Raw genomic sequence first — 56123 nt, 5'->3', positions numbered from 1 at the left:
AGCGCTTCCTTGCAGCCCAGGGCCGCGCCCTGGCGGGCGATCTCCAGCACCTCGTCCGGGCTCAGGTACGGCGACTCGACGCGACCCGGCGTGGTGGCGAAGGTGCAGTAGTGGCACCGGTCGCGGCACAGCCGGGTGAGCGGGATGAAGACCTTCTTGGAGTAGGTGACGATCCCGCTGCGACCGGCGTCCTCGAGACCCTGGTCGCGGACCCGGCCGGCGGTCGCCATCAGCTTGTCCAGCGCCTCGCCGGAGGCCGTCAGCAGCACCTCCACCTCGGCCTGGTCCAGGGTCTTGCCGTCGTCCGCGCGCTTGAGCGCTCGCCGCATCGCGGTGCTGAGAGTCGAGGTCACGGGATCCGAGCCTAAGCGCTTCGACAGCCCGGATCTCGCGATTCCCGGGGGCAAAAACAATCAGTACGTCTGTCTTGATAGTTTGCTGTTTGTGCAGGTCAGCGGCGTTGTGACGGGGAGTGAGGGCGGCCGCGATCGCCGGGCGCCGAGCCGGAGCGACGGGCGTCGGGTGCGGGGTGCGTTGCGACGGGACGAGCTGCTGCGAGCGACCCTCGTGGTGGTCGAGCGGGCCGGCGTCGCCGGCGTGAGTCATCGGGCGGTTGCTGCCGAGGCCGGCGTTTCGGTCGCCTCGACGACGTACCACTTCGCGTCGCTCGACGACCTGTTGGTCGCGGCGTTGACCGGCGCCGCCGAGGACCTCACCGCCGAGCTGCACGAACGGGTGACCGAGCTCGGCGCCCGGCCCGCCGACGAACTGGCCCGGCTGGTCGAGCACCTGCTGGTGTACCGCCGCGGACGCACGCTGGCGGCGTACGAGCTGTACCTGCTCGCCGCCCGACGGCCGGAGCTGCGAGAGGCGGCCGGCGCATGGCTGCAGCCGCTGACCGAGATCGCCCGGACGTTCACCACCAACCCCCAGAAGGCGAGCCTGCTGGTCGCCGCCCTCGACGGACTGCTGCTGCAGTCGCTCGTCCGGGCGAGGCCGTTCGCGCAGGCTGATGTGGCTGCCCTGTTGGTGTACCTGAGGTAGCGCAGGCGTTACCCCGGATCGGGCTCGAGGGCCCGGGTCAGGCGGCCGCCGTCGCGGTTGGCTGGAGGCATGCTGAGGATGTCGCTGGGGGCGTTGCGGGATCGGTGGCACCTGTTCGCGGGTGCGGTGGTGGCGGTCGCGTTCGGGGTCGGGCTGATCCAGTCCGCCCTGCAGGTGATGGCCGCGACGGACGCGCCGGCCCTGCCGCCGGGGCTCTCGGGGCTCGAGCGGTCGAAGATCCGCGACGGGTACGCCGGAGCCGCCACGCTGCTGGGGATGTCGGTGATGCTGGCCGTCTTCCTGACCGTCTTCGTCGTGAGTACGACGTTCGGGTTCGCGGTGGTGCAGCGGCGGCGGGAGCTCGGGCTGTTGCGGCTGGTGGGGGCTCAGCGGAGCAGCTTGCGGGTGATGTTGTTGCTTGAGGCAACCGTGTTGGGTCTGGTGGGCACAGTGCTGGGCGTGCCGCTCGGGCTGCTCGGGGCGTGGGCGCAGTCGACGTTGCTGATCGAGCTGGGCATGCTGCCGTCGTGGTTCGAGGCGCCGTGGATCTGGGGTCCGATGTGGGTCGCCGCCTTCGTCGGCGTGGGGACAGCGGTGGTCGGCGCGTTCGCGGCGGCGTGGCGGGCATCGCGGGTCAGTGCGCTGGAGGCGATCGGGGACCTGCCGCGGACGATGCCGGCGATGACCGGGTGGCGGTGGTTCTGGGGACTGTCGTCGGCCGCGTTCACGGTGGTGATGGTGATCGCCGCGCAGGCCTCGCGGGACTTCGTGGCCGGGTTGCTGATCGCGCTGGTGGTGATGATCAGCGGGTCGGTCGCGCTGAGCCAGCTGAGCCCGGTCGTCGTACCGGTCGCCGGTCGGCTGCCGGCGCTGGTGCTGCGGGGGTCCGTGGTCACCGATCTCGCGAAGGCCGGCGTCCTGCACGCCGTACGGCGAAGTGCCGCGACCGCGGCGCCGCTGATCGTGCTGGTCGGGCTGCTGGCCGGGCTGTGGGGAGTGTTCGGGTCGCTGGCCAAGGCGGTGGGGGAGGAGCAGCGGCAGCTGATCTCGGCGGATCTGGTGGTCGAGGGGTCGGTCGAGCCGGGTGAGGGGATCGCGGCGGTGTCGGAGCAGACGACCGTGCCGGTGACGATCGTCGGAAAGAAGAAGCGGACGAGGTACTCGGAGGCGATCGGGATCGATCCGGTCGGGTACCAGCGCACACATGAGCTGCGGCCCCGGAAGGGATCGCTGGACAAGTTGTCGGGAGCAACGATCGCGATCGGGCCGGGGATGGCGGTCGAGGGGTACAGGCTCGGGGAGACGCTGACGGCGACGATCGGCGGCAAACGCCACCAGCTGAAGGTGGTCGCGATCATGCCGGAGACGCTGGACGTGACGGAGAACTTCTTCGTGCCGAAGGCGTTGACCGACGGAATGGACGGAACGACGGAGACGCTCGTCACGTTGGAGCCGGGCGCCGACGCGAAGGCGTTCGGGGGCGAGGTGCGGACGGTGAAGGAGTGGGCCGAGGACAACGCGGCCGTCGAGCAGCGGGACGACACCGGGATCTTCGTGGTGCTGATGGGACTGGCAGGGGTCTACGCGGCCGTGGCCGTGGTCAACGCCGTGGTGATGGCGGCGGCCGAACGGCGGCGCGAGTTCGCACTGGCGCGGATGGCCGGGCTGACGCGCCGGCAGGTGGTCGGGATCGCGACGGTCGAGTCGCTGACGGTGGTCGTGGTCGGCGTCCTGCTGGGCAGTGTCGTCGCGGGCGCCGCGATGGCGGGGATCGCCGCCGGGACCGCGCAGATGTTCGGCGTCGTGGTGGTCGCCGTACCGTGGCGGCTGCTCGGGATCATCCTGGCCGGTTCGCTCGCCGTCGTCGGCGGTACGGCGGCGATCACCGCCTGGACCACGACCAGGTTCAGTCCGGTCGTGGTCCTCGGCGGTCGCGAGTGACGCTCAGGCGTCGGCGACGGTGATTGCTTCGGCCTCGGGCCGGGAGTGCGCCGACGGGATGCGCAGGTGGGCGAGCGGCTTCCAGCCGGTGGCCAGGGCGCCGACGGCGAGCATCACGGCGAAAGCGCCGACGTAGAACGGAAGCTGGACGTTGACTTCCTCGCCGAGCTTGCCGGCCAGCCAGGGCGCGACCGCGCCGCCGGAGAAGCGGACGAAGCTGTACGCCGCCGACGCCGTACCGCGCTCCACCGGAGCCGCGCCCATCACCGCCTCGGTGATCAGTGTGTTGTTCACGCCGAGGAACAGGCCGGCCACGATCACCCCGGCGGCCAGTACGTGCGGGTGGTGGGCGTAGGCGCCCATCACGGCCAGGTCGGCGGCGAACAGCAGCAGCGAAGCCATCACCACGGGCAGCGTGCCGAAGTGGCGCTGCAGCCAGGGCGCCGCGAAGACCGAGGTGACCGCCAGCCCGATGCCCCAGCCGAAGAAGATCAGGCCGATCTGCCGGGCCGACATCGCCAGCGGGAACGGGGTGAACGCCAGCAGGGTGAAGAAGCCGAAGTTGTAGAGCAGCGCGGTCACCGCGACGGTGGCCAGCGACCGGTGCCGCAACGCCTTCAGCGGTTCGAGGATCGACGTCCGGCGCGGAGCCGGCGGTGAGGCGGGCAGCAGGAACGCGGTCGCGGCGAGCGCGATCGTCATCAGCACGGCGACGCCGAAGAACGGCCCGCGCCAGGAGATCGTGCCGAGCTCACCGCCGACCAGCGGGCCGGCCGCGATGCCGACGCCGAGCGCCGCCTCGTACAGGATGATCGCCTCGGCGACCGAGCCGGCCGCGGAGTTCACGATGGTGGCCAGAGCCGTCGCGATGAACAACGCGTTGCCCAGGCCCCAACCGGCCCGGAAGGCGACGATGGCGCCGATCGAGTTGGACAGGCCGGCCAGCGCGCTGAACACCACGATGATCGCGAGACCGATCAGCAGAGTGCGCTTCGCGCCGATCCGGCTGGAGACCGCGCCGGTGATCAGCATCGCGACGCCGATCACGGCCATGTAGCTGGTGAACAGCAGCGACACCTGCGACGGGCTGGCGTGCAGCTGCTCGGCGATCGGCTTGAGGATCGGGTCGACCAGGCCGATGCCCATGAACGCGATCACGCAGGCGAAGGCGACGGCCCAGACGGACTTGGGTTGCTTGAGGAAGGAGCTGCTGGTGCTGCTCACCGGGGGTGTTCCTCCAATGGTTCGAGGGTGAGGATCTTCTGCAGGACGGTGACCGCGGCCTCCAGAGTGGTGAGGTCTTCGGCCGGGAGCTGAACCAGCCGGTGGGCGACGGCCGTACCGGCTTCGCGGCGGGCGCGGTCGAGCTCGGCCAGCCCGGCGTCGGTGAGGCTGATCAGGCTGGCCCGGGAGTCGGCCGGGTCGGGCTCACGCCGGACCCACCCGCTCTCCTCCTGGCGCTGCACCAGCGTCGACATCGTCGGCTGCGAGCAGCGGTCGGCCTTGGCGAGCTCGCTGATCCGGGTCGGCCCGAGCTCGTCGAGCCGGCCGAGCAGGCGCATCGCCGCGTGCGGCAGCGCGCTCACGTCCCGGCTGGCCAGACGGGTCAACCGGGCCGACGCCACCACCAGGTCGACGCCGAGCTTGGAGAGGTCGGATGCGATCACCTCTTCATATTACATAGGAATACTATGCATCTCCAGTGTAAGATTTGTGAGACGCTGGGCCTTACGAACTCGAAGACGTGAGGTGTTCTCGGTGGGCAATCTCGAAGGAAAAGTAGTTCTGATCACCGGTGCGGGCGGCGGGATCGGGTCGGCGACCGCCCGGACGATGGCCGCGCAGGGCGGGCACGTCCTGATCCACGACCTCGTCGAGCCCGCGCTGGCCGCACTGACCGAGGAACTCGGCGAGAGCGCCACCCCGCTGGTCGCCGACCTGACCGACCTCGCCGCGGCCGAGCAGCTCTGGAACGACGCCTGGGCGGTCAAGGGCCGGATCGACGTCCTGGTCAACAACGCCGGCGCCTACCCGCCCGCTCCGCTGGACGCCTCGCTCGACGAGTGGCTGAAGGTCTGGGACTTCTCGCTGGACCTGCACCTCAAGGCGCCGGCGGTGCTGTGCCGTCAGGCGGTCACGGCGTACTCGGCGCAGGACGACGGCGGGATCATCGTCAACCTCGCCTCCCGGGCCGCGTTCCGCGGTGAGGACCCGGAGTACTGGCACTACGCGGCGGCCAAGGCCGGCGTGGTCGCGATGACGCGGACGATCGCCCGTCAGTACGGCCGCAACGGCGTGACCGCGTTCGCGCTCGCGCCGGGCTACGTCGACACCGAGCTCAACGCGCAGTTCCGCGACACCGTCGGCGTGGAGGTCGCCGCCGAGCAGACCGGACTCGGTGAGGTCGCGCAGCCGCAGGACGTCGCGAACATCATCGCGTTCCTGGCCAGCGGCCTGGCCAAGCACGCGACCGGTACGACGATCGACGTGAACGGAGCCTCCTATGTCCGTTGACGTCGGCGCGGCCCGGATGAGCGCCGACCTGTACGTCGGCGGCGCCTGGATCGAAGGCGGGGCCGGGCGGCTGGACAACGTTGACCCAGGCAACGGTCGGACCGTCGGCGCCGTGTCGCTGGCCACGGCCGCGCAGGTCGACGACGCGATCACGGCCGCCGTCGACGCGTTCCCCGCGTGGTCGGCTCTGTCGGGGACGGCACGCGGCGACATCCTCCGCCGGGCGGCCGCACTGCTCGTGGACCGCACCGAGGAGGCGGTGGCGACGATCCTGCTGGAGACCGGCAAGACCGAGGCCGACGCCCGTGGCGAGATCGGTCGCGCCGCGGAAACCCTGCGCTGGAACGGCGAACAGGCCGGTCGCGTTCAGGCCACCGCGTTCCCGGGCGTCGTGGCCGGCTCTCGCCGGACGTCGGTGCCGACGCCGCTCGGCGCGGTCGCGGTGATCACGGCCTGGAACTTCCCGGCGGTGCTCGCGACCCGGAAGCTCGGCGCCGCGCTCGCGGCCGGCTGCGCCGTGGTCTTCAAGGCCTCCGAGTTCGCGCCGGCCACCGCGCGGCTCGTCGTCGAGCTGCTGGCCGAGGCGGGCCTCCCGGCCGGCGTGGTGAACCTCGTCTTCGGCGATCCGCAGGCGGTGTCGGCCCAGCTCACCTCCTCGCAACGGATCAAGGCGTTGTCGTTCACCGGTTCCACCGCCGTCGGGAAGGCCCTGGCCGCGCAGGCGGCCCCGAATCTCATTCGCACGGTTCTGGAGCTGGGCGGCCATGCGCCGGTCCTGGTCATGGACGACGCGGACGTCGACCACGTGATCGCGACGACCGCGGGCGCCAAGTTCGGGTCGGCCGGGCAGTCGTGCGTGGCGCCGTCCCGGTACTTCGTCCACGAGTCCCGGTACCAGGAGTTCGTCGACAAGCTGACGGCCAAGGCGTCGTCGTACGTGCTCGGGCACGGCACCGAGGACGGCGTGACTCTCGGCGCGGTCGCCCATCAGGGGCGCGTGGACGCGCTGGTCCGCCTCGCCCAGGACGCGACCGAGCACGGTGGCACCGTCACCACCGGCGGCCACCAAGTGCGGAGGGACGGGTTCTACTTCGCGCCGACCGTCGTCGCCGGACTCCCGCTCGACGCCGACGCCGCGATCCTGTCCGAGGAACCGTTCGGCCCGATCGCGACCGTGTCGGCGTTCAGCACGCTGGACGAGGCGATCGACGCGGCCAACGCGGCGCCGTTCGCGTTCGCGGCGTACCTGTTCACCGACCGGCTGAGCGTCCGCGACCACGTCGTACGACGGCTGAACGCCTCGAACCTCGGCATCAACCAGCTTGCGCCGTCGCTGCCGGACGTACCACTCGGCGGACTCGGCAACTCCGGGTACGGCTACGAGGGCGGGATCGAAGGCATCCTCGCGTTCACGCAGTTGCGGCTCGTCTCCGAAACGCCCGGACCCCTAGGGTTGGCCGGATGACCGCGGACAACAACTCGTCGCTCGCCCGGATCCGGGAGGTCGCGGCGACGGCACGAGCGCCGTACGAGCTGGATGCCGTCGACCTGGCCCTGCTGAAGATCCTGGTCGCGGACTGCCGCACCTCGCAGCGGCAGATCGCCACGCAGCTCGGGGTGTCGGCGCCGACGGTCGGCGAGCGGATGGCGCGGCTGGAGCGCAACGGCGTCATCACCGGCTTCAGCGCGCAGGTCGACTGGGCGGCCGTCGGCTACGGGCAGGTTGTGTTCCTGTCCATCGAGGCCGCGCCAGGGTACGACGTCGCGACGATCATGTCCGGGCTCTGGGAACTGGCCGAGGTCGAGGACGTCACCCTTGTCACCGGCGACCTCGACCTGCTGATCCGGATGCGGGTCCGCGACTACGGCGAGCTGCGGACGATCCTGATGGAACAGATTTGGCGGATCCCCGGCATCCAGCGCACCGAGACCCTGCTGTCGGTCGCCGAGATGCCGGCGAAGAACTTCGGCGCCGGCTTGCTCGGCAAGGTCGAGCAAGCCGACTGACGCCGGCGGTCAGGGCTTCTTGGCGACGCCGACCCAGAGGCTGCAGCTGACCTCGGTGAACACGTTGCGCTCGGCGAGCTGCTCGGTCTCCGCGTCCGGGTGCCAGCGGAACGGCACCTCGATCCCGGGCTCGACCAGCTCGAGGCCGGCGAAGAAGCCCTCGATCTCGGCCTTGCTGCGGACCTGCGCGTCGCCGCCGTCGGCCTTGTAGACCTGGATCGCCTGCTCCCACATGGCCGGCGCGAAGTCCGGCGTGCAGTGCGAGAAGATCAGGTACGAGCCCGAGGCCAGCGGCTCGAGCAGCTGCTGGACGAGTTCGTACGGCTTCAGCTCGTCGGGCAGGTAGTGGAAGACGCCGACCAGGCTCAGCGCGACCGGCTTGCTCAGGTCGAGCACGGTGCGGACCTCGTCGGAGTCGAGGATCGCCTGCGGGTCGGTCACGTCGGCCTCGAGGTACGCCGTCTCGCCCCGCTCGGAGCTGACCAGCAGCGCGCGCGAGTGCGACAGCACGATCGGGTCGTTGTCGGCGTAGACGACGCGGGCCTCGGGCACGATCGCCTGCACGACCTCGTGCAGGTTCGGGCTGGTCGGGATGCCGGTGCCGATGTCGAGGAACTGGGTGATGCCGCGTTCGGCGACGTACTTGGCGGCGCGGTGCATCCACATCCGGTTCGACTGCGCGGCGGTCCGGAAGCCCGGGAAGGCCTCGAGCAGGTGGTCGCCGGCCGCCCGGTCGATCGCGAAGTTCGACTTGCCGCCGAGGAAGTAGTCGTAGACGCGGGCACTGTGCGGCACGCTCAGGTCGATCCGGTCGGCGTTCGCGGTCTCGTCGGCTTGGTCGGTCATCACAACTCCTCGGCGCTGTCCCGTGACGTAGGTCGCATCGTAGCGAACGCGCAGCAGTCCGTGACGGGGGCTCCGGTGTGGCTTCGCGGCGCCCGTTCTACGGCGTCAGGTAGCGGCCGGTCACGCTGGCCGGGATCGACGGCAGCAGCTGCGGGCTGGTCGCGGCGACGATGCGGCCGCCGTGCTCGCCCCCGCCCGGACCGAGGTCGATCACGTGGTCGGCGTTCGCGATCATGTCGAGGTCGTGCTCGATCACGATCACCGTCGCGCCCGCGGTGATCAGGCGGTCGAGCACCGTCAGCAGGACGCGAATGTCGGCGGGGTGCAGCCCGACGCTCGGCTCGTCGAAGACGAACAGCGTGCCCTGCTGGGGCTTCTCCAGGTCGGCGACGAGCTTCAGACGCTGCGCCTCGCCGCCGGACAGGGCGGGGGTCGCCTCGCCGAGCATGAGGTAGCCGAGGCCGACCTCGTCGAGCGTGCGGAGGCGGGCCTGCAGCTTCCGGAGCTTCGGGAAGTGCTGCCGCGCCTCGGTGACGGTCAGCGCCAGCGTCGCGGCGATCGTCAGGCCGTCGAGGGTCACGGCGTCCGCGGCCGGGCTGTAGCGGGTGCCGCCGCACAGCGGGCAAGGGATCTCGACGTCCGGCAGGAACTGCACGTCGAGCGAGATCTGCCCGGTGCCCTCGCACTGCGGACACCGCAGGCTGCCGGTGTTGTACGAGAAGTCGGCCGCGGTCAGCTCGGGTGCTTCCCGGGCGAACGCGCGGCGCAACTCGTCCAGGATGCCGCTGTACGTCGCGACCGTGGATCGCACGTTCCGCCCGATCGGCGTCGCGTCGACGACGGCCACGCGCTGCACGCCCTCGGACTCCAGCGCGTGGACGTGTTCGGGCAGCGGGCGTTCGTCGTACCGGGCGGTCAGTGCGGCGGCGAGGCTGTCCAGGACGAGCGTGGTCTTGCCGGAACCGCTGACGCCGGTCACCGCGGTCAGCCGCCGGAGCGGGAAGTCGGCCTCCAGGGGCTGCAGGGTGAAGCGCGGGCCGGTCGCGAGGTGGATACGGCCGTGCTGGAAGACCTCGTCGCCGGACAGGCGCGGCCGGACGACGGAGGGCTCGCGACCGCTCAGGAAGCCGCCGATCAAGGACTCCGGCAACGCCTCGAGCTCCGCAATCTTGCCTGTGGCAACTACCTGGCCGCCCTGGGCGCCGGCCCCGGGACCGATCTCGATCAGCCAGTCGGCGTGCCGCAGGACGCGGACGTCGTGGTCGACCAGGACCACCGAGTTCCCGGTCTCGATCAGTCGGCGGGCGACCTGCATCAGGGCGTCGATGTTGCTCGGGTGCAAGCCGATCGAGGGCTCGTCGAGCACGTACAGCAGTCCGGTCGCGCTGCTGCGCAGAGTCCGGCTGAGCTGGACGCGCTGCAGCTCACCGGTGGACAGCGTCCGGGAGGCGCGACCGAGTGAGAGGTATCCGAGTCCGAGACCGAGCAGGTGATCGGCGTTGGCGGTGAACGCTTCGAGGATCTGCTCGGCCATCCGCCGCAGCTCGGCCGGGAGCGACGGCGGCACGGCGCGCAGGAAGTCGGAGGTCCGGTCGAGAGGCCACGTCGACAGGACGTTCAGCGTGACGCCGTTCAGCGGGACCGACCGGGCGCGCTCGTTGAGCCGGGACCCGTCGCAGGCCGGGCACTCCGCGACACGGACGAAACGGTCGAGCCGGGTCACGGCCGTCTCGCTCTGGGCGTTGCCGAGGGCGTCCTCGATCACCCGGTGGGCGTTCCGGTACGTCGCGTTCAGCTCGAACGCGTTGCCCTTCTTGCTCGTCACGACCACGACCCGCGAGGTCTCCTCGCCGTGCAGCACGGTCTCGCGCTCGGCCGGGGTCAGCTCCTGGAACGGGACGTCGGTCCGCACGCCCAGCTGGGCGACGACCTGTGGAAGCAGTCCGGCGCCGAAGGACCCCCAGGCCGCCACCGCGCCCTGCTCGATCGACAGCGACTCGTCCGGTACGAGGGTCCGCTCGTCGATCTGCCGGGTCTCGCCGGTCCCGCCGCAGGTCTCGCAGGCGCCGTCGGAGTTGAACGCGAAGTCCTCCGCGCCGGGCGCGGCGAACCGCTCGTGGCAGGTCGGGCAGGTGGCGTGGCCGGTCGACGCGATCTCGATCGTCGGCGGGACGTCGTGGCCGTTGGGACAGCGGTGCACGCCGAGCCGCGAGTACATCAGCCGGACGGCGTTGAGCAGCTCGGTCGACGTACCGAACGTGCTGCGGACCCCTGGCACGACGGGCCGCTGGTGCAACGCGATCGCGGCCGGTACGCCGTCGACCACGTCGACGTCGGCGCGCGCCGCTTGCGACAGCCGGCGGCGGGTGTAGGTCGACAAGGCCTCGAGGTAGCGCCGCGAGCCTTCGGCGTACAGGACACCGAGCGCGAGCGAGGACTTGCCGGAGCCGGACACTCCCGTCAGCGCGACGAGCTGCCGGAGCGGGACGTCGACGCTCACGTCCTTCAGGTTGTGCACCCGCGCGCCGCGTACCGAGACCTGCTCGCCCCATCGCATGGGCTCATCGTAGGAGCCCAGGGCAACGGTGACCGGCCGCTCGAGTTGTGGTTCCAGCTCAGGCCGCTCGGCCGGCGACGACCCGGGCGGCCTGGGCCGGACCGTCGACCGCGGCGTACAGCTTCTGGACGCGTTCGGCCGCGACCAGGTAGGCGGAGTCGCCGAGCATCGTGGTGGCCGTGGCGGCGAGCTGGTCGAGGTCCGGCGGAGCGACGTGGCGGGCGGCGCCGAGGCGTTCGAGCAGGCTGATGTTGAGGTCCTGCTCGAGGTGCAAGGGGATGCCGAGCAACGGGCAGCCGGACGCCATCGCCGTCTGCGTGCTGCCCTGGCCGGCGGTGGTGACAGCGAGGTCCACGCGCGGCATGACGAGATGGCTGGGCAGAGTGCCCGCGACGCAGACCTGTGCCGACTCCAGGTCCTGGAGGTCGTGGACGGTGCCGGCGACGAGGATGCGCGTCCCGAGAGGTTGGAGGGCTTCGACCGCCTCGCGAACCAGTGCCGGCGGGGTCGAGGTCATCGCGACGTAGATCGTCGGACCCTCGCCGCTGAGGAACTTCTCGACGGGTGAGGGGATCGGGATGTCGAGGTGGGCGTAGAGCGGGCCGACCGAGGTGAGGCGCGAGCTGGTCCGGTAGCCGCGGCGAGGGCGCCACGCTTCGAGGTCGGCGGTCGGGATGCCGAGGACCTCGGGGATCTCCGGGACCAGCGACAGGTCGCCGAGCAGCAACGCCGGGAGGCTCGGGATCTCCTCGACGCCGAGCTCGGCGGCGACCCGGTTGAAGCCGGTGGTGTACGCCGGGAGCCGGTGCATGGTCTTGTTGACGGCGTACCGGCGCAGCCATCTCGGCAGGCGCTCGAGTCGGCGGCTGATCGGCCGGCTCGGGCTCGGCACCATCCGTCGCTCGAACACCGGCGGGACGAAACTGCCCGCGTGCTCGGTGATCACCTGGACGCCGGTCAGCCGCGACGACAGCAGGGTCGTGAGGGTGAAGCCGGTGACCGCGACGGTGATCCCGTGGGCGCGGAAGTACTCGGCCTCGGCCTGGACGTAGGTGCGCAGCTCCTGGTCGTCGTACATGCTCTGGCCGGGATCGCCGAGCCCGATCGCCGACGCCACGAAGGCCGCGGACCTGGCCGGAGAGAAGCCGGGACCGAGTACGTCGTACGGAACGCCGGCCTCGACCAGGCGCCGCTCGTGCGGGCCGCCGTGGGTGGCGACCCGGACCGGAACGCCGAGCGCGGTCAGCGCTCGGTACAGCTCCAGCATCCGCGAGGTCTCGGACAGGTAGGCGCAGTGCGGCAGCAGGCAGATCATGGTGGCCTCCTCGAGCAGAATAGGTAATATATTGCCTATGTCGTCACCGAAGAGCAAGACCCTGGATCTGCTCGGCATCGGCCCGGACTCCGAGCTCGACCCGCCGGCGCGCGCGTTCCGGACCACGCTGGCGCTGGCCCAGAAGCTGCGGCACGCGATGGACAAGCGGTTGCGCGAAGACGGCCTCACCACTCAGCAGGCGGCACTGATCACCGTGGTCAAGGGAGCCGGTACGCCGTCGATCGCCGAAGCGGCGGCCGCGTTGGGCAGCACCCACCAGAACGTCGCGCAGATCGTCGCCGCCCTGGTCCGCAAGGACCTGCTCGAGGTGCGGCCGGACCCGGCCGACAAGCGCAGGAAGTTGCTGGCGGCAACGTCGACCGGCGCGGCCTACTGGCGGCGCCGCGACGAGTCGGACTTCGCTGCCGTCGCGGACTGGTTCGGCGACCTGAGTCCTCGGGAGCTCGAAACCTTCTGCGCGCTGGCCGACCGGGTCTTCAAACGACTGGATGAGCACGAAGCGTAGTGAGTGCGTGACTGCAAGATTGCAGTGGTAAATAGTTTGCAGTGACTGCAAGTTCGCGCGACCATGGTCGGTGTGATGCAGACCGAGGACGTCGCGGCCGGTGGCCGGCGCGAGCGCAAGAAGCGGGAGACGCGGCTGGCGCTGGCGGCCGCGGCGCTGCGGCTGGCGGTGGAGAAGGGGCCGGACAACGTCACGGTCGAGGAGATCAGCGAAGCGGCGGACGTGTCCGTGCGGACCTTCTTCAACTACTTCCCGCACAAGGAGCATGCGATCCTCGGGCGCGACCCGGAGGACCTCGAGCGCTCACTGACCCGGTTGCGCGAGGCGCCGCCGGAGCAGTCGCCGTTGACGATGCTGCGGGTGCTGGTCAACCAGGCCCTGGCCGACTTCGGCGACAACGCCGGCGACGCCAAGCAGCGGTTCGAGCTGATCGGGCGGTCGCCGGCGCTGCTGGCGCAGTTCGTCCTGCTCAGCGCCGAGGACGAGCGGGCGCTGTCCGCGGCGCTCGCCGAGCGGATGGGTGAGCCGCCGACGTCGCTCAAGCCGGCGCTGCTGGTCGGCACCGTCACCACCGCCGTCCGGGTCGCGGCGGAGAAGCAGAAGCTTGCGGGCGAGCACGAGGTGCCCGACCTGACCGCGCTGGTCGACCAGGCGTTCGCCCTGCTCGCCGACGGTCTGGATCCCGCGTACGACAAAGACGTTCTTTCACGAGATCAGGAAGGTCAGTCATGACAACGACCTCTTCGCCCACCCCGGCCGACCCGGCGGGCGAGGTCACCCCGCCGGAGGTGGCGGCCGCCGAGGTGGCGGCGCTCACCCCGCGGCAGACCGTGCAGGCCATCTCCGGCCTGATGATGGGCATGTTCGTGGCGATCCTGGCCGGCACCGTGGTGTCGACCGCGCTGCCGCGGATCATCCACGACCTGGGAGCGAGCCAGTCGTCGTACACCTGGGTCGTCACGCTCGAGCTGCTGACGATGACGGCGACGGTGCCGTTGTGGGGCAAGCTCGCCGACCTCTACAACAACAAGCTGCTGGTCCAGCTGTCGCTGGGCTTCTTCGTGATCGGCTCGCTGGTGGCCGGCTTCGCGCCGAACATCGAGGTGCTGCTCGGCAGCCGGGTGCTGCAGGGCCTGGGCGCCGGCGGTCTGACCGCGCTGGTCCAGATCGTGATGGCCGCGATCATCCCGCCGCGCGAGCTCGGCCGGTACTCCGGCATCTTCGGCGCGATCTTCGCCTCGGCGACCGTCGGTGGGCCGCTGCTCGGCGGCTTCCTGGTCGACTCGCCGCTGGGCTGGCGGGCCTGCTTCCTGGTCGGTGTGCCGTTCGTGCTCGCCGCGATCGTCCTGCTGCAGCGCACGCTGAAGCTGCCGACGGTCCGCCGGGACGTGAAGATCGACTGGTGGGGCGCGTTCCTGATCACCGCGGGCGTGAGCACACTGCTGGTCTGGTCATCGTTCGCCGGCAACAAGTTCGAGTGGGTCTCGGGCTGGAGCTTCCTGCTCGTCGGCGTCGCGCTGGCGGCGCTGGTGGCCGCGGTGATGGTCGAGCGCAAGCACCCCGAGCCGATCATCCCGATGGACCTGTTCCGCAACCGCACGGTGACGCTGTCGATCGTGGCCAGCGCGCTGGTCGGCGTGGCGATGTTCGGCGGCTCGGTGTTCCTGGCGCAGTACTTCCAGATCGCCCAGGGCTACTCGCCGACCAAGGCCGGCCTGATGAGCCTGCCGATGATCCTCGGCATGATGGTCGCCTCGACCATCGCCGGTGGGCTGATCACCAAGTACGGCAAGTGGAAGATCTACCTGGTCGTCGGCAGCGTGCTGCTGCCGATCGGCCTCGGGCTGTTCGGCACGATCGACGCGCACACCTCGAAGTACCTGCTGTGGGCGTTCATGATCGTGCTCGGCGTCGGCATCGGCCTGGTGATGCAGAACCTGGTGCTCGCCGCGCAGAACGACGTACCGGCGCGTGAGCTCGGTGCGGCCACCTCGGCGGTCAGCTTCTTCCGCAGCATGGGCGGCACGATCGGCGTCAGCGTGCTGGGCGCGATCCTGGCCAACAAGGTCACCGAGACGCTGAACCCGGGCGGTGCCTCGTCCGGTGGCAGCGGCGCGGTGCCGAACATCGCCGAGCTGCCCGAGCAGGCCCGGACCGTCGTCGAGAACGCGTACGGCGCGGCGACCGCGGACCTGTTCATGATGTCGGTGCCGTTCGCGGTGCTGGCGCTGGTCGCGGTGCTGTTCATCAAGGAGAAGCCGCTGATGACCACCAGCGGCGCCGAGCGGCGCGCGGCCGAGGAGGCCCGCGAGAAGGTCGTGCAGGACGACGTCTGATCCTCGGGTCCGGGCCGGGCTGGTTGACTTGAGGGCATGATCGTTGCCTTCAGTATCAGCCCGGCCGCCGGGGACGAGACCGGTGGCGTGAGCGAGGCGGTCGCCGAGGCGATCCGCGTCGTCCGCGCCTCCGGCCTGCCGAACGAGACCAACGCGATGTTCACCAATCTCGAGGGCGAGTGGGACGAGGTGATGGCGGTGGTCAAGCAGGCCGTGGACGCCGTCGCCGCGGTCTCACCGCGGGTCAGCCTGGTGCTCAAGGCCGACATCCGGCCCGGGTACACCGGCCAGCTGACCGCCAAGGTCGAGCGCCTGGAGCAAGCCCTCGGCGACTAGTGCGTGTTGAGGGCCGCGAACGTTTCGTCGTACCGGTTCTCCAGCTCGGAGTTGCGCAGGAACTTGACCCGCTCGACCAGGATCTCCCGGGCCTCGGGCTGGTCGGTGAACAGCTGGACCGACTCGTCGAGGTACTCCTCCAAAGGCATCCACGTCGGGTCGGGGTCCTGGCCCTCGAACAGGTTCGTCTGGACCGCGGGCGGTACGAGCTCGATCACCTGGACGCCGGTCCCGGTGAGCTGGGCGCGCAGACTCTCGGTGTAGCTGTGCACGGCGGCCTTCGTCGCGCTGTACGTCGGCGTCAGGACCAGCGGTGTGAACGCCAGACCGGACGACACCGTGACGATCGCCGCGTCCGGCCGGTGCTCCAGCATCGGCAGGAACGCGGTGATGGTGCGGATCGTGCCGAGCAGGTTGATCTCGATCGTCTGCTCGGCCGCCGCGAGGTGCGCCGGGTCGCGCAGGTCCTCGCCGCGCATGACGCCGGCCATCGTGATCAGCACGTTCGTCGCCGGGTACGTCGTCCGCACGGTGTCGTACGCCGAAGCGATCGACGCCGGGTCGGCGACGTCCAGCTCGATCGTGCCGAACCCCTCCTCGGCGGCGAGCCGGTCGAGCAGGTCCTTGCGCCGGCCGCTGATGATCACGGTGTTGCCGAGGTCGCGGAACCTGCGGGCCAGTCCGAGGCCGATGCCCGAGGTACCGCCGGTCATGAAGATCGTGTTGCCTGTCGTTTTCATGGCTCCAGCCTCGGGCGGCCGGAGCGCGGTAACCAGGCTGAGCCCAGCCACTGCTCGGCAAGCAGTGGATAGCGCTGGACCGGCCTGAGAACCTGGGGTCATGGAGTACGGCGAACTGTCCGACTTCCTGCGCAAGCGCCGGGAAGCCCTGCAACCCGAGGATGTCGGGATGCCCCGCGGCCGGCGTCGTCGGACGCCGGGACTGCGCCGCGAGGAGGTCGCCTCGCTCGCGTCGATGTCGACCGACTACTACAGCCGCCTCGAAGGGGGCCGAGGGCCCCAACCGTCGGTCGAGATGCTCGGCGCGATCGCCCGCGCGCTGCGGCTGACGCTGGAGGAGCGCGACCACCTGTTCGTGCTCGCCGGGCACGGGACGCCGCCGCGGACGACGCGGGCCTGCCACGTCGACCCGGGCATGCTGCGGATCATGGACCGGTTGCAGGACACGCCCGCGCTGCTGATCAACCGGTGCGGGGAGGCGCTCGCGCAGACTCCGGCGCACGTCGCCTTCGCGGGTGAGCAGACCAACTACGAGGGGATGGAGCGCAGCGAGATCTACCGCTGGTTCGCCCACCCGGAGTCGCGGACGCTGTACCGCGAGCCGGACCGGACGAACCACGGCCGGATGCTGGTCTCGATGCTCCGCTCGGTGGTCACCGCCGACGGGCCGAAGTCGTACGCCGCCTCGATGGTGCGGGCGCTGCACAAGCTCAGTCCGGAGTTCACCGGCCTGTGGGAGCGGCACGAGGTCGGCGTCGTGCACAGCCGGACGAAGCTGTTCGACCACCCGGTGGTCGGCGAGCTCGAGCTGTACTGCGAGGTGATCGACAACCGGGACCAGCAGCAGACGCTGGTGGTGTTCACCGCGGCGCCCGGCAGCGAGAGCGACGAGCGGCTGCGCCTGCTGACCGTGCTGGGGAGTAACGAAGGAAACTTCTGGAAAGGGCTTGTCGAGACTAAAACTGAAAGTTAGTTTAAGTCTCGAATTTTCCTCGGAAAGGACCGCCCCCATGCCTTTCGTCCGACGCTTCGCCCTGCCCAGAATCCTGGCCCTGATCGTGGGCTTCCTGGTGCTCGCCTCGGTGCCCGTCGCCCAGGCCAAGACCCAGCCGGAGCAGCAGCTCCAGGCGACCTTCAACGTGCTGGCCTTCTACAACGGCAACTGGGACGCCGCACACATCGACTTCGTCAAGGAGGCCAACCAGCGGTTCCCGCAGTTCGGCGCGCAGAACGGCTTCACCTACACGGCCACGACCGACTGGAACCGGCTGAACACCATCACCGCGTCGCAGTACCAGGTGGTGATGTTCCTCGACGGCGCGCCGACCGGGGCGTCGCAGCGGTCCGGTTTCCAGCGCTACATGGAGAACGGCGGCGGCTGGTTCGGCTTCCACGTCTCGGCGTACAACGACGCCCAGACGGCGGCCTGGCCGTGGTACTACCAGACCTTCCTCGGCACCGGCCGGTTCCAGACCAACACCTGGGGACCGACCGCGGTGAACCTGCGCACGGAGAACCGGACGCACCCCGCGTTGGTGAACACGGGTGCGACGTTCCGGTCGTCGGTCAGTGAGTGGTACGGCTGGCAGAACGACCTGCGCACCAACGCGAACATCCAGATCCTGGCCGCGATCGACCCGGGCAGCTACCCGGTCGGCACGGACCCGAACCAGACCTGGTACTCCGGCTACCACCCGATCGTCTGGTCGAACAAGAACTTCAAGATGGTCTACGCCAACTTCGGCCACAACGCGATGAACTACGAGACCAACACCCGGCTGTCGTCGACCTTCGACAGCGCGGCCCAGAACACCTTCGTGATGGACTCGCTGAAGTGGCTGGGTGGCGGCGGCACCCCACCGGTCGACCCGCCGACCGGTCAGCCCGAGCCGACCACCTGGTACACCGCCACGAACAAGGCGACGAGCAAGTGCGTCGATGCCCGCGCCGCCGGGACGGCGAACGGCACGGTCGTGCAGCAGTACACCTGCAACGCCTCGGCCGCGCAGCAGTACCAGTTCCAGCCGACCTCGGACGGGTTCGTCCGAATCAACAACCGCAACGACGCCACCAAGGTCGTCGACGTCACCAATGTCTCCCTGGCCGACAACGCCGGCCTGCAGCTGTGGACCTACAGCAACGGCAACAACCAGCAGTGGCAGGCGGTTGCCGAGGGCGACGGCTACTTCCACTTCGTCAGCCGGCACAGCAGCAAGTGCCTGACCGTCCCTGGCAGCTCCACCGCCGACTCGGTCCAACTGGTCCAACTGACCTGCAACGGCTCAGCAGCCCAGTCGTTCAAGCTCGCCTAGTACTACGCCGTCGCTCGTCCGGGGAGCACCTCGCTGCCCGGGCGGGCGCTGCGGCGGCTGAGATAGTAGGCGAAGGCGGCGGTGGGGAAGAACATCACGATGCCGTAGACGGCGACCGGGATGGACATCTCGCTGTTGCCGAGCAGGGACGGGCTGAGCGCGATCGTCAGCGCGAGCGTGGCGTTGTGGATGCCGATCTCCATCGAGCAGGCGATCGACTGGCGCTCGGCCAGACCGGTCAGCTTCGGTACGACGTACCCGACGGCCAGGCTGATCACGTTGAGCAGCAGGGCGATCAGGCCGACCTCGACCAGGTAGTCCAGCACGTTGTCGCGTTCGGTGAAGATCGCCGCGAAGATGACCAGCGCCAGCACGAGGATCGAGCCGAGCTTGACCGGTCGGGCCATCCGGTCGGCGAACGCCGGTCTGCGGCCGCGGACGAGCATGCCGATGCCGACCGGGACCAGCACGATCGCGAACACCTGCAGCATCTTGGCCGGCTGCAGGCCGATCTGGCCGTCGCCGAGGAAGTGGTTCAGCGACAGGTTGACCACGATCGGCAGGGTGATCACCGCCAGCACCGAGTTCACGGCGGTCAGCGTGACGTTGAGGGCGACGTCGCCGCCGGCCAGGTGGCTGAACAGGTTGGCCGTCGTACCGCCGGGCGAGGCGACCAGCAGCATCATGCCGACGGCCAGCGCCGGGGCCAGGCCGAAGACCTTGACCAGGCCGAAGCAGATGATCGGCAGCAGCACGACCTGGGTGCCCAGGGCAACCAGTACGGCGCGCGGCATCCGCAGCACCCGGGTGAAGTCCTTGACCGTGAGGGTGAGGCCGAGGCCGAACATGATCACGGCGAGGGCGATCGGCAGCAGCACCGAGGTGAGCACGGAGTCGTTCAACGTCTGCCTCCTGCGGCTTCTGGCGGGTGCTCAGAGTGACAGCGGGCCTGCGACGGCGGCAAGGGCTCGTGCTCGCCCGGGGCTTGTACTAGCTTTCTCGGTCATGAAGACCCTGCGCATCGCCGCGCTCGCGGCCGGAGTTCTGCTCGCTGCCTCGATGATCACGACCCCGGCCCAGGCCGGTGGCCATCGGCCGACGTACCAGTGGGAGCTGACGCCGACCGGGAGCGCGTCGCAGTTCCGCGGGCTGGCGGCGGTGAACAAGGACGTCGCCTGGGTCGCGGGTAGCGCCGGGCAGGTGCTGCGCACCGTCGACGGCGGGAAGAAGTGGGAGAACGTGAGCCCGGCCGGCGCGGAGACACTGCTGTTCCGCGACGTCGAGGCGTTCGACGCGCGGCGGGCCGTCGTACTGGCGATCGGGCCGGGGGAGGACTCGCGGGTCTACCGGACCGCGGACGGTGGCAAGCACTGGACCGAGACCTTCCGGAACGCCGAGCCGACCGCGTTCTACGACTGCCTGGACTTCAACGACTCCCGGCACGGGCTCGCGCTGAGCGACCCGGTCGACGGCAAGTTCCGGATCGCCGGGACGTCGGACGGCGGCAGGTCGTGGCAGGTCCAGTCGTCGGCCGGGATGCCGGCGGCGCTGCCCGGTGAGTTCGCGTTCGCCGCTTCCGGCACATGCCTGGTCGCCGGCGCCGGTCGTACGGCGTGGTTCGCGACCGGTGGCGCCGACCGGCCGCGGGTGTTCCGGACCTCCGACGGCGGCCGGACCTGGAAGGTCACCGATTCGCCGATGGCCAGCGGCGCGGCGGCGGGGATCTTCACGCTCGCCTTCCGTGGACCGCTGTACGGCGTCGCGCTGGGCGGCGACTTCGAGAAGCCGACCGAGGCCGTCCGCGCCGCGTCGGTGACGTACGACGGTGGGCGCAGCTGGCGGCTGATCCCGGCCGCACAGGCGCCGAAGGGGTACCGCAGCGGGTCGGCCTTCGTGCCGGGTTCTTTGGCGACGGTCGTTGCGGTCGGGCCGTCGGGGAGTGACGTGTCGCTGGACGGCGGGCACCACTGGACGCAGTTCTCGGACGCGAACTTCGACAGCGTGGAGTGCGCCGGGCGCGGGCGTCAGGCGGGATGCTGGGCGTCGGGTGCCAAGGGTGCGGTCGGGCGGCTGACGCTCGGCCGGTGATTCGTTCCACCTGCCGGTTCGGCTCGGCTTTGTTCAGCTCGGCGACACTCGGACGTCGTACCGGGGTCGCCTCGGTTCGGCCAGGATTGAGGTCATGCGCATTCTTCCCAAGAGTCTGCTCGCCGCTGCCGCGGGACTGCTGATGGTGCTGCCGACCGCCGCCGCGGCGAGTCCGCGGCAGGACGACCGGACGCTGACGGTGATCACCTACAACATCCACCACGCCGCCGGCGTCGACGGCGTGCTCGACCTCGAGCGGATCGCGAAGGTGATCGAGTCCTCCGGCGCGAACGTCGTCGGGCTGCAGGAGGTCGACAACCACTGGGACGCCCGGAGCAACTGGGTCGACCAGGCCGCGTGGCTGGCCAAGCGGCTGAAGATGCACTACCGGTTCGCGCCGAACCTCGACCTGCCGCCGGTGAACGCCGGTGAGCCGCGCCGGCAGTACGGGACGGCGGTGCTGTCGCGCTTCCCGATCAAGGACTTCACCAACACGCTGCTGCCGCTCTACCCGACCGGCGAGCAGCGCGGCCTGGCCGTCGCGACGCTGAAGGTCCGCGGGCAGGAGCTGCGGTTCGCGAACACGCACCTGACCAGCAACAACAACGCCGAGCGGCTCGAGCAGGCGAAGAAGGTGGTCGAGCTGCTCGGGGCGTCGAAGAAGCCGACCCTGCTGGTCGGGGACCTGAACGCGGTCGACACGTCGCCGGAGATCAAGACCCTCACGGCGGTCCTGGCCGACACCTGGCCGCAGGTCGGCAAGGGGCCCGGCTACACGATCGAGGCCGGGAATCCGACCAAGCGCATCGACTTCCTGCTGCACAACGCGGGCCTGCGTCCGACCTCGGCAACGGTGCCGGTGACCTTGGCCTCGGACCACCTGCCGGTGGTTGCCGGCTTCACCCTTCGCTAGCAGCTGTACCAAGGTGCCCTCCGCTTGCGGAGGGCACCTTTTTCGTTGCTTGGGCAAGCGGTTGCTGACGGCTACCAAAATCAGGGCGCGTGAATTACAAGCTTGTAGTTTGTCAAGCCGACACGCAGGTGCAACAAAGTTATTCGTGTGAAAACTGTTCCCAATGGGGCTGAAGGCAACTAGTGTCACGTATGTGGTCCAGAAGGACCAAAAGATCGCGAACTCTGGGGAAGGAGTTCGCGACCGGCGGAAGGAAGTACCCGATGCGGACGCCCTCGGGGGTTACGTCCGGCAGGCGGGTCGTGGGCACTGGGAAGACCGGCAGGGCTTTGCTCTCCGGGGTGCTCGCGGTCTGTTTGACCGGTTCCATGGCCCTGATCACCGTGCCGGCCCAGGCCGACCCTCCGGTCATCCCGTCGCAGTCCCAGGTGGACGCGGCGAAGCAGGCCGCCGCCGACAAGGCCGCGCAGGTCGCCGCGATCGAGCAGCAGCTCGCCGGCGCGAACGCCCGGCTCGAGCAGCTCGGCCGGGAGACCGGCATCGCCGCCGAGAAGTACAACGGCGCGGTCTACCGCCTGACCAAGGCCAAGACCGACGCCGCCGCGGCCGCGGCCCGGGCGCAGAAGGCGGCCCGGACGCTCGCCGAGCAGCGTCGCCGGATCGGCCGGTTCGCCGCGGCGTCGTACCAAGGTGGTGGCGACCTCGCGCAGCTCGGCCCGCTGCTGAGTGCCGACGGGCCGCAGCAGCTGCTCGACTCGGCCGGTGCGGCACGCTCGGTGTCGCAGGCGATGCAGGGCTCGTACCTGCGGTTCACCGCGACCCAGGTGGTCAGCAACGCGTTCAAGGTGCAGGCCGACCAGGCCGTCACCAAGGTGCAGGCCGCGACCGACGAGGCGGCCAAGGCGAAGAAGGCCGCCGAGGCGGCCGAGGCGAACCAGGCGTCGGCCGTCGCCGCGATCGGTGCTCAGCGCAAGCAGCAGATCACCCAGCTCGCAGCCTTGCGCAGTACGTCGTACCAGGTGGCCGACCAGCGGCAGCGGGGACTCGAGGAGCTTGCGCGCCAGCGAGCCGCCGCACTCGCCGCGAAGAAGGCCGAGGAGCTCCGGAAGCGGATCGCCGCCAAGGAGGCCGCCGAGCGGGCCGAGGCGGCGGCCGCCCGGGCCGAGGCCGCGGCCGAGCAGGCGCGGAAGGACCGCGAGGAGCGGGAGGAAGCCGAGAAGCACGGCACCAAGCCGCCGAAGAAGAAGCCGAAGCCGAAGATCGAGCGGCCGGGCAACGGCGGCGGCAACACCCCGAACCGCAAGGGCGCGGCGGCCGCGGTCGCGTTCGCGCTGTCCCAGCTCGGTGAGCCGTACGTGTGGGCCGCTGCTGGTCCGGACTCGTGGGACTGCTCCGGCCTGACCATGAAGGCCTGGAAGAAGGCCGGTGTCGACCTGCCGCACTACAGCGTCGCGCAGTACGAGCAGGTGCGGCACATCTCCGAGGACGAGCTGCGGCCCGGCGACCTGATCTTCTGGGGCGAGAACGCGAGCGACCCGGGCACGATCTTCCACGTCGCGATGTACCTGGGCGGCGGCCGGATGGTGCACGCGCCGCGGCCTGGCCGTCCGGTCACCATCGACAGCGTCTACTACTGGGAAGACCCGGACTTCTTCGGTCGCCCCTAGCTCCCTCGATCCGCTGCGGCGGCGCATTGTCCCGGCCGCCGCAGCTCACCCGTCAGCCCGCCCCTGACACCGAACCTGAGCCGATGCCCAGCAGAACGGTGGTAGCTGATGATCCCGACCCGCAACCGCACCCGCCTCGCCGCGGTACTCACCCGCCGCCGTTCGCCCGCGGCACCCAAGCAGGAGGCAGCCACCTGCCCCGGCGGCGAGACCCGCCCGGAGCCGGCGACCCCCGAGCCTGAATCCGAGCGCCGCCAGACCCCGTCGTACTCGCTGATCGGCTGGTAGCGGATCTCCTGTGAGATCCGTGCAAAATCTGTGGTGGCGGGATTAGACATTGGGGATCGACCGGGGTAATGTTCCTCGTGTTGAGAGAGAAACAAAGCGAAGCTGACGTGGACAGCTGATGTTCTGTCCGACAGCACGACGGCGGACTCCGCCGGGCCGATCAGTGGAAGGGCTCGGGTTTCGCGCCAGGCTTCGATCAGGGTCGCCGGGCCAGTGGTTGCAAGAGGTCCGCGGCTTGGGCGAAGAGCAGTAATCGCAGTGCGCAGTTGGTTGTTGTAGTGAGTAGTAGTGCAGTACGTAGTCAGTTGCAGTTCCGTACAGCAGTACCAGTTGGTGCAGTACCAGCAGTTGCAGTACCAGCAGTTGCAGTTGCAGTCAGTTGTTCACGAGGTAAGGAGGATGGATTCACCGTCGGATCGCCCGCCAGTGCCAGTAGTTCGCCGGGCGGGTGCCGTAGTTCCATCGGAAGAAGGTGGTCTTCGGTTACGCAGTCAGCGATCCACGCGGTCACGGCCTTCATCTGGCGTGCCGCGGAAGTTCCAGACCGGCCCTGACGGCCGGTAGATGGTGGCAAAATCCAACCTGCGGGCCCCGGTGCTTCGGCACCGGGGCCCTTCGACATGGAGTTCGATGATCCCAGCAGCACAACCGGAGACATCCATGAGTTCAGCCCAGACCACCGGGCCGGCCCATTTCGACGACGACGACTATCCCGCCTACACGATGGGCCGGGCGGCCGAGATGCTCGGTACGACGCCCGGCTTCCTGCGCAGCCTCGACGAAGCGAAGCTGATCACGCCGCAGCGGTCCGAGGGCGGCCATCGCCGCTACTCCCGCTACCAGTTGCGGCTGGCCGCGCGCGCCCGTGAGCTGGTCGACCAGGGCACGGCGCTCGAGGCCGCCTGCCGAATCATCATCTTGGAGGACCAGCTCGCCGAGGCACTCCGGATCAACGAGGAGATGCGCGAACGGCGCGAGGAGCAGCCGCCGGTGGGCTAGGCGCTCCGGCGCGGACGGTCGCCGGCGTACCAGCTGCGGGCGAGCTCCGGCCGGTTCCTCCGGCGTACACCAATGACCTCCGCTGACTGCTCAGCGGAGGTCTTTCGCGGTGTCCCGCGGGCTCAGTGGTGCTCGGTCTTCAGACGCTCGAAGGACGCGGTGACCTCGGCCTCGGCGTCGGCGCGGCCGACCCAGCTGGCGCCCTCGACCGACTTGCCCGGCTCCAGGTCCTTGTAGACCTCGAAGAAGTGCTGGATCTCGAGCCGGTCGAACTCCGGCACGTGGTGGATGTCGCGCAGGTGCTCCTGGCGCGGGTCGCCGGCCGGGACGCAGAGGACCTTGTCGTCCGGGCCCTTCTCGTCGGTCATCCGGAACATGCCGATCGCCCGGGCGCGGATCAGGCAGCCCGGGAAGGTCGGCTCGGTCAGCAGCACGAGCGCGTCCAGGGGGTCGCCGTCCTGACCGAGGGTGTCCTCGATGAACCCGTAGTCGGAGGGGTACTGAGTGGCCGTGAACAGGGTGCGGTCGAGCCGCAGCCGGTTGGTCTTGTGGTCCAGCTCGTACTTGTTGCGGGTGCCCTTGGGGATCTCGATGAAGACGTCGAACTCCATACGGCAGATACTGTCACGGTTCGGACCCTCCCAATGACAGGAGCAGCCTGGTGGCCCGTCCTCCCCGTGCGGTGTTCGTCACGCTGGCGGCTGGTGCGGCGCTCGCCGGACTGGTCAGCGGCGCGCAGGCGGTGCCCGCGTCGTCGCAGGCTGCGACCACTGGCGCAGGTGGTATGGCTGCTCCCGCCGTACTGGCGCCGGCGAAGGCCGAGGGTGTCGTGCCCACGACGGCCGGGGTGCAGAAGGCGATGGCGGCCGCACTGGCCGACCCGTCGCTCGGCAAGCACTACGGCGCGACGGTGTTCGACGCCTCCCGGAACAAGACGCTCTACTCGGTCGGTACGACGCGTCCGTACGTCCCGGCGTCCACGCTGAAGCTGCTGACCACCGTGTCGGCGCTGGAGACGCTCGGGCCGGACCACTGGTTCACCACGTCGACCGTGCTGAGCGGGACCTCGCTGGTCCTGGTCGGTGGCGGCGACCCGTTGCTGACCGTCAAGCGGTCCAAGGACCCGCTCGACTTCCCGGTCCGGGCCACGTTGCAGGACCTCGCGACCAGTACGGCGAAGTCGCTGCGCGAGCAGGGGGTCGCCGCGGTCACCCTCGGGTACGACGCGTCGCTGTTCGCCGGCCCGGCGGCCAACGCCAAGTGGGAGGCCAACTACATCCCCGAGGGCATCGCCGCCCCGACCTCGGCGCTCTGGGTGAACGAGGGCCGGGTCAGCCTCGGGATGGCGAAGCGGGCCGCCTCGCCGGCCGCCGCGGCCGCCGCGTCGTTCGCAACACTGCTCCGGGCTGCCGGGATCAAGGTCGCACCCAGCGTGAAGCCGGTGACCGCTCCGAAGACCGCGGAGCGGACGGGTGAGGTCCGGTCGGCTCCGCTGGGCGACATCGTCGAGTACGTGAACCTGCACAGCGACAACGACGGCGCCGAGGTGCTGCTGCGGCACGTCGGGATCGCGACCGGCAACGGTGGCTCGTACGCCGGTGGGCTCAAGGGGCTGCGGGAGACGCTGACCAAGCTCGGGCTGAACGTGAGCAAGGCGCGGATCGAGGACGGCAGCGGGCTGTCGCGGACGAACCAGGTTCCGCTCGACGTGCTCGCCGGGGCAGTCCGGGTGGCGGTGGCTCGCCCGGAGTTGCGGCACCTGATCAGCGGGCTGCCGGTGGCGGGGTTCACGGGCAGCCTTGAGAAGAGGTTCGCCGGGCCCGGTACGGCGGGTGGGACCGGACTGGTGCGAGCCAAGACGGGGACGCTGACCGGGGTGCACTCGCTGGCCGGCTTGGTTCGTACGAGGACTGGGTCGTTGCTGGTGTTCGCGGTGGCTACTGACGCCGTACCGGCTGACAAGCCGTTGGAGGCGAGAGCTGCTCTGGATCGAGCAGTTGCCGCTCTGGCGACGTGTGGGTGCGCTGTTTAGGAAGCGCATGTTGGAACATGCCACTAGGGTCGGGATATGAGTACGGCTGAAGGTGGGACCACGGCCGAGATGGTCGACTGGCAACTGGCGACCGGTGTGGCCCGGAAGCTGCTGCGTCCGGGACCGGTGGTCAGTCGCGCCGAGGCGGACCAGGTGGTCGCCGAGCTGCGGCAGTTCGCTGCCGAGTCCGAGCACCACGTCCGGGACTTCACCGGGCTGCAGGCCACGTCGGCCACGGCTCCGGTGGTGATCGTCGACCGGCCGGGCTGGGTGCAGGCCAACGCCGACGGGTTCAAGACCGTGCTGGCGCCACTGGCCGACAAGCTGCGGGAGAAGCAGGAGAAGTCCGGTGGGCTGTCGTCCGCGGTCGGCTCCCGGGTCACCGCGATCGAGGCCGGTGCGCTGCTCGCCTTCCTCTCCTCCCGGGTGCTGGGTCAGTTCGACCCGTTCTACCCGGCCGAGCCCGACTCTGCCCGCCCTGGCCTGACCGGCCGGCTGCTGCTGGTCGCACCGAACGTCATGCACGTCGAGAAGGAGTTGGGCGTCGTACCGCGGGACTTCCGGCTGTGGGTCTGCCTGCACGAGGAGACCCACCGGGTGCAGTTCACCGCGGTGCCGTGGCTGCGGGACCACCTGCGGTCGGAGATCGCGCTGTTCCTGGACCAGGCCGAGCTGGACGCGTCGGCGTACGCGGCGATGTTCCGCGAGGCCGTGCAGCGGCTCGGCCGGTCGGTGAAGGGCGAGGCCGAGCTGAGCCTGGTCGACCTGATGCAGTCGCCGGAGCAGCGGGCCGTCCTGGACCGGCTGACCGCGGTGATGTCGCTGCTGGAGGGCCACGCGGACTTCGTGATGGACGGGGTCGGCCCGTCGGTCATCCCGACCGTGGAGACGATCCGGTCCAAGTTCAGCTCCCGGCGCTCCGGCGGGAACCCGGTGGACCAGCTGCTCAAGAAGCTGCTCGGCCTGGACGCCAAGCTGCGGCAGTACCAGGACGGCGCGGCCTTCGTCCGCCGCGTGGTCGACCGCGTCGGCATGGAGGGCTTCAACAAGGTCTGGACCGGCCCCAACACGCTGCCCACCAAGAACGAGATCGCCACCCCGGATGCCTGGATCTCCAGACTCCACGGCTGAGTCGGCCGGCGGGAGTTCGGCGGAGGAGTTGGTGGCGGAGCGGCGTGGCCGGCTGCACCCTGCCGTAGCGCGGGTCCGTGAGGCTGTCCGCACCGGGCTCGCCGACCTGCCGCAGGGGACGACTGTGCTTGTCGCCTGCTCCGGTGGGGCGGACTCGCTGGCGCTGGCGGCCGCCACGGCGTTCGAGGCGCCGAAGCTGGGGCTGCGGGCCGGTGCGGTGATCGTGGACCACGGACTGCAGGCCGACTCGGCCCAGGTGGCGCATGTGGCCGCTGAGCAGTGCCGGTCGCTCGGGCTCGACCCGGTCGAGGTGCGGCCGGTCGAGGTAGGCGGTGAGGGCGGCCCTGAGGGCGCGGCGCGGACAGCGCGGTACAACGCGCTGCGCGACGCTGCCGACGCGTTCGCCGCGGACGTCGTACTGCTGGCTCACACGCGCGACGACCAGGCGGAGACGGTGCTGCTCGGGTTGGCCCGGGGCTCTGGTGCGCGGTCCCTTGCCGGGATGGCTCCTGTCGCCGGACTGCTCAGGCGGCCGCTGCTGGAGGTTCCGCGGGCAGCGACGGCCGCTGCCTGCGTCGCCTCCGGGCTCCGGCCGTGGCACGACCCGCACAACGACGACCCGCAGTACAAGAGAGTGCGCGTACGGCACGAGGTGCTGCCGGTCATCGAGGAGGCGCTGGGCCCTGGGGTGACCGAGGCGCTGGCCCGGACCGCCGGTCTGCTCCGGGCTGACGCCGATGCGCTCGACGCACTGGCGGCGGACCTCGCCGAGACGGCAGTACGCCGTACGGAGGAGGACGTGGTCTGCGACATCGCCGTGCTCGCCGCCGAGCCCCAGGCGATCCGGACCCGCGCCCTGCGCCAGGCCGCGCTCGAGGCCGGCTGCCAGGCCACCGACCTCACCGCCGGGCACGTCGCCGCCGTCGACGCCCTGATCACCGACTGGCGCGGGCAGCGCTGGATCGACCTGCCACAAGCCGTCCGGGCGATCCGCCGAGGCGGATTCATCCATCTGGCGCGGGGTGTGTCAGGCTAACGTCGTGGACGCTTCGGACATCGAGAAGGACCTGACCGAGATCCTCCATACCGAGGAGGAGATCCTGGCCAAGCTCAAGGAGCTGGCGCTGCGGATCGAGGCGGACTACGAGGGCAAGGACCTGCTGGTGGTCGGTGTCCTCAAGGGCGCGGTGATGGTGATGGCCGACCTGGCCCGCTCGTTCAGCCGGCACGTGGAGATGGACTGGATGGCCGTCACGTCGTACGGCTCGGGCACCAAATCCTCCGGCGTGGTCCGGATCCTCAAGGACCTGGACACCGACATCAGCAACCGGCACGTGCTGATCGTCGAGGACATCATCGACACCGGGCTGACGCTGACCTGGCTGGTCAGCAACCTGCAGTCGCGCAAGCCGGCCTCGGTGGAGATCTGCACCGCGTTCCGCAAGCCCGACGCGGCCAAGATGGCGGTCCCGGTCAAGTACGTCGGCTTCGACATCCCCGACGAGTTCGTGGTCGGCTACGGCCTCGACTACGCCGAGAAGTACCGCAACCTGCGCTGCGTCGCGACGCTGGCGCCGCACGTCTACTCCTGAGCCCGGCAGGGCCCTCCGGGCGGGACTTGGTGACAGCCTGTACAACGGACCGTACCGTCGTCAGGTGACCCTCGTGGTGTGTTGTCTTGTGCGACACGAGACACTTGGACTGGTGTTACCGTCGAAGGCCCTTATACCCGGGCCTGCTGAGCTAGGAGGGACGGGGCTCGAGCCTCGATCATGGACGTGAAGCGCATCTTCCGCGGACCCCTGTTCTGGATCGTCGTCGCCTTCCTGGGCGTGCTGGTGATCGGGCAGCTCCTGACCGGCTCGACCGGGTACAAGACCGAGCCCACCGGCCAGGTCGTACAGCTGATCCAGCAGGCCACCACCTCGTCGGACAAGTCGATCAAGTCGGTCACGCTGATCGACCCCGACCAGGAGATCCGGGTCGAGAAGACCGACGGCACCAAGGTGCGGGCGCACTGGGTCGACGGCCAGGCCAACACGCTCGGTACGTCGCTGCAGACGCTGTTCCAGCAGGGCAAGATCGAGCGGTACGACGTGGAGAACCCCAAGCCGAGCTTCATCGGCCAGGTCTTCTCGACGCTGATCCCGTTCCTGCTGATCGCCGTGGTGTTCATCTTCTTGATGAACTCGATGCAGGGTGGCGGCTCGCGGGTGATGAGCTTCGCCAAGTCGAAGGCCAAGCTGGTCACCAAGGACACCCCGAAGACGACCTTCGCGGACGTGGCCGGGGCCGACGAGGCGATCGAGGAGCTCGGCGAGATCAAGGAGTTCCTCCAGGAGCCGGGCAAGTTCCAGGCGGTCGGCGCCAAGATCCCGAAGGGCGTCCTGCTGTACGGCCAGCCCGGTACGGGCAAGACGCTGCTGGCCCGCGCGGTCGCCGGTGAGGCCGGCGTCCCGTTCTACTCGATCTCCGGCTCGGACTTCGTCGAGATGTTCGTCGGTGTCGGTGCCTCCCGGGTCCGCGACCTGTTCGAGCAGGCCAAGACCAACGCCCCGGCGATCATCTTCATCGACGAGATCGACGCCGTCGGCCGGCACCGTGGCGCGGGCCTCGGCGGTGGCCACGACGAGCGCGAGCAGACGCTGAACCAGCTGCTGGTCGAGATGGACGGCTTCGACGTCCGCGGCGGTGTGATCCTGATCGCCGCGACGAACCGGCCGGACGTGCTCGACCCGGCGCTGCTGCGGCCGGGCCGCTTCGACCGGCAGATCCCGGTCGACGCGCCGGACCTGCCGGGACGCGACAAGATCCTGAAGGTCCACGCCCGGGGCAAGCCGATGGCCGAGGACGCGGACCTGACCGCGGTCGCCCGCCGGACGCCGGGCTTCACCGGTGCCGACCTGGCCAACGTGCTGAACGAGGCGGCCCTGCTGACCGCCCGGCTGAACAAGCAGCAGATCGACAAGAACGCGCTGGACGAGGCGATCGACCGCGTGATCGCCGGTCCGCAGCGCCGGACCCGGCTGATGTCGGACAAGGAGAAGGTGCTGACGGCGTACCACGAGGGCGGGCACGCCCTGGTCGCCGCCGCGCTGCCGCACTCCGACCCGGTGCACAAGGTGACGATCCTGCCGCGCGGTCGCGCGCTGGGGTACACGATGGTGCTGCCGGACGAGGACAAGTACTCGACCACCCGGTCGGAGATGCTCGACAAGCTGGCCTACATGCTCGGTGGCCGCGCCGCCGAGGAGATGGTGTTCCACGACCCGACCACGGGCGCGAGCAACGACATCGAGAAGGCGACCGCCCTGGCCCGCGCGATGGTCACGCAGTACGGCATGACCGAGCGGCTCGGCGCGATCAAGTTCGGCCAGGACTCCGGTGAGCCGTTCCTGGGCCGCGACCTGGGCAGCCAGCGCAACTACTCCGAGGAGATCGCCGCGGCGGTCGACGAGGAGGTCGGCAAGCTGATCCTGAACGCGCACCAGGAGGCCTTCGACATCCTGGCCGAGAACCGCGCGGTGCTCGACCACCTGGTCGAGGAGCTGCTGGAGAAGGAGACCCTCGACAAGGCGGAGATCGCCAAGGTCTTCGCGCCGGTGCACAAGCGCGAGCTGCGGCCGGCCTGGACCGGTTCGGCGACCCGGGTGCCGTCGGAGCAGCCGCCGGTGAAGCCGCTGCCGCGGCCCGAGCACAACGGCTCGCTGCAGGACGTCATCCCCGGTGGTTCGGTCGGCCCGGACGAGGCGGCGCACGGCCCGAACTACGGCGGCGGCCCGACCCCTCCGGCAGAATGATCCGATGACCTCACCGACGTTCGACCACGAGCGGGCCGAGCGAGCGGTCCGCGAACTGCTGATCGCCATCGGTGAGGACCCGGACCGCGAAGGACTGAAGGAGACCCCGGCCCGGGTGGCCCGCTCGTACGCGGAGATCACCGCCGGGCTGGGGCTCACCGCGACGGACGTGCTGACCACGACGTTCGACCTGGGCCACGACGAGATGATCCTGGTCAAGGACATCGAGGTGTGGTCGATGTGCGAGCACCACCTGGTCCCGTTCACCGGGGTCGCGCACGTCGGCTACATCCCCGGCCCCGACGGCCGCATCACCGGCCTGTCCAAGCTGGCCCGCCTGGTCGACGTGTACGCCAAACGCCCCCAGGTCCAGGAGCGGCTGACCACGCAGGTCGCGGAGTCCCTGGTGGAGATCCTCAAGCCCCGCGGCGTCATCGTGGTGATCGAGTGCGAGCACCTCTGCATGACCATGCGCGGAGTCCGCAAGCCGGGCGCCAAGACCATCACGTCCGCCGTCCGCGGCCAGCTCCGCAACCCCTCCACCCGCGCCGAAGCCATGAGCCTGATCGTCGGCTGACCGCCGTCGTACGCCGAGCGCTCGCCTCGCGCTCTCCGGGCCTTGCTCTTCTCCCCTCACCCCTGCCTGGCGATCGCCTGCGCGCTTCGATTCGGCCTGCCCCGTAGCCCCGGTGGGTTGAAGGTCGTTGAGAAATCAGAGGCTGTTTCCCATGGACTTTCCGTGGTCGAACGCATACGTTCCGTAGTGGCGGTCCGATCGGGGGGCGCCTTGTGAGGAGGAACGTATGTCAGGGCGTTGCCGGGTCGGCGCCGCGGTGGCTGGGATCGTCGCTCTCACAGCGGCGGGACTGATCGCGGCGAACGGTGCGCAGGCGGAATCCCGCGCGGGACAGGCGGGGACGGGCAGCACGGTCGGGACGCAGGACGTCGACGTGCTGCAGCAGCAGGGAATTCTGAAGGCCGACGCGGTGGAGGCCCAGCTGGGGTCCCGGATCGTCGGCAGCTACCTGGACGACACCGGCGAGCTGGTGGTCGCCGTCTCCGACGAGGCGACCGCGGAGCTGGTCCGGGCGGCCGGAGCGATCCCGCACCTGGTCGAGTACACCGCGAAGCAGCTCCAGTCGGTCCAGCGTGACCTCGACAAGCTGGCCACGAGCTCCACCGCCGGCCAGGTGAAGTCCTGGTACGTCGACCCGATCAGCGGCACGGTGGTCGTCACCGTGCCCGATGGCGCCAAGGACCTGCGCACGCAGCGCTTCCTGCGCCGCGCCGAGGCCAAGGGCGGCCGTGTCACGATCCGCACCTCGCCGGGCGCGATCACGCCGACCTCTGACGACTTCGGTCTGCGCGGCGGCGTACAGGTCGACAAGAACACCGGCTACACATGCTCGCTGGGCTTCAACGCCCGCGCCGACGACGGCAGCCGGATCTTCCTGACCGCCGGGCACTGCACGGCGGGCCGGCCGTCGTTCTCCCGCAACGGCTACGTCCTCGGCGACACCCGCAGCTCCAGCTACCCGGGCAACGACTTCGGCACCGTCAAGGTGATCGACGGCTGGGACCTGCGCGGCGAGGTCGAGCGCTGGAACGACAACGACATCCGGATCCAGGGCACCGCGAACCCGACCGTCGGCGCCTCGGTCTGCAAGTCCGGCAAGACCACCCGCTGGTCCTGCGGCCGCGTGGTGGCCAAGAACGTGACCGTCAACTACGGCGACGACAAGATCGTCAAGGGCCTGTACCAGCACACGGCCTGCGTCCAGACCGGCGACTCCGGCGGGCCCAACCTGACCGGCAGCTACGCGCTCGGCATCACCAGCGGTGCGGCGCTGATCCGCGGCGAGTGCCTGCAGAAGCGCGGCCAGTCCAACGAGTCCTACTCACAACCGATCGGTGAGGCGCTGTCCGCTAGTGGCGCCTCATTGGTACTGGGTTAGCGACCCCCGGCAGGCGCTCGGGAGTTGATGGGGGCCTGGTACCTAGGTGGGGCAGTTCGGCCGGGACCACTACGGTGGTCCAGTGCGAACTGCCCCACCGAGTCACGTTCAGGGACTGCCCACACCGGACCGCGCGCTGGTGATGGGCGTCGTCAACGTGACCCCGGACTCCTTCTCCGACGGCGGCGAGTGGTTCGAGCCCGCCGCCGCGATCAAGCACGGCCGCGAGCTGCTGGCCGAGGGCGCCGACCTGCTGGACGTCGGCGGTGAGTCGACCCGGCCGGGAGCGCAGCGGCCCGAGCCGGCCGAGGAGATCCGCCGCGTGCTGCCGGTGATCGAGGCGCTGGCCGCCGACGGCGCGCTGATCTCGATCGACACCATGCGCGCCGACGTCGCCGTACTGGCGCTGGACGCCGGCGCGGTGATGGTCAACGACGTGTCCGGCGGGCTGGCCGACCCCGACATGCTGCCGCTCGTCGCCGAGCGCGGTACGCCGTACGTGTGCATGCACTGGCGGGGCCACTCCGCCGACATGCAGGACCGGGCCCGGTACGACGACGTGGTGGCCGAGGTGATCGCCGAGCTCGCGGCCCGGCTGGAGGCGATCGAGGCCGCCGGGATCGATCTGGCGAAGGTCGCGCTCGACCCGGGACTGGGGTTCGCGAAGAACGCGGACCACAACTGGGAGGTGCTGCGCCGACTCCGCGAGTTCGGCGTACTCGGACGGCCGTTGCTGATCGGTGCCTCTCGCAAGGCGTTCCTCGGTAGGCTGCTCGCCGACGAGCAGACCGGCGAGCCCAGGCCCGCCGTACGACGAGACGACGCGAGCGCCGCGGTTTCCGCCCTGGCCGCCGCGAATGGTGCCTGGTGCGTCCGGGCCCATTCGGTGGCACCAAGCGCGGACGCGGTCCGGGTGGCGAGCAGGTGGGGAGCTGTATGACCGAGGAACAGCCGAACCAGGAGCACCAGCCGGAAGCGCCGCCGGCGCGGTCCGCCGCGCGCGGGCCGTCCGCCGAGACCGGCGTGCTGACCGCGAACACGGCGTTCTACAACGCGTTCGAGGCCGGCGACCTGGACCTGATGGCCGCCGTCTGGCTGCCCGAGCCGGATCCGGTCTGCATCCACCCGGGCAACGCGGCGATCTCCGGGTACTCCGAGATGATGCGCGCCTGGGCGATGATCTTCGCGAACACGCCGTACATCCAGTTCTTCCTGACCGACGTGCAGGCCCGCGTCGACGGCGACGTGGCGTACGTCACGTGCACGGAGAACGTGCTGTCGTCCGGCGAGGGGGCACCGGAGGAGGGCTTCGCGGGCGGCAAGGCGCTCGCCACCAACGTGTTCCGCAAGACTTCGTCCGGCTGGCGGTTGTGGATCCACCACGCCTCCCCGGTACTGTCGTCTGGGGGTCGATCGGAGGAGGCGCAATGAGCGGTCCCGCGGTGCCCCCTGACGTGATCGAGATCCGCGGCATCCGGGGCTTCGGCCGGCACGGCGTGTTCGACCACGAACGCGCCGAGGGGCAGGAGTTCGTCGTCGACGTCCGGCTCGAGCTGGACACCCGCAAGGCCGCCGCCTCGGACGACCTGGCCGACACCGTGAACTACGGCGTGGTCGCCGAGCAGGTGCACGCGGCGATCGAGAACGACCCGGTCGACCTGATCGAGACCCTGGCCGAGCGGATCGCGACGATCTGCCTGGCCGACCCGCGCGTCACCGGTACCGCGGTGACGATCCACAAACCCTCGGCGCCGATCACCGTGCCGTTCGACGATGTTGTCCTGACCGTGCAGCGCAAACCCGGAGAAACCCCGTGACTGAGACCCCTAGTCCCCACGTCATCGACGCGGATACCCTCAGCGGCGGCCTGAAGCCGATCCGCCAGGTGATCCTGTCGCTCGGCAGCAACCTCGGCGACCGTGAGGCGAACCTGCAGGGCGCCGTCGACGCGCTGCGGGACACCCCGGACGTCGTCGTCGTCGACGTCTCGCCGGTCTACGAGACCCAGCCGATCGGCGGCCCGGACGAGTCCGGCCCGTACCTGAACATCGTGCTGCTGGCCGACACCACGCTGGCCGTCGAGACGCTGCTGGACCGCGCGCACGCGGTCGAGCAGGCCTTCGGCCGCGAGCGCAGTGTGCCCGGCGCGCCGCGGACGCTGGACGTCGACCTGATCACGTACGGCAAGAAGACGATCGAGTCCGACGAGCTGACCGTTCCGCACCCGCGGGCGCACGAGCGCGCGTTCGTGCTCGCGCCGTGGCTGGACATCGAGCCGGACGCCGACCTGCCGGGCCTCGGCCCGGTCGCCGACCTGCTGGCGAAGGTCGGGACGGCGGGCGTCACCAAGCTCGACGACCCGACCATCGAGTTGCAGTAGTGGTGTCTGGCAGTCCTGGGCCGGGCCGCGCGCCCGGCCAGCAGCCGCCGCGCCCGGGCTCGGTCCGGCCGACGTCTCGCCGTTTGCTGATCGCGATCGCCGTCCTCGGGGCGGCGATCGGGGTCACCATGGTCAAGGCGATCGAGTCCGGCGGCGGGGTCGCGCCGACCGTGTCCTGGCTGACGCTGGTCGCCTGGTCGTTCCTGGCCGCGCTGCTGTTCGTTGCCGCGCGCAACACCAACCAGCGGCTGCACGTACGGCGCGAACGGATCGAGCCGTCGCGCGCGGTCTTCCTGCTGATGCTCGGAAAAGCCAGCGCGTTCGTCGGCGCGTTGTGCACCGGTGTGTACGCAGGGTTCGCGTTATCCTTCGTGAACGCGCTGGGCTCCAGCGGGCCGCGGAACCGGGTGATCACAGCGGGTGTCGCGGCAGTGATCTCTGTGCTGGTCGTCACGGCCGGATTGTTGCTCGAACGTGCGTGTCGTGTTCCCGAAGACCCCGACGAGACCCCCTAACATGTCGGTCCATGGGGTCAAGGGGTAGCCGCCGTCGAACCAGGACCACAGTTCTCACCGCCGCCAACAGTCTGCTGATCGTCGTCTGCCTGGCCGTCAGCATCGCGTTGTTCGCCCAGAACGCGTGGATCCTGCGCGCCGCGGCGGTCGCCGCCGTACTGGTCGCCATCGGTGCCTCGCTGCTGATCCGCCACCAACTGCTCGTCGAGCGCCTCGCGCACAGCGACGAACGCGCGCAGGTCGCGCAGGAGTACTCCAGGATCACCAGCGCCCGCGTCGTCGAGAACGCCGAGTTCGTCGACCTGATGCAGCGCCGCCTGGACAAGATCGACCAGCGCCTGGACAAGATCGACGAAGAGGTCGCCACGGTCGTCGCCGCCGGCGACAAGCACTCCCAGGCGGACGCTCCCACCGTCGTGGACCTCAAACTTCGCGGGCTCGCTGCTTCCTGATCTTCCAGGCTGGTTAGGTGGACCTGTCGTGGTCTGCCTGGTCAGGAGGTTGTTGTGAGCATCGTGGTGCGCGCTGAGTTTGTTGTGGCGGACGGGCGTGACGGGGAGTTGCTGGAGCTCGTGCGGGCTTTGCAGGGGCGGGTGGCGGACGAGCCGGGGACCTTGCGGTACGACTGGTTTCAGGGGCCTGGGTACGTCGTGGTGCTGGAGGAGTACGCCGATTCGGCGGCGGTGGTGGCTCATCAGGAGCATGTGGGGGACCTGCTGGCGGAGGTGTTCGCGCTGGCCGAGCTGACGGGGCTGCAGGTGCACGGGGACGTGGACGCGGCGTTGCGGGAAGTGCTGGACGGGATGCCGGTGGTCCAGGTGTTTCCGCCGCTCGGTTAGGTTGCTGGGGCTGACCCAATCGCTGAGGAGATGCCTGTGACCGACCTGGCCCGTTTGCTGGAGATCGCTGAGGGAGCGGTGGCGGTTGCCGCCGACCTGGTCGAGTCGCGGGAGCCTGGAGCCCTGCACTCCAAGGGTGACCGGGACATGGCCTCCGACACGGACATCGCGGTCGAGCAGGCGGTCCGGGAGCACCTGGCGAAGGTGACGCCGGAGATCGCGTTCCTGGGCGAGGAGGAGGGCGCTCACCCCGGTTCCGGGGAGCTTTCGTGGGTCCTGGATCCGATCGACGGCACGGTCAACTACGTGCACGGCGTACCGCTGTGGGGCATCTCCCTCGGCCTCGTCGACGGCAACCGCCAGGTGGCCGGCGTACTGGACTTCCCGATGCTCGGCACCCGCTACCTGGCCGCCGACGGCCTCGGCGCCACCCGCAACGGCGATCCGATCCAGGCCAGCAAGACGACCGAGCTGTCCGAGGCGCTGGTGATGGCCGGCGACTTCGCGGTCGACGCGGACGCCGAGGAGAAGAACCGCCCGCGCTTCGCCCTGATCAACCTGCTGGTCCCACGCGTCCAGCGGATCCGGATGCTCGGTACGGCGGCCCTGCACATGGCCCTGGTCGCCGACGGCAGCCTCGACGCCGCCATCATGTTCAGCAACAAGCCCTGGGACACCAGCGCCGGCTCGATCATCGCGCGGGAAGCCGGCGCGGTCGTCGTCGACGTCGACGGTTCGCCCCACGACGTCGCCTCCGGCGCCACCATCGCGCTGGCACCGGGCGTCGCCGAGAAGATCCTGCCCCTCATCCAGCAGGCGGTACGAGGCTGATTCAGGGCTGCAGCGCGCGGGCCGTTGAGGCTTGACGATGTTCGAAGGCCGGTGCCATTTCGTCGATCTGCTTCTTCGTCTGGCCATGGCGGGCGGCGACCTCGGCCCATCGTGAGGTTTCCTGTCCTACCTTCGCGACGATGGACCGGGCTTCCGTCGGGTCGAGGCGGAACAGCTCAGCTACTTCGAGAGCCAGATCGATGCTGGCTTCGGTCTCGTCCTCGTTGACGGCGGTCGCCAAGAACTTGATTCCTGGCGAAGGATCGGGGTTCAGATCGAAGGCCGGCGACAACGTCCAGGCGTTGTCGGCGCGGAGGAAGCCGTGGTTGCGCAGGTGGTCGTCCACGTTGGAGATCAGGATCGAGAACACGATGCGTGTCCAGAGGTCGCGCAGTTCGGCGGTCGGCGCCGCAGAACGCTGCTCGATCGCCGACCCGATGTCCAGGTAGCTGCCGGTGTCGCCGTCTCTTGCCTCCAGCATCGTCATCGCGCTGATGTAACCGATGCGCTCCGTCCCCGACCGATCGAACCGGTCGATGACGTGCACGTCCCGGCCCGCGATCCTGAGCAGCCGCGATCGAGGGACAGGGATACCTGACGCCGCGGCCAGGTCGAACGCGATCTTCTCCCAGGCCATCACGTTCCAGGAGTCGGCGCGGCTGGGGAACTTCGCGATGGCGATCGTCCCGTCTTCGGTACGGACGTGAGCCTTCGGACGCGCGCCGCCCAACGAGCTACCCGCGCGGACCAGCCGGCGGATCGCCGCAAGGTCCGCGTCGTCGTTCTCGGTGCGGGCCGCCAGGTCGAGCAGCTCGGGCAGGTCGGTCAGAGCCGGTACGCCGGTGGTGTCGTCGGCCATGAAGGTCCGCGTACCGGGCAGAGCAAACCTGATCGCGCCCTGCCGTAGGTCGTCACGGACTCCCAGCAGGTAACTGAACTCGCTCAGCGTGCGGGGCGTCGAGCCGGCGTTCCGCGCACGCTGCCGTTCGGCCTTGGTGATGAGGGCCTTGCCCCATCGGTCGGGTGAGCTGTCGGCGAAGGAATGGAAGAGCGCTACGCCGACCGATGTGTGCAGGGCGCCTGCGACCCGTGGCAGGGCCGGCTCGAGATCGTACGACCGCGGGTTGGCCAGGTATGCGGCGTCGTAGAGAAAGGTTGCCGACTCGGCGCCGCGGCCGTAGTGCGAGTTCACGTGGCCGGCCAACACGTCCGTGCCGTCGATCTGGACCCAGACATCGACTTTGGACGGCAAGGGTTCGCCGGTTGCGGCCACTATTCGTTGCGCTGCTGCCGGCCGTCGTTCAGCCTTCGGCACCGGTCCGCCTCCGAGGTTGTGCTGGCCGCCGCACACGCTGCGGTAGTTCCTCGTCGGCGCGGAGACGACCGACGTCGGAGTTGTACGGATCGATGGATGCGACCAGAAGGTCCATGACACCCAGCGCTCTGGCAACGCGGAGGGTGTTCTCGAGGCTGGCTCCGGCGCCGGACTCGAGCCGGTGCAAGGTGGTGCGGGAGACACCGGCGCGGTCGGCGACCTGATCGGAGGTCAGCTGCTGCAGACGGCGCCAGGTTGCCAGGTGAGTGCCGGCTTGCGCGAGGGCGCGATTGACCGCGACAGGTGTCGGGCGAGCTGTCGCCATGACGGCCTCCTGCATTAGTGTTTCAGATTTCATACGCTAAGGCATTTACAGTATCAGAATTGGAACATTAAGTTCGCTCGCGCGAACGCGCGGTAGTGCGAAGCTCCGAGGGTGGGTGGGGCGGAGGGCGTAGCCGGCCGCGTGGGGGAGGCGGTTACTTGTCGATGTCGCCGACGACGAAGAACATGCTGCCGAGGATGGCGATCATGTCGGCGACGATGGTGTTGGGGAGCATCTCGGGGAGGACCGAGATGTTGTTGAAGCTGGCGGAGCGGAGTTTGAGGCGCCAGGGGGTCTTGTCGCCGCGGGAGACGAGGTAGTAGCCGTTGATGCCGAGGGGGTTCTCGGTCCAGGTGTAGGTCTGGCCTTCGGGGACCTTGAGGATCTTCGGGAGGCGGACGTTGACCGGGCCGGCGGGCATCGACGCGAGGCGGTCGAGGCAGGCGTCGACGAGGTCGAGGGAGACCTTGACCTGTTCGAGCAGCAGGGCGAAGCGGGCGAAGCAGTCGCCGTCGGAGCGGGTGACCACGCGGAGGACGCCGTCGCGGAGCAGTTCGTCGTACGCGAGGTAGGGCTCGTCGCGGCGCAGGTCGGCGTCGACGCCGGAGGCGCGGGCGATCGGGCCGCTGACGCCGTACGCCGCGATCAATTCCGGCGACAGCTTGCCGACGCCGACGGTCCGGGCCCGGAAGATCTCGTTGCCCAGGACAAGGTTCTCGATGTCGGGCAGGCGGCCGCGGACGGCGGCCGAGGCGGCGGAGGCGCGGCCGAGCCAGCCGTACGGGAGGTCTTCCTTGAGCCCGCCGACGCGGTTGAACATGTAGTGCATCCGGCCGCCGGACAGTTCCTCGAGCACGGCCTGGATGGTCTCGCGCTCGCGGAACGCGTAGAACACGGGTGTGATCGCGCCCAGCTCGAGCGGGTACGAGCCGAGGAACATCAGGTGGTTCAGGATCCGGTTCAGCTCGGCCAGCAGCGTCCGCATCCAGACGGCGCGGACCGGGACCTCCAGGCCCATCATCCGCTCCACGCCCATCACGACGCCGAGCTCGTTGGAGAACGCCGACAGCCAGTCGTGCCGGTTGGCGAGCACGATGATCTGCCGGTAGTCGCGCACCTCGAACAGCTTCTCGGCGCCGCGGTGCATGTAGCCGATGATCGGTTCGCAGCCGACGATCCGCTCGCCGTCCAGCGTCAGCCGCAGGCGCAGCACGCCGTGCGTCGCGGGGTGCTGCGGGCCGATGTTGAGCACCATGTCGGTGGTCGGCAGGTCGGACCCGCTGCCGGTCCCGCCACGCTCGTACGCCGGGTCGAACCCAGCTGCCCCAGCGCCGATTCCCACGACAGATTCCGCACTCATGCCCCCTATCGTGACAGGCTTGGTGCGTGGACGACCTCTTCGCACCTTCGGATGTCAGTTGGACGCCGGTCTCGCCGAAGCTCGCGGCGGTGCGCCGGGTGACGTCGGCGATCCTGTGCGGGGTGACCGCGATCGCCGGGTTGCTGGCGTTCGGGCTGATGCTGAGCTGGCTGTACGCCGGGCTGTGGGTGCTCCTGGTCGCGGCCGGGTTCGCCTGGTCGTGGACCCTGATCGGGCGCAACCAGCGGTCCTGGAAGTACGCCGAGCGCGAGGACGAGCTGCTGGTCAGCCACGGGATCATGTTCCGCCAGCTGGTCGTCGTACCGTACGGGCGGATGCAGTTCGTCGACGTCGCGGCCGGGCCGCTGGAGCGGTCGTACGGGATCGCCACGGTCGAGCTGCACACGGCGACGCCGGCCACCGACGCGAAGATCCCCGGCCTGCACCCCGACGAGGCGAGTCGCCTGCGCGACCGCCTGTCCGCCCTCGGCCAAGCCCAGGCGTGGGGCCTGTGAGCCAGCCCAGTACGCCGGACCGCTCCGGTCCGCCGAGCCCTGACCCGACCCACGTGCCGTTCCCGGACGCCCCGGTGGTCACCGGCGACACGCCGGTTCCGATCACCGAACGGGAAGGCGACCGGCTCCACCCGCTCACCCCGTTCGTCAAAGGCTGGGGATACTTCGTCGTCGCGGCGTTCGCGATGGCCAACAACGAAGGCCTGCGGAGCAACCTCAAGATCGCCGGCTTCGCGCTGCTCGGCGTCCTCGTCGGCGGGATGCTGCTCGGCGCGCTGTCCTGGTGGTTCACCAAGTGGCAGCTGACCGACGAGGCGATCCGGGTCGACAGCGGGTTCCTGTTCCGCCGGACGCGGATCATCCGCTTCGACCGCATCCAGGCGATCGACGTCGCCCAGCCCTTCGTGGCGCGCCTGTTCAACATGGCCGAGCTGCGGATGGACGTCGCGGGCGGCAGCCGCAGCGACGGCAAGCTGAGCTACTTCACCTCCGAGGAGGCCGCCAAGCTGCGCGGCATCCTGCTGGTCAGGGCCAAGGGCAAGGAAGCCGCCGAGGAGGCAGTGCAGCCGGAGCACGAGCCGCCGCCGCTGCTGGTCGTCCCCACCGGTCGCCTGCTCGGTGCGACGATCCTGTCCTCCACAGTGCTCGGTAGCCTCGCCGGTCTGATCTGGCTGATCGTGGCGACGACTGTGCTGGAGTTCCACGTCGGTCTGTTCGCCGGTCTGCCGCTGCTGCTCGGTGTGGTGCAGCCGATCTGGAAGCAGGTCGTCGGCAACCACAAGTTCACGCTGATCGAGTCCCGCGACGGTCTGCGGACCAAGCGCGGCCTGTTCGACCTGCAGCGCCAGACCGTCCCGCCGGGCCGGGTGCAGGGCCTGCTGATCACCGAGCCGGTGATCTGGCGCCGCCTCGGCTGGTCCCGGGTCGACCTGGACATCGCCGGCGTGGTCGGCAGCATCTCGGGCGACGGCGAGGAGGACCAGAACGGCGTCCAGCTGCTCCCGGTCGGCGAGCGCTCCGAGGTGGCCGGCGTACTCAACCGCGTGCTGCCCGGCTTCGACTTGTCCCGCATCGAGATGCACCAGGCGCCGAGCCGGGTGAAGTGGCTGCGCCCGATCGGCTGGCGCTACCTCGCGTACGGCGCTGACGACCAGGTCCTGGTCACCCAGCGCGGCTGGATCAGCCGCAAAACCTCAGTGGTCCTCCACCACAAGACCCAGTCGGTCCGGGTCGAGCAGGGCCCGATCCAGCGCCGCCTGCGCGTCGCCAACGTCCACGTAGACACTCCGCTCGGCCCGACCGACGCAGTGGCGCTGCACCGAGACGTAGCCGACGCGGCGCTCCTCCTGGAAGCTCAGACCGCCAGAGCCCGCGAGGCCCGCCGTACGACGTCAGCGCCTGCCGCTGTCCACACCCAGCCGAACGAGCCGAGTCCGGCGGGGTCCAGCAGCTCTGCGGCCTCTCCGGCGGACGACAGCCCGGCCACGTAGCGCAGGGGGTCGCTGCGGGCCAGGTCGTTGTCGGGGCGGTCCGCTGAGACCCCCAGGGTCAGGAGCGCGTCCCGCTGGGTGGTGATCGTGCCGCCGAGGGAGTCGAGCGCGACGTGGGCGGTGATGTCGCAGGAGCCGTCGGGGATCGGGTCGCACTCACGGCCGCGGCGGAACCCGGTCAACGTCCCGTACGGCGGACGCCCGGCGCGCAGATGGCCGTAGTCGATTGCGATCGCCAGCCCGTCCTCGAGCCGCTCCAGTACGCCGGCCCAGGCGGCGTCGCGGGTGGACCCGATCTCGGCGCGGTCGCCTGGTTCGGTCAGCGGCCACCAGGTGTCGAGCCAGGCGCGATCGTTGCCTTCGGCAACGGGACCCAGCGAGAGATCCTCCAGCAGATAACGGGGTTCGCCGTCGTCGGAGAGCTCGGCCAGTTCGCAGGGGATGTTGTCGAGCCACTCGTTGGCGATCACCAGGCCGGTGAGCTTCGGAGGCAGCTCGTCGTCGAGCTCGATGCCGGTAACGGTCAGGTCGGGCGCCAGAGTGGCAACCGCCCGGCCGAGCTCGCCGGAGCCGGCGCCGATGTCGGTGAGGTGGTCCAGGCCGACCTCGCGCATCAGCCGAACGAGAGCACCCGCGAACAGAGGTGAGGCGTGAACAGAAGTACGGAAGTGAGCCGCTGGTCGCTCGCGCCGGTAGAACCCGTCAGCGCCGTACAAAGCCTCGTGCCAGGCGGATCGAAAGCTACGCACCGAGTGGGACCGAGCCGATCAGCTGCCAGACACTGTCTTCGCCTTCGCGCCAGATGGTGAGGTCGTCGAGCCGCACCGACGGCGGCGGCGCGGCGGCCAGGGCCTCCTCGGCCTCGGCGACCACCGCGGGACCGCCCCGGTCGGACGACGAGATCGTCAGGTGCGGATGCGGGTCCAGGTGCTCACCCCCGTACGGCGGGCACTCCGGAAACGCGAAGAGGACCGCGTTGACCAGGGCAAGCACCTCGTCGTACGGCTCCGGCAGCAGCCAGGTCGTCCCGTTCGGGAACTGGCCGGCCGACCGGAACGACAGCTCGAACGGCGCCACGTCCGCGACGGCCTCGGTCAGCCGCTGCACGTCCTCCGGAGACGGATCCTGGACCCACGGCACCAGCACGGTCACGTGCGGCGGGATCAGCGCGCTGAGCGGCAGCTGCGGCCGGGCCGAGGAGTACGACACCGACCGCCACCGGTCGGTGAACGCGGCCAGCTCCGGGACGGCGATCAGGATCGCGGTCAGACCGGTCGGCTCCGCCCAGGGCTCTGCGAATCTGCTCACCGCCTCATGCTCCCACCTGTGACGCAGGACTCCACCACACCCGCCGGATCCGCACTACCCTTGTCGGCAACCGCACCAATCGTCCGGTACCCGGCCACGGGACTGGAACGTAGAGAGTGGACATGGAACGCATCGGCATCATCGGAGCCGGGCGGGCCGGCAGTGCCCTGGGAGCAGCCTTGGCGTCGGCCGGACACCCCGTCACCGGCGTCAGCGCGCGCTCGCGAGCATCGCTCGACCGGGCCGCCCACCTGCTCCCGCACGCCCCTGTAATGCCGCCTGACCAGGTGGCCGGTCGGGCGGACGTCGTACTGCTCGCCGTCCCGGACGACGCGATCGCAGCGGTCGCGGCCACGTTGCCGCTGACACCTGACCAGTACGTCGTCCACCTGTCGGGTGCGCACGGGCTGGCCGTCCTGCAGGGCGCTCAAGCGACTCCGGTCGCGCTGCACCCGCCGATGACGTTCCCCGGCGGTCCGGTCGACCTGACGGACGTCGTGTTCACCGCCACCGCGCCGGCCGAGGCGGTCGACTTCGTCGAGCGCCTGGTCAAGGGACTCGGTGCGGGCGTCCAGTGGGTCGCCGAGGAGCACCGGGCGCTCTACCACGCCGGTCTGGTCCACGGAGCCAACCACCTGACCACCCTGGTCAGCCAGGCGTACGACGTACTGCGAGAAGCCGGCGTGGCCGATCCGGCGGCGGCACTTGGCCCGCTGCTGTCCGCAACTCTCGACAACACGCTGCGCTCCGGTCATGATGCGCTCACCGGGCCGATCGCGCGCGGCGACGTGGAGACGGTGGCAGCCCACCTGGCCGTCCTGCGGGGCCGCACGGCGAGCACGTACGCCGAGCTGGCCCGGGCCACGGTGGAACGGGTGACGGAGGACGGGCGGATCGACGGCGCGACAGCCGAGCGGTTCGCCGAGCTGTTGAAGCGGCACCGGACAGGGGAGGCACCGCGATGAGACTCACCCAGACGAAGGCCGAGCTGCGCGCAGCGGCGGCGGTTCGGCCGCGGGCGGTCGTGATGACGATGGGCGCGCTGCACGACGGCCACGCCGCGCTGCTCGCCGAGGCCCGCGAGCGGGTCGGGCCGGACGGCAGCGTGCTGCTGACGATCTTCGTGAACCCGTTGCAGTTCGGGCCGACCGAGGACTTCGACCGGTACCCGCGCACGCTGGCCAGCGACCTGGCGATCGCCAAGGCCGAGGGTGTGGACCTGGTGTTCAACCCGTCGCGGGACGAGTTGTACCCGAACGAGCCGTCGATCACCGTGCATCCCGGCCCGCTGGCCGACGAGTTGGAGGGCCAGGTCCGCCCCGGCCACTTCGGCGGCGTACTGACGGTGGTCGCGAAGATGCTGCATCTGACCTCGCCGGACCTGGCGCTGTTCGGCGAGAAGGACTACCAGCAGCTGACGCTGATCCGGGAGATGGTCTGCGACCTGGACTGGGACGTCGACATCGTGCCGGTCCCGACGGTCCGCGAGCCCGATGGGCTGGCGCTGTCGTCGCGCAACCGCTACCTGGACGAGACCGAGCGTGACGAGGCGCTGGTGCTCTACCGGGCGCTCACCGCGGGCGCGAAGGCCGGGATGAACGGGCCGGACGCCGTACTGGCCGCCGCGCACGCCGAGCTGGAAGCGGTTCCGTCGGTCGAGATCGACTACCTCGCGCTCAGAGCCCCCGACCTGGGCCCGGTCATCGGACCGGGCGAGGCGCGGATGCTGATCGCGGCGAGGGTCGGCACGACCCGTCTCATCGACAACATTTCCATCACCCTCCGATGAAATCCATTGATACGGTCGTTGGATGACTGCTCCTGCCGTTCCACAACGGCTAGCTGCGCCCGCGCCCGGTTGGACCGACACGGTCGACGTCGTCGTGATCGGCTCGGGCATCGCGGGACTGACCGCCGCGCTCCGGCTGCGCGAGTTCGGGTCCGTGCTGGTGGTGACCAAGGACGTCGTCGCCTCCGGCTCGACGCAGTGGGCGCAGGGCGGGATCGCGGCCGCGCTCGGGCCGGGTGACTCGCCTGAGGACCACCTGCAGGACACGCTCGTCGCCGGTGCCGGACTGAGCGACCCCGCCGCCGTCCGGGCGCTGGTGACCGAAGGTCCGGACGCCGTACGGGATCTGATCGACCTCGGGGCCGTGTTCGACAAGCTGGCCGACGGCGACCTGTCGCTGACCCGTGAAGGCGGCCACCACCGCAACCGGATCGCCCACGCCGGCGGGGACGCGACCGGCGCGGAGATCGAGCGCGCGCTCGTCGCCGCGGTGAAGCGGGCCGACGACATCCGGATCATCGAGCACGCGCTCGTGCTCGACCTGCTCCGGTCCGCGGACGGCGCGGTCGCCGGCGTCACGCTGCACGTGATGGGCGAGGGGCAGCTCGACGGCGTCGGCGCGATCCGCAGCCGGGCCGTCGTACTGGCTTCGGGCGGGCTCGGTCAGCTGTACGCCGCGACCACCAACCCGAGCGTCTCGACCGGTGACGGGATGGCGCTCGCGCTGCGGGCCGGGGCGAAGGTGCGCGACCTGGAGTTCATCCAGTTCCACCCGACCGTGCTCTGGCTCGGCAAGGGCGCGAAAGGCCAGCAGCCGTTGGTCTCCGAGGCCGTCCGCGGCGAGGGCGCGTTCCTGGTCGACCACGACGGCAACCGGTTCATGCAGGGCCAGCACGAGCTCGCCGACCTGGCGCCGCGCGACATCGTGGCGAAGGCGATCATGCGGCAGATGCTTGCCACCGGCAAGGACCACATGCTGCTCGACGCGCGGCACTTCGGCGACGAGAAGTGGCGGGTCCGGTTCCCCACCATCCTGGCGTCGTGCCGCTCGCACGGCATCGACCCGGTCCGCGAACTGATCCCGGTCGCGCCGGCCTGCCACTACTCCTCCGGCGGGGTGTGGACCGACCTGCACGGCCAGACCTCCGTGCCCGGCCTGTACGCGTGCGGCGAGGTCGCCTGCACCGGCGTGCACGGCGCGAACCGGCTCGCCTCGAACTCGTTGCTGGAGGGCCTCGTCTTCGCCCGCCGGATCGCCGCCGCGCTGGGCGACGACCTGCCCGACCTGCGCGAACCGGCCGACGACGGTAGGGTTCCCGGCTTGGTGGACGCGGACGTCGTACCGGAACTGCAACGGGTGATGACGGTCGGCGCCGGAGTGATCCGGAGCGCGACCGGGCTGGCCGACGCCGGCGACCGGCTCGCCGAGCTGATCAGGCAGCCCGCGGCCGAGCCCGGTACGCCGAGCTGGGAGGCCACCAACCTGGCGACCGTCGCGTCCGCACTGGTCGCGGCGGCCACGGCACGCGAGGAGAGCCGCGGCTCGCACTGGCGTGAGGACCACCCGGATCGCGACGACGCACAGTGGTCGGGCAATCTGGACCTCACGTTGCCGGGGGACGGAACCACCGCCCGGCCGGCCACGGCCTTCGTGGCGCTGAAGGAAGCATCGGAGGGGAAGTAGCGACATGGATGACACGCTCGACAGGCGGTGGGTCGAGGACCTGGTCCGGGCCACCATCGAGGAGGACCTGGCCGGCGGGGTCGATGTCACCACCACGGCCACCGTCGACGAGGCGCAGGTCTCGGTCGCCGAACTGGTCGCTCGCGCCGACGGTGTGGTGGCGGGGCTCGAGATCGCCGAACTGGTGATTCGGCTGGTCGCCGGCACCGAAGAGGTCGAGGTGGAGCACTCGGTCACCGACGGTACGGCGGTGAAGAAGGGCGACGTCCTGCTGACCGTGCGGGGCAAGACCCGCAAGCTGCTGACCGCCGAACGCACGATGCTCAACCTGGTCTGCCACCTGTCCGGGGTCGCTTCGCTGACCCGGCGCTGGGTGGACGAAGTCGAGGGCACCGGCGCGGTGATCCGCGACACCCGCAAGACGATGCCGCTGCTGCGCTCGCTGGAGAAGTACGCCGTCCGCTGCGGCGGCGGCAAGAACCACCGGATGGGCCTGTCCGACGCGGCGCTGATCAAGGACAACCACGTGATCGCGGCCGGCGGCGTCGCCGAGGCGTTCCGGCTGGTCCGCAAGGCCTACCCGGAGATCGCCGTCGAGGTCGAGGTGGACTCGGTCGCCGACGCGCTGATCGCGCTGGAGTCCGGCGCGGACCTGATCCTGCTGGACAACATGGAGATCGACCAGCTCCGCGAGGCCGTCGAGAAGATCGCCGGCCGCGCGCGGCTGGAGGCCTCCGGCGGTCTCACCCTGGACGTCGCCCGCAAGGTCGCCGAGACCGGTGTCGACTTCCTCGCCGTCGGCGCCCTGACCCACTCGGCCCCGGTCCTCGACATCGCGCTGGATCTCCAGGAAGCCTAGGAGATGCTGCTCGCCGTCGCGGTCGAGAACAGCCGCACCCTCGTCGGACTGGTCTTCGAGGGCACCGTCAAGCGGTACTGGTGGGTGGGCACCGACCCCCGCCGTACCGCTGACGAGTGGGCGGTTCTGCTCGACGGCCTGCTGACCGGCGAGACGCCGGTGTCCGGCGTCGCGGTCTGCTCCGCCGTACCGCACGTCCTGCACGAGTTGCGCGACGTGGTCTCCCGCTACTACCGCGACGTTCCCAGCGTCGTCGTCGAGCCCGGGGTGAAGACCGGCCTCCCGGTCCTCGTCGACAACCCGCGCGAGGTCGGCACCGACCGGATCGCGAACGCGCTCGGCGCCGTCAACCGGTACGGCGCTCCGTGCGTGATCGTCGACCTCGGTACGGCGACCACCGTCGACCTGGTGAACCCCGCCGGCGCCTTCGTCGGCGGCTCGATCGCTCCCGGCATCGAGACCTCCACCGACGCCCTCGGCGAAGCCGCCGCCCAACTGCGCCGCGTCGAGCTCACCCGCCCGCGCGCCGCCGTCGCCAAGAACACCGTCGAAGCGCTGCAGGCAGGCGCGATCTTCGGCTTCACCGCGCTGGTCGACGGGCTGGTCACCCGCATCCTCACCGAGCAGTCGCTGACCCCGGGCGAGGTCCCCGTCGTGGCCACCGGCGCGCTGGCCCCGCTGATCGTCCCGGAGTCGGCGCTGATCACCCACCACGAGCCGTTCCTCCCGTTGCTCGGGCTCGACCAGGCTTTCACGCGCAACAACTGACTGTGACGCGACGTCACCGGATTTCGGGCTTGTGCACGGGCGGTGACCGTCGCACCATGAGAAAAGCGCGCGACTCCCGGGCGGGGGTGCCTGGGCCGGAGGTGGGGACTTCGATCGGCTGACGGTCGCGCGGATCCGGGGGAGGATCCATGAAATCGGTCTACCGCTACCTCGCGCTGCTGATCGGGCTCGGTGTCGTCGTGCAGGTGATGGCGATCGCGCTCGGCTGGTTCACCGCGCTCAAGGACCTGGACGGCGGGCTGGTGATCGACAAGAACTACGAGGGCAACTTCGGGCACGAGCTGCACGGGATCGTCGGGATGATGGTGATCCCGATCCTGGCGTTGCTGCTGCTGATCGTCTCGTTCTTCGCGCACGTGGCCGGCGGGGTCAAGTGGGCGGCGATCGTGCTCGGTCTGGTGGTGCTGCAGATCGCGCTCGCGTTCGTCTCGTTCGGGGTACCGGCGATCGGGGCGCTGCACGGGATCAACGCGCTCGCGCTGCTGGCGGTCGCGGGGATCGCGGGCCGGCGGGCGGTCACCCGGGTGGAGGCGCCGACGACGGCGAGCGCACACATCTAGATGCCTGAGGCAACCGATCCGGGGCCGGGCGGTTCACGCGCGACGGCCGGTTCCCGCCGGCGGCTGCTGCTTGCGCTGGCCGCGACGCTCGCGATCCTCGCGCCGATCGGGTTCTTCTGGCAGCAGAGTCTGGTGCCCGGCGACCTGTCGCCGATGGACATGGGGTACGCCGACTTCGGCGGCGGGCCGGTCGCGGGGGAGCATGCAGGGCACCAGCGGGACCTCGCCTCGTTCTCCGTTCCGGCCGACCGCAAGGCCGACGTACTGTTCGAACTGATCGCCCGCAAGGAGCCGATCACCATCGAAGGCCGTGGACCTGTCGACGGCTACACGCTCAACCACACCTCACCCGGGCCACGGATCACCGCGCGGCAGGGGCAGCTGATCCAGGTCACGCTGCACAACGAGTCCGTGCCGGACGGCGTGACGTTGCACTGGCACGGCGTCGACGTGCCGCCGTCGGAGGACGGCGTCGCCGGCGTCACCCAGGACTCGGTGCTGCCGGGACAGAGCCACGTCTACAAGTTCGTCGCGGTCGACGCCGGTACGTACTGGTACCACTCGCACCAGGTCTCCCACGAGCAGGTCGCCAAGGGGCTGTTCGGCGCGTTGGTCGTCTCACCTGCCGCCGGTGATGTCGTCGCCGCCGTGCACACCTACGACAAGGTCCGCACGGTCAACGGCCAGTACGGCGAACGCCGGGTCGACGCGGCGCCCGGCTCGGAGGTGCGGGTCCGGCTGATCAACACCGACAACGGCCCGATGGCGGCGTGGGTCGACGGTACGCCGTACCGGGTGGCGGCGGTCGACGGCACGGACGTCAACCAACCGCCGGTGGTGGAGAACAAGTCGGTCCTGGTGACCGCCGGCGGCCGGATCGACCTGAAACTGACTGTCCCGCGGGGATCGGCCGTGCGGATCGGCCTGGGCGGTGGCCCCACCACGCTGGTGATTGGCGCCGGCGACGCGCCTCAGGGGCCCGAACCGCGTGAACGGGTTGACCTGCTGAGCTACGGCGTACCGAAGGCTTTGGGTCTCGATCCGGCGAAAGCGACGAGGCACTTCGAGTACCGCATCGGCCGCCGGCCCGGCTTCTTCGACGGACGGCCCGGGCTGTGGTGGACGATCAACGGTCACCAGCTTCCGAAGGTCCCGATGTTCATGGTTGCCGACGGCGACGTCGTCCGGATGACGGTGCGCAACGAGTCCGGCCAGGTCCACCCGATGCACCTGCACGGCCACCACGTCGTCGTCCTGAGCCGCGACGGCGTCGCCGCGACCGGCAGCCCGTGGTGGGTCGACTCCCTCAACGTCGAGGACCACGAGACCTACGAGATCGCCTTCGTCGCCGACAATCCTGGCATCTGGATGGACCACTGCCACAACCTCCAGCACGCCGCCCAGGGGCTGGTCACCCACCTTATGTACGTCGGCGTCGGCACCACCTTCCACAGCGGCGGCGCGCACCACAACAAGCCGGAGTGATCAGCCGACCGCCGGCAGCGCGAGATCGCACCGCACGGGCTTCGCGTGGGCGGGATCGAGCGCGTTGACGACGTACTGCGATGCCGGGGACGTGAACGAGATCGAGAGGTGGTCCGATGCGTCGAGCGGGCAACGGTCCTGGAGCAGGATGTTGGTGACCTTCGGGCCGGTCAGGAAGGCCGACGTGTACGGCGTGACGACCTCGTCGTACCGGGTCTGGATCACGGTGTAGCGGACCCCGGGCACGGTGTCGCCGCCCGCGTTGAGCTTGCGGAGCAGCTCCGAGCCCTTGATCTGGTCGCGGACCGACGGACCGAGGCCCGTGCTGAGCAGTTCCGGTACGCCGGGCAGGTGGGCCAGCCCGTCGACCGTCGTACCGTGGTTCGAGGGGGACAGGGCCACCAGGTGGCCGACCTTCGCGGCACCGCCGAGGAACTTGAGGTAGTACCGCGGCATCATGCCGCCCTGACTGTGCCCGACCAGATCGACCCGCGACGAGTTGGTTGCCTCAAGCACCCGATCCACGAACGCCTCGAGCTGCCCGGCCGAGGTCGGTACGGGAGCGACGCCACCGGCCAGCCGCGAGCCCGGCAGCCCGGCGTACCGGCCGGGGAGCTGGCCGTAGTTGAACGCGAAGACGCAGTAGCCCTTGCTCTTCAGCAGCGGCGAGAGCGTGAACCAGTTGAACGTCATGTTCTCGACCGTGCCGTGCACGAGCACGACCGGCCGCGGGTGCGCCGCGGTCGGGCGGCAGCTCCAGTCGTTGGAGCCGGCCGGTGAGGTGTCCGGGTGCGCTGCCGCGTTGGCCAGCGCGAGTGCGGCGGACGGCACGGGCAGGACGTCAGCCTTCGCGGGAGTGGCGAGGCCGGCCAGCAGGACAGTGGTAATTGCCGTCAGCAACAGCTTCCGCATCGGGACCGCCTCGCAGGTGTGGGGATCAGGGCAGGATCGGTCTACCGAGTCCGCTGCGCTCTGTCAAGACGCCACTACTCCGCGTGCTCGTCGGTCAGGCTTTTGCAGCAACCTGCAACTTTGTTGCCAACCACAACGCCCGTGCTGAAGAATGCGCTGGCTGGGCCGTGGGGGAACATGGCCCCTTCTTGTGTGGGGACTTCGATGAAGCGCGTTGCCGTACCCCTGCTGGCCGGTGCCCTGCTCGCCGCCACGCTGACCACCCCGGCCCACGCCGCGACGGCCACGTCGGCCAACGTCACGATCGCCTGGGCGGACGACTCGTTCTCCGTGGTCCGGGTGACCTGGGACGACGATGGCGCCCAGCCCAACCGGGTCGTGCAGTACCAGGACGGGAAGCCGGTCACGAACGGCGTGACGCTGGTCGCGGCCGACCAGCCCAACCAGCTCGACCTTCCGGCGTCGCTGGTCGACGTTCGCCGGGTGACCCAGATCGGCGTCTCGGCCGGAGGCGACGAGGCCGCACCGGTGACCATGTCGCCGTCGTTCGACACCGACCTTCCCGCGCCCGCTGAGCTGGTGTCGTCGGCGATCTCGGGGACGAGCACGCTGACCGCGTCGTGGAAGGCCGGTACGCCGAAGCCGGACACCACGCCCGGTGACCCGCTGGACCGCCCCGCGACGGCGGTGTTCCAGGCGGAGGCCGACGGGGTCGAGGTCTCACCGAAGGGGCCCGGGACTGCTGTGACCGTCACCGGCCGGACGTCGACCTTCCGGCTCAGCGTCTCGACCTTCAACGAGTGGGGTACGACGACCACCGCGCTGGTCGAGGCGGGCACCAGCTCACCGAGCCTGTCGGCGCCGGGGATCAGCACGTACGGCTACCTGTTCAACCTGTTCGGCACGTTCGCCGGAAACGGCGCGCGCCCGGTGATCCTGCAAGCGCGGAACACGCCGACCAGTCCTTGGTACGTGGTCGGGACGCGCACGTTCAGCGGTGGGCAGTACCTCTTCTCGCTGCAGAACTCGGCTCCGCGGCAGTACCGCGTCCAGGTCCCGAACACCGCCGGTGGCCAGTTCGTGTGGTTCGGCGGTTACAGCCCCGTCGTCACGTCCAAGGTGCAGCTGAACGTGAACCTCGGGATCCCGTACCCGACCATCAAGCGCGGCGGCTACGGGACGATGACGCTCACGGTCTACCCGCTCGCCGCGCTCACCGCCGTGCTCCAGCGCTGGAACGGCACAACCTGGACGACGGTCGGCCCTGTCAAGGCCGACGCCGGTACGGCGTACGGGTACGTCCGTCATCCCGTGCCCGGCAAGTACTCCTACCGCTACTACGTCCCCGCCACGGTCTACCGCGGCGCCACCTACCTGGCGGCGTACTCCCAGACCGCTGTCCTCACCGTCACCTGAGAGGCAATTCCCGATGAAGAAGTGGCCCGCCCTTGCCCTCGTCGGTGGTCTCGCGCTCTCCGGAGCCGTCACCACCAACGCCTCCGCCGCCGCCGCGCCGACCAACGTGCAGATCCGCTGGGCCGATAGCAGCCACCAGGCGATTCGCCTCACCTGGGACGAGACCTCCGCGCAGCCGAACCGGATCCTTCTGCAGGCCAAGGAAGGCGACACGCCGATCCGTGAGGCGTGGACGGCCGCCGACGCCCCCAACCAGATGGACATCCCGGCCTCGTGGTCTCCGTCGGAGTACCCGCGCCTGTGGTTCTCTGTCGCCTTCGGCAGCCAGGGGGATCCGGAGACCGGCCCGCTGACGAGTTCCCCGCAGTTCGACGCCCAGCGGCCCAGCCCGCCTCAGCTGGTCTCCGCGGTGCCCTCGGGCAGCAGCGGCCTCGCCGTGGAGTGGAAAGCCGGCCCGGTCACCGAGGACCTCACCCCGAACGACCCGCTGGACCTTGCCCTTCCGCCGAACTACTCGTCGTTCTACCAGGTCGGCGCCGAGCCGCCGGTCTCGGTCGGCCCGATCGAGCTGAGCGGAACGCGGGCGAACTTCACCACCGGCAACCCCGCCTTCACCTTCTCCGTTGCCAGCCGCAACGAATGGGGCACCACGACCGCCAAGCTGGTCGACGCCGCCGCCAGCGCGCCCACGCTGAACGTGCCGGCCTGGGTCGTCTACGACAACCTGCTCGACCTCACCGGCAAGCTCGCGGGCACCGACCCCCGCACGGTCATCCTCCAGGCCCGCAACAGCCCGACCAGCGCCTGGTACACCGTCACGTCGCGCCTGAACACCACCGGCTCGTACATGTACACCTTCCAGTTCACGCCGTCCCGCCAGTACCGCGTCCAGGTCCCGAACGCCGTCGCCGGCAACAAGGTCTGGTACGGCGGCTACAGCGCCGTCGGCACGAACAACGTCCAGCACAAGGTCAACGCCTCGTTCCCCACTTCGACGGTGAAGCGCGGCGAGACCGCCCGAGCAACTCTCGGCGTCCTTCCCGGCCACAACGGCACGGCAACCCTCCAGCGCTACGTCGGATCAGCCTGGACCACCGTCGGCCCGGTCCAGTTCACCAACGGCCTCGGCGACGGCTACGTCCGCAGCACCACCCCTGGCAGCGTTTCCTACCGCTACTACGTGCCCACCGCAACCATCTCCGGCGGCACGTACCACGCGGCGTACTCCCCGAACTTCGTCCTCACCACGACCTGAAAGAGCTCAGTTGAAGATCTGGCCCGCCCTCGCCGTCACCGCCGGCCTGGCCGCCTCCCTGCTCGTCGCCACCCCGGCGTCCGCCGCAGACGTTGCTCCGAGCAACGTCAAGGTCAGCTGGAAGGACGACACTCTCACCACCGTCCACGTGACCTGGGACGAAGAAGGCGCGCATCCGAACCGTGTGCTCCTGCATCGCGCCGGACTGCCCGACTCCGGGCGCATATTTCTGGTCCCTACGGACGCTCCCAACGAGGTCGACATCCCCGCCGGCAGGTTCTTCGGCATGGGCTTGGCCCAGATCGGTGTCTCCACCGGGACGGAATCGGGTGACACCAGTGCGATGGCGCTGTCGCCCAGGTTCGACACCGATGCGCCGGGGATGCCCACGTTGGTGTCCAGCGTCGTCAACGGCAGCAACGGCTTGACCGTCCGGTGGCAACCCGGCAAAGCGCCTGTTGACAGCACGCCGGATGACCCGCTCGACCGGACGGTACCACCTCAGTTCCAGGCCCGGTACCGCACTGTCGGGAGTGGTCAACCTCTGGTGCCTCTCGGCGTCCCGGGGCCGTCGACGCAGGTGAGCTTCACCGCGCCGGCACCGAAGTTCCTCTTCTCGGTCGCCGCGGTCAACGAGTGGGGCAGCACCGCCTCGTTGTCACTCGAGGCGCGAACGGTCGACCCGACCATCCAGGTCACGCCCGCGTGGTCACGGTACGGCGACGTGGTCGAGGTCACCGGGACCCTCGACGGAGCCGATGCCCGACAGGTCATCCTGCAGGCGCGTAACTCGTCGACCAGCCCGTGGTACGTGGTCAAGGCGAACTCGTTCAACAGCGAGTACTACTTCGGCTTCCTCGGACCGGCCCCGCGCCAGTACCGCGTGCAGGTACCGAACGTCGCTGCGCCGACCCGAGTGTGGTTCGGCGGTTTCAGCCCGATCACGGTTTCGGTGGTCCAGCTCCGCACACAAGGTGCCTTTCGCGCGTCCCAGCTCAAGCGAGGCCAGACCGGTGAGGCTCACGTTGACGTCGGCCCGGCCGCTGACACCACCGCCGTCCTGCAGCGGTGGAGCGGGAAGACCTGGACCACTGTCGGCCCGGTCGCGGTGCGCGGCGGGCACGGCGTCGGGTACGTACGCGCGGTCAC

Annotated in this window: 57 protein-coding genes and 1 pseudogene (2 of these 58 running past the window's edge); 43 read left to right on the top strand and 15 right to left on the bottom strand. The window is 69.9% G+C overall.

All coding sequences use genetic code 11. The features are described 5' to 3' along the window. A protein-coding gene (locus ABD235_RS35635; RefSeq protein ID WP_344182326.1) for a bifunctional FO biosynthesis protein CofGH crosses the window boundary here: on the bottom strand, positions 1-353 show its start. 2161 nt of this gene lie to the left of the window's left edge; 353 of the gene's 2514 nt are visible here — the first part of the coding sequence; the start codon lies at positions 351-353; its stop codon lies off the left edge, out of view. Positions 354-534: 181 nt separating this feature from the next. Here ABD235_RS35635 and ABD235_RS35630 point away from each other — a divergent pair, with 181 nt between their 5' ends. Together ABD235_RS35630 and ABD235_RS35625 are read left to right on the top strand one after the other, a co-directional pair. Beyond that, entirely contained in the window at positions 535-1044 is a 510-nt protein-coding gene (locus ABD235_RS35630; RefSeq protein ID WP_344182324.1) for a TetR/AcrR family transcriptional regulator, read from the top strand. Positions 1045-1113: 69 nt separating this feature from the next. After that, the gene (locus ABD235_RS35625; protein WP_344182322.1) at positions 1114-2985 is read left to right on the top strand and encodes an FtsX-like permease family protein; all 1872 of its coding nucleotides are present in this window, start codon (positions 1114-1116) and stop codon (positions 2983-2985) included. A gap of 3 nt (positions 2986-2988) precedes the next feature. Here the strand turns inward: ABD235_RS35625 and ABD235_RS35620 are convergent, their stop codons facing one another. Continuing rightward, entirely contained in the window at positions 2989-4209 is a 1221-nt protein-coding gene (locus ABD235_RS35620) for an MFS transporter (protein WP_344182320.1), read from the bottom strand. After that, positions 4206-4652, bottom strand: a complete 447-nt coding sequence (locus ABD235_RS35615; RefSeq protein WP_344182318.1) for a MarR family winged helix-turn-helix transcriptional regulator — start codon at positions 4650-4652, stop codon at positions 4206-4208. Before ABD235_RS35615 ends, ABD235_RS35620 begins: the two co-directional genes overlap by 4 nt. Before the next feature lie 91 nt (positions 4653-4743). Between ABD235_RS35615 and ABD235_RS35610 the strand changes: the two genes are divergently transcribed. Genes ABD235_RS35610 through ABD235_RS35600 form a run of 3 tightly spaced genes read left to right on the top strand, consistent with a single transcriptional unit; the run spans position 4744 to position 7506 of the window. Then, entirely contained in the window at positions 4744-5499 is a 756-nt protein-coding gene (locus tag ABD235_RS35610; RefSeq protein ID WP_344182316.1) for an SDR family NAD(P)-dependent oxidoreductase, read from the top strand. Then, positions 5489-6964, top strand: a complete 1476-nt coding sequence (locus tag ABD235_RS35605; RefSeq protein ID WP_344182313.1) for an aldehyde dehydrogenase family protein — start codon at positions 5489-5491, stop codon at positions 6962-6964. The genes ABD235_RS35610 and ABD235_RS35605 overlap by 11 nt, the downstream gene beginning before the upstream one ends. After that, a complete protein-coding gene (locus ABD235_RS35600) occupies positions 6961-7506 on the top strand; it encodes an Lrp/AsnC family transcriptional regulator (protein ID WP_344182311.1) in 546 nt (181 codons plus the stop codon). The genes ABD235_RS35605 and ABD235_RS35600 overlap by 4 nt, the downstream gene beginning before the upstream one ends. A gap of 9 nt (positions 7507-7515) precedes the next feature. Here ABD235_RS35600 and ABD235_RS35595 read toward each other — a convergent pair whose 3' ends face one another. From ABD235_RS35595 to ABD235_RS35585, 3 genes are all read right to left on the bottom strand, one after another. Next, the gene (locus ABD235_RS35595; RefSeq protein WP_344182309.1) at positions 7516-8352 is read right to left on the bottom strand and encodes an SAM-dependent methyltransferase; all 837 of its coding nucleotides are present in this window, start codon (positions 8350-8352) and stop codon (positions 7516-7518) included. Between the two features lie 97 nt (positions 8353-8449). Next, on the bottom strand, positions 8450-10909 hold the full coding sequence (locus ABD235_RS35590; RefSeq protein ID WP_344182307.1) for an excinuclease ABC subunit UvrA: 2460 nt from the start codon (positions 10907-10909) through the stop codon (positions 8450-8452). Positions 10910-10967: 58 nt separating this feature from the next. Then, positions 10968-12281 carry a glycosyltransferase gene (locus ABD235_RS35585; protein ID WP_344182305.1) on the bottom strand — a complete coding sequence of 438 codons (1314 nt, stop codon included), beginning with the start codon at positions 12279-12281 and terminating at the stop codon, positions 10968-10970. Here ABD235_RS35585 and ABD235_RS35580 point away from each other — a divergent pair. The 4 genes from ABD235_RS35580 to ABD235_RS35565 all read left to right on the top strand — a co-directional run bounded on the left by ABD235_RS35580 (position 12262) and on the right by ABD235_RS35565 (position 15422). Further along, on the top strand, positions 12262-12750 hold the full coding sequence (locus ABD235_RS35580) for a MarR family winged helix-turn-helix transcriptional regulator (protein ID WP_344182303.1): 489 nt from the start codon (positions 12262-12264) through the stop codon (positions 12748-12750). The genes ABD235_RS35585 and ABD235_RS35580 overlap by 20 nt on opposite strands. A 75-nt stretch (positions 12751-12825) precedes the next feature. Next, the gene (locus tag ABD235_RS35575; RefSeq protein ID WP_344182301.1) at positions 12826-13482 is read left to right on the top strand and encodes an acyl-CoA-like ligand-binding transcription factor; all 657 of its coding nucleotides are present in this window, start codon (positions 12826-12828) and stop codon (positions 13480-13482) included. Beyond that, entirely contained in the window at positions 13479-15086 is a 1608-nt protein-coding gene (locus ABD235_RS35570; protein WP_344182299.1) for an MDR family MFS transporter, read from the top strand. Before ABD235_RS35575 ends, ABD235_RS35570 begins: the two co-directional genes overlap by 4 nt. A gap of 36 nt (positions 15087-15122) precedes the next feature. Continuing rightward, positions 15123-15422 carry a thiamine-binding protein gene (locus ABD235_RS35565; protein ID WP_344182297.1) on the top strand — a complete coding sequence of 100 codons (300 nt, stop codon included), beginning with the start codon at positions 15123-15125 and terminating at the stop codon, positions 15420-15422. On the opposite strand, the gene ABD235_RS35560 is transcribed toward ABD235_RS35565, so the two are convergent. Further along, positions 15419-16162, bottom strand: a complete 744-nt coding sequence (locus tag ABD235_RS35560; RefSeq protein ID WP_344182295.1) for an SDR family oxidoreductase — start codon at positions 16160-16162, stop codon at positions 15419-15421. The two genes, ABD235_RS35565 and ABD235_RS35560, sit on opposite strands and share 4 nt — an antisense overlap. 100 nt (positions 16163-16262) lie before the next feature. Between ABD235_RS35560 and ABD235_RS35555 the strand changes: the two genes are divergently transcribed. Together ABD235_RS35555 and ABD235_RS35550 are read left to right on the top strand one after the other, a co-directional pair. Further along, a complete protein-coding gene (locus ABD235_RS35555) occupies positions 16263-17135 on the top strand; it encodes a helix-turn-helix transcriptional regulator (RefSeq protein ID WP_344182293.1) in 873 nt (290 codons plus the stop codon). Between the two features lie 37 nt (positions 17136-17172). Beyond that, complete coding sequence (locus ABD235_RS35550; RefSeq protein ID WP_344182291.1) at positions 17173-18474, top strand: ThuA domain-containing protein; 1302 nt, start codon at positions 17173-17175, stop codon at positions 18472-18474. A gap of 2 nt (positions 18475-18476) precedes the next feature. Here the strand turns inward: ABD235_RS35550 and ABD235_RS35545 are convergent, their stop codons facing one another. After that, the gene (locus ABD235_RS35545) at positions 18477-19376 is read right to left on the bottom strand and encodes a bile acid:sodium symporter family protein (RefSeq protein ID WP_344182289.1); all 900 of its coding nucleotides are present in this window, start codon (positions 19374-19376) and stop codon (positions 18477-18479) included. Between the two features lie 103 nt (positions 19377-19479). Here ABD235_RS35545 and ABD235_RS35540 point away from each other — a divergent pair, with 103 nt between their 5' ends. The 5 genes from ABD235_RS35540 to ABD235_RS35520 all read left to right on the top strand — a co-directional run bounded on the left by ABD235_RS35540 (position 19480) and on the right by ABD235_RS35520 (position 24429). Then, positions 19480-20562, top strand: a complete 1083-nt coding sequence (locus ABD235_RS35540) for a beta propeller repeat protein (RefSeq protein ID WP_344182287.1) — start codon at positions 19480-19482, stop codon at positions 20560-20562. A 94-nt stretch (positions 20563-20656) separates the two neighbouring features. After that, positions 20657-21475 (top strand): endonuclease/exonuclease/phosphatase family protein, encoded by an 819-nt coding sequence (locus ABD235_RS35535; RefSeq protein ID WP_344182285.1) that lies wholly within the window; start codon positions 20657-20659, stop codon positions 21473-21475. A 368-nt stretch (positions 21476-21843) separates the two neighbouring features. Further along, complete coding sequence (locus ABD235_RS35530; RefSeq protein ID WP_344182283.1) at positions 21844-23142, top strand: C40 family peptidase; 1299 nt, start codon at positions 21844-21846, stop codon at positions 23140-23142. Positions 23143-23250: 108 nt separating this feature from the next. Then, entirely contained in the window at positions 23251-23430 is a 180-nt protein-coding gene (locus ABD235_RS35525; RefSeq protein ID WP_344182281.1) for a hypothetical protein, read from the top strand. A 660-nt stretch (positions 23431-24090) separates the two neighbouring features. Beyond that, positions 24091-24429, top strand: a complete 339-nt coding sequence (locus tag ABD235_RS35520) for a helix-turn-helix domain-containing protein (protein WP_344182279.1) — start codon at positions 24091-24093, stop codon at positions 24427-24429. A gap of 122 nt (positions 24430-24551) precedes the next feature. On the opposite strand, the gene ABD235_RS35515 is transcribed toward ABD235_RS35520, so the two are convergent. Next, positions 24552-25040: an inorganic diphosphatase gene (locus ABD235_RS35515; RefSeq protein WP_344182278.1), complete on the bottom strand. Its 489-nt coding sequence runs from the start codon at positions 25038-25040 to the stop codon at positions 24552-24554. Between the two features lie 50 nt (positions 25041-25090). Between ABD235_RS35515 and dacB the strand changes: the two genes are divergently transcribed. The 15 genes from dacB to ABD235_RS35440 all read left to right on the top strand — a co-directional run bounded on the left by dacB (position 25091) and on the right by ABD235_RS35440 (position 37912). After that, positions 25091-26461, top strand: a complete 1371-nt coding sequence (gene dacB / locus ABD235_RS35510) for a D-alanyl-D-alanine carboxypeptidase/D-alanyl-D-alanine endopeptidase (protein WP_344182276.1) — start codon at positions 25091-25093, stop codon at positions 26459-26461. Positions 26462-26497: 36 nt separating this feature from the next. Next, a complete protein-coding gene (locus ABD235_RS35505; RefSeq protein WP_344182274.1) occupies positions 26498-27592 on the top strand; it encodes a zinc-dependent metalloprotease in 1095 nt (364 codons plus the stop codon). 31 nt (positions 27593-27623) lie between these two features. Beyond that, the gene (tilS, locus tag ABD235_RS35500; protein WP_344182272.1) at positions 27624-28628 is read left to right on the top strand and encodes a tRNA lysidine(34) synthetase TilS; all 1005 of its coding nucleotides are present in this window, start codon (positions 27624-27626) and stop codon (positions 28626-28628) included. A gap of 4 nt (positions 28629-28632) precedes the next feature. Continuing rightward, positions 28633-29184 (top strand): hypoxanthine phosphoribosyltransferase, encoded by a 552-nt coding sequence (gene hpt / locus ABD235_RS35495; protein WP_344182270.1) that lies wholly within the window; start codon positions 28633-28635, stop codon positions 29182-29184. A gap of 180 nt (positions 29185-29364) precedes the next feature. Further along, positions 29365-31392, top strand: coding sequence for an ATP-dependent zinc metalloprotease FtsH (ftsH, locus tag ABD235_RS35490; RefSeq protein ID WP_344182268.1), 2028 nt, complete (start codon positions 29365-29367; stop codon positions 31390-31392). Positions 31393-31396: 4 nt separating this feature from the next. Then, complete coding sequence (gene folE, locus ABD235_RS35485) at positions 31397-31969, top strand: GTP cyclohydrolase I FolE (protein WP_344182267.1); 573 nt, start codon at positions 31397-31399, stop codon at positions 31967-31969. Between the two features lie 226 nt (positions 31970-32195). Beyond that, positions 32196-33347, top strand: a complete 1152-nt coding sequence (locus ABD235_RS35480) for a S1 family peptidase (RefSeq protein WP_344182266.1) — start codon at positions 32196-32198, stop codon at positions 33345-33347. Between the two features lie 142 nt (positions 33348-33489). Beyond that, a complete protein-coding gene (gene folP / locus ABD235_RS35475) occupies positions 33490-34287 on the top strand; it encodes a dihydropteroate synthase (protein ID WP_344182708.1) in 798 nt (265 codons plus the stop codon). After that, positions 34284-34778 (top strand): nuclear transport factor 2 family protein, encoded by a 495-nt coding sequence (locus ABD235_RS35470; protein ID WP_344182263.1) that lies wholly within the window; start codon positions 34284-34286, stop codon positions 34776-34778. Before folP ends, ABD235_RS35470 begins: the two co-directional genes overlap by 4 nt. Further along, entirely contained in the window at positions 34775-35164 is a 390-nt protein-coding gene (folB, locus tag ABD235_RS35465; RefSeq protein WP_344182262.1) for a dihydroneopterin aldolase, read from the top strand. Before ABD235_RS35470 ends, folB begins: the two co-directional genes overlap by 4 nt. Continuing rightward, on the top strand, positions 35161-35727 hold the full coding sequence (gene folK / locus ABD235_RS35460) for a 2-amino-4-hydroxy-6-hydroxymethyldihydropteridine diphosphokinase (RefSeq protein ID WP_344182260.1): 567 nt from the start codon (positions 35161-35163) through the stop codon (positions 35725-35727). Before folB ends, folK begins: the two co-directional genes overlap by 4 nt. 2 nt (positions 35728-35729) lie before the next feature. Next, complete coding sequence (locus ABD235_RS35455) at positions 35730-36242, top strand: DUF3180 domain-containing protein (protein ID WP_344182258.1); 513 nt, start codon at positions 35730-35732, stop codon at positions 36240-36242. Positions 36243-36253: 11 nt separating this feature from the next. Beyond that, complete coding sequence (locus ABD235_RS35450) at positions 36254-36694, top strand: hypothetical protein (protein ID WP_184799463.1); 441 nt, start codon at positions 36254-36256, stop codon at positions 36692-36694. A 54-nt stretch (positions 36695-36748) separates the two neighbouring features. Then, positions 36749-37081, top strand: a complete 333-nt coding sequence (locus ABD235_RS35445) for a putative quinol monooxygenase (protein ID WP_344182255.1) — start codon at positions 36749-36751, stop codon at positions 37079-37081. A 36-nt stretch (positions 37082-37117) separates the two neighbouring features. Next, complete coding sequence (locus ABD235_RS35440) at positions 37118-37912, top strand: inositol monophosphatase family protein (RefSeq protein WP_344182254.1); 795 nt, start codon at positions 37118-37120, stop codon at positions 37910-37912. A 1-nt stretch (position 37913) separates the two neighbouring features. Here the strand turns inward: ABD235_RS35440 and ABD235_RS35435 are convergent, their stop codons facing one another. The 3 genes from ABD235_RS35435 to ABD235_RS35425 all read right to left on the bottom strand — a co-directional run bounded on the left by ABD235_RS35435 (position 37914) and on the right by ABD235_RS35425 (position 40912). Continuing rightward, on the bottom strand, positions 37914-39164 hold the full coding sequence (locus tag ABD235_RS35435) for a type II toxin-antitoxin system HipA family toxin (RefSeq protein ID WP_344182253.1): 1251 nt from the start codon (positions 39162-39164) through the stop codon (positions 37914-37916). A 49-nt stretch (positions 39165-39213) separates the two neighbouring features. Beyond that, positions 39214-39567 (bottom strand): helix-turn-helix domain-containing protein, encoded by a 354-nt coding sequence (locus tag ABD235_RS35430; protein ID WP_344182252.1) that lies wholly within the window; start codon positions 39565-39567, stop codon positions 39214-39216. Positions 39568-39706: 139 nt separating this feature from the next. Beyond that, positions 39707-40912, bottom strand: coding sequence for an NADH-quinone oxidoreductase subunit D (locus ABD235_RS35425; protein WP_344182250.1), 1206 nt, complete (start codon positions 40910-40912; stop codon positions 39707-39709). 26 nt (positions 40913-40938) lie between these two features. On the opposite strand from ABD235_RS35425, the gene ABD235_RS35420 reads away from it, so the two are divergent. Both ABD235_RS35420 and ABD235_RS35415 read left to right on the top strand, forming a co-directional pair. Continuing rightward, positions 40939-41427, top strand: a complete 489-nt coding sequence (locus tag ABD235_RS35420; RefSeq protein ID WP_344182248.1) for a PH domain-containing protein — start codon at positions 40939-40941, stop codon at positions 41425-41427. Further along, positions 41424-42917 (top strand): PH domain-containing protein, encoded by a 1494-nt coding sequence (locus ABD235_RS35415; protein ID WP_344182246.1) that lies wholly within the window; start codon positions 41424-41426, stop codon positions 42915-42917. Before ABD235_RS35420 ends, ABD235_RS35415 begins: the two co-directional genes overlap by 4 nt. Before the next feature lie 101 nt (positions 42918-43018). On the opposite strand, the pseudogene ABD235_RS35410 reads toward ABD235_RS35415, so the two are convergent. Both ABD235_RS35410 and ABD235_RS35405 read right to left on the bottom strand, forming a co-directional pair. Then, positions 43019-43531: pseudogene (locus ABD235_RS35410) on the bottom strand (SAM-dependent methyltransferase); the annotation flags it as partial. Between the two features lie 127 nt (positions 43532-43658). Next, the gene (locus ABD235_RS35405; protein ID WP_344182245.1) at positions 43659-44225 is read right to left on the bottom strand and encodes a 2'-5' RNA ligase family protein; all 567 of its coding nucleotides are present in this window, start codon (positions 44223-44225) and stop codon (positions 43659-43661) included. A 122-nt stretch (positions 44226-44347) separates the two neighbouring features. On the opposite strand from ABD235_RS35405, the gene ABD235_RS35400 reads away from it, so the two are divergent. The 7 genes from ABD235_RS35400 (at position 44348) to ABD235_RS35370 (ending at position 51391) form a co-directional block, all read left to right on the top strand. Beyond that, on the top strand, positions 44348-45190 hold the full coding sequence (locus ABD235_RS35400) for a Rossmann-like and DUF2520 domain-containing protein (protein ID WP_344182244.1): 843 nt from the start codon (positions 44348-44350) through the stop codon (positions 45188-45190). Continuing rightward, positions 45187-46014, top strand: coding sequence for a pantoate--beta-alanine ligase (gene panC, locus ABD235_RS35395; RefSeq protein ID WP_344182242.1), 828 nt, complete (start codon positions 45187-45189; stop codon positions 46012-46014). The genes ABD235_RS35400 and panC overlap by 4 nt, the downstream gene beginning before the upstream one ends. Before the next feature lie 22 nt (positions 46015-46036). Then, positions 46037-47698, top strand: a complete 1662-nt coding sequence (locus tag ABD235_RS35390) for an L-aspartate oxidase (protein ID WP_344182241.1) — start codon at positions 46037-46039, stop codon at positions 47696-47698. 4 nt (positions 47699-47702) lie between these two features. After that, on the top strand, positions 47703-48557 hold the full coding sequence (gene nadC, locus ABD235_RS35385; protein WP_344182240.1) for a carboxylating nicotinate-nucleotide diphosphorylase: 855 nt from the start codon (positions 47703-47705) through the stop codon (positions 48555-48557). A gap of 3 nt (positions 48558-48560) precedes the next feature. Next, positions 48561-49325: a type III pantothenate kinase gene (locus ABD235_RS35380; RefSeq protein ID WP_344182238.1), complete on the top strand. Its 765-nt coding sequence runs from the start codon at positions 48561-48563 to the stop codon at positions 49323-49325. Positions 49326-49474: 149 nt separating this feature from the next. After that, positions 49475-49906 (top strand): hypothetical protein, encoded by a 432-nt coding sequence (locus ABD235_RS35375; RefSeq protein WP_344182236.1) that lies wholly within the window; start codon positions 49475-49477, stop codon positions 49904-49906. Continuing rightward, entirely contained in the window at positions 49907-51391 is a 1485-nt protein-coding gene (locus ABD235_RS35370; RefSeq protein WP_344182235.1) for a multicopper oxidase family protein, read from the top strand. Here the strand turns inward: ABD235_RS35370 and ABD235_RS35365 are convergent, their stop codons facing one another. Continuing rightward, entirely contained in the window at positions 51392-52303 is a 912-nt protein-coding gene (locus ABD235_RS35365) for an esterase/lipase family protein (RefSeq protein ID WP_344182233.1), read from the bottom strand. Positions 52304-52507: 204 nt separating this feature from the next. On the opposite strand from ABD235_RS35365, the gene ABD235_RS35360 reads away from it, so the two are divergent. The 3 genes in view from ABD235_RS35360 to ABD235_RS35350 are tightly spaced (at most 13 nt apart) and all read left to right on the top strand, a layout consistent with a single transcriptional unit that may run on beyond the window. Further along, complete coding sequence (locus tag ABD235_RS35360; protein ID WP_344182231.1) at positions 52508-53719, top strand: hypothetical protein; 1212 nt, start codon at positions 52508-52510, stop codon at positions 53717-53719. 13 nt (positions 53720-53732) lie between these two features. Beyond that, complete coding sequence (locus ABD235_RS35355; RefSeq protein WP_344182229.1) at positions 53733-54974, top strand: hypothetical protein; 1242 nt, start codon at positions 53733-53735, stop codon at positions 54972-54974. A gap of 10 nt (positions 54975-54984) precedes the next feature. After that, positions 54985-56123, top strand: partial view of a fibronectin type III domain-containing protein gene (locus ABD235_RS35350; RefSeq protein ID WP_344182227.1) — the 5' portion only. The gene runs 103 nt beyond the window's last position; only the first 1139 of its 1242 coding nucleotides appear in the window; its start codon is at positions 54985-54987; its stop codon lies off the right edge, out of view.

It is taken from the genome of Kribbella lupini (genome assembly GCF_039529595.1).
Lineage (GTDB): Bacteria > Actinomycetota > Actinomycetes > Propionibacteriales > Kribbellaceae > Kribbella > Kribbella lupini.
Note: the sequence above shows the minus strand (reverse complement) of the source record. Positions and strands in the feature narration are given on the sequence as shown.

Bases quoted from the DNA above. Each gene is read 5' to 3' on its own strand.
- ABD235_RS35625 (WP_344182322.1), top strand. From the start codon at position 1,114: ATGCTGAGGATGTCGCTGGGGGCGTTGCGGGATCGGTGGCACCTGTTC.
- ABD235_RS35605 (WP_344182313.1), top strand. From the start codon at position 5,489: ATGTCCGTTGACGTCGGCGCGGCCCGGATGAGCGCCGACCTGTACGTC.
- ABD235_RS35600 (WP_344182311.1), top strand. From the start codon at position 6,961: ATGACCGCGGACAACAACTCGTCGCTCGCCCGGATCCGGGAGGTCGCG.
- ABD235_RS35595 (WP_344182309.1), bottom strand. From the start codon at position 8,352: ATGACCGACCAAGCCGACGAGACCGCGAACGCCGACCGGATCGACCTG.
- ABD235_RS35590 (WP_344182307.1), bottom strand. From the start codon at position 10,909: ATGCGATGGGGCGAGCAGGTCTCGGTACGCGGCGCGCGGGTGCACAAC.
- ABD235_RS35580 (WP_344182303.1), top strand. From the start codon at position 12,262: ATGTCGTCACCGAAGAGCAAGACCCTGGATCTGCTCGGCATCGGCCCG.
- ABD235_RS35575 (WP_344182301.1), top strand. From the start codon at position 12,826: ATGCAGACCGAGGACGTCGCGGCCGGTGGCCGGCGCGAGCGCAAGAAG.
- ABD235_RS35570 (WP_344182299.1), top strand. From the start codon at position 13,479: ATGACAACGACCTCTTCGCCCACCCCGGCCGACCCGGCGGGCGAGGTC.
- ABD235_RS35565 (WP_344182297.1), top strand. From the start codon at position 15,123: ATGATCGTTGCCTTCAGTATCAGCCCGGCCGCCGGGGACGAGACCGGT.
- ABD235_RS35560 (WP_344182295.1), bottom strand. From the start codon at position 16,162: ATGAAAACGACAGGCAACACGATCTTCATGACCGGCGGTACCTCGGGC.
- ABD235_RS35555 (WP_344182293.1), top strand. From the start codon at position 16,263: ATGGAGTACGGCGAACTGTCCGACTTCCTGCGCAAGCGCCGGGAAGCC.
- ABD235_RS35550 (WP_344182291.1), top strand. From the start codon at position 17,173: ATGCCTTTCGTCCGACGCTTCGCCCTGCCCAGAATCCTGGCCCTGATC.
- ABD235_RS35540 (WP_344182287.1), top strand. From the start codon at position 19,480: ATGAAGACCCTGCGCATCGCCGCGCTCGCGGCCGGAGTTCTGCTCGCT.
- ABD235_RS35535 (WP_344182285.1), top strand. From the start codon at position 20,657: ATGCGCATTCTTCCCAAGAGTCTGCTCGCCGCTGCCGCGGGACTGCTG.
- ABD235_RS35530 (WP_344182283.1), top strand. From the start codon at position 21,844: ATGGCCCTGATCACCGTGCCGGCCCAGGCCGACCCTCCGGTCATCCCG.
- ABD235_RS35525 (WP_344182281.1), top strand. From the start codon at position 23,251: ATGATCCCGACCCGCAACCGCACCCGCCTCGCCGCGGTACTCACCCGC.
- ABD235_RS35520 (WP_344182279.1), top strand. From the start codon at position 24,091: ATGAGTTCAGCCCAGACCACCGGGCCGGCCCATTTCGACGACGACGAC.
- ABD235_RS35515 (WP_344182278.1), bottom strand. From the start codon at position 25,040: ATGGAGTTCGACGTCTTCATCGAGATCCCCAAGGGCACCCGCAACAAG.
- ABD235_RS35505 (WP_344182274.1), top strand. From the start codon at position 26,498: ATGAGTACGGCTGAAGGTGGGACCACGGCCGAGATGGTCGACTGGCAA.
- ftsH (WP_344182268.1), top strand. From the start codon at position 29,365: ATGGACGTGAAGCGCATCTTCCGCGGACCCCTGTTCTGGATCGTCGTC.
- folE (WP_344182267.1), top strand. From the start codon at position 31,397: ATGACCTCACCGACGTTCGACCACGAGCGGGCCGAGCGAGCGGTCCGC.
- ABD235_RS35480 (WP_344182266.1), top strand. From the start codon at position 32,196: ATGTCAGGGCGTTGCCGGGTCGGCGCCGCGGTGGCTGGGATCGTCGCT.
- folP (WP_344182708.1), top strand. From the start codon at position 33,490: ATGGGCGTCGTCAACGTGACCCCGGACTCCTTCTCCGACGGCGGCGAG.
- ABD235_RS35470 (WP_344182263.1), top strand. From the start codon at position 34,284: ATGACCGAGGAACAGCCGAACCAGGAGCACCAGCCGGAAGCGCCGCCG.
- folB (WP_344182262.1), top strand. From the start codon at position 34,775: ATGAGCGGTCCCGCGGTGCCCCCTGACGTGATCGAGATCCGCGGCATC.
- ABD235_RS35450 (WP_184799463.1), top strand. From the start codon at position 36,254: ATGGGGTCAAGGGGTAGCCGCCGTCGAACCAGGACCACAGTTCTCACC.
- ABD235_RS35430 (WP_344182252.1), bottom strand. From the start codon at position 39,567: ATGCAGGAGGCCGTCATGGCGACAGCTCGCCCGACACCTGTCGCGGTC.
- ABD235_RS35425 (WP_344182250.1), bottom strand. From the start codon at position 40,912: ATGAGTGCGGAATCTGTCGTGGGAATCGGCGCTGGGGCAGCTGGGTTC.
- ABD235_RS35400 (WP_344182244.1), top strand. From the start codon at position 44,348: ATGGAACGCATCGGCATCATCGGAGCCGGGCGGGCCGGCAGTGCCCTG.
- panC (WP_344182242.1), top strand. From the start codon at position 45,187: ATGAGACTCACCCAGACGAAGGCCGAGCTGCGCGCAGCGGCGGCGGTT.
- ABD235_RS35390 (WP_344182241.1), top strand. From the start codon at position 46,037: ATGACTGCTCCTGCCGTTCCACAACGGCTAGCTGCGCCCGCGCCCGGT.
- nadC (WP_344182240.1), top strand. From the start codon at position 47,703: ATGGATGACACGCTCGACAGGCGGTGGGTCGAGGACCTGGTCCGGGCC.
- ABD235_RS35380 (WP_344182238.1), top strand. From the start codon at position 48,561: ATGCTGCTCGCCGTCGCGGTCGAGAACAGCCGCACCCTCGTCGGACTG.
- ABD235_RS35375 (WP_344182236.1), top strand. From the start codon at position 49,475: ATGAAATCGGTCTACCGCTACCTCGCGCTGCTGATCGGGCTCGGTGTC.
- ABD235_RS35370 (WP_344182235.1), top strand. From the start codon at position 49,907: ATGCCTGAGGCAACCGATCCGGGGCCGGGCGGTTCACGCGCGACGGCC.
- ABD235_RS35365 (WP_344182233.1), bottom strand. From the start codon at position 52,303: ATGCGGAAGCTGTTGCTGACGGCAATTACCACTGTCCTGCTGGCCGGC.
- ABD235_RS35360 (WP_344182231.1), top strand. From the start codon at position 52,508: ATGAAGCGCGTTGCCGTACCCCTGCTGGCCGGTGCCCTGCTCGCCGCC.
- ABD235_RS35355 (WP_344182229.1), top strand. From the start codon at position 53,733: ATGAAGAAGTGGCCCGCCCTTGCCCTCGTCGGTGGTCTCGCGCTCTCC.